This is a genomic window from Nonomuraea sp. NPDC048881, from assembly GCF_040649795.1.
Lineage (GTDB): Bacteria > Actinomycetota > Actinomycetes > Streptosporangiales > Streptosporangiaceae > Nonomuraea.
The window spans coordinates 673,112-729,593 of the sequence record NZ_JBEZGC010000003.1 but is presented as its reverse complement, the minus strand read 5'-3'; the positions used below and the strand labels follow the sequence as shown (position 1 = coordinate 729,593).

50 protein-coding genes and 2 pseudogenes (2 of these 52 cut by a window edge) are annotated in these 56,482 nt (G+C 73.0%); 29 read left to right on the top strand and 23 right to left on the bottom strand.

Features of this window, described 5'->3' with window-relative positions; all coding sequences use genetic code 11:
• On the bottom strand, positions 1 to 790 hold the 5' portion of the coding sequence (locus tag AB0C33_RS14315; RefSeq protein ID WP_358287180.1) for an MFS transporter. Its footprint begins 467 nt before the window's first position; the window shows 790 of its 1,257 coding nt (coding positions 1-790); it begins with the start codon at positions 788 to 790; its stop codon lies beyond the left edge, outside the window.
• Between the two features lie 59 nt (positions 791 to 849).
• Positions 850 to 1,638, bottom strand: a complete 789-nt coding sequence (locus AB0C33_RS14310) for an MBL fold metallo-hydrolase (RefSeq protein WP_358287178.1) — start codon at positions 1,636 to 1,638, stop codon at positions 850 to 852.
• An 86-nt stretch (positions 1,639 to 1,724) separates the two neighbouring features.
• Between AB0C33_RS14310 and AB0C33_RS14305 the strand changes: the two genes are divergently transcribed.
• Positions 1,725 to 2,324: an ABATE domain-containing protein gene (locus AB0C33_RS14305; protein ID WP_358287176.1), complete on the top strand. Its 600-nt coding sequence runs from the start codon at positions 1,725 to 1,727 to the stop codon at positions 2,322 to 2,324.
• A gap of 175 nt (positions 2,325 to 2,499) precedes the next feature.
• Here the strand turns inward: AB0C33_RS14305 and AB0C33_RS14300 are convergent, their stop codons facing one another.
• From AB0C33_RS14300 to AB0C33_RS14290, 3 genes are all read right to left on the bottom strand, one after another.
• A complete protein-coding gene (locus AB0C33_RS14300; RefSeq protein ID WP_358287174.1) occupies positions 2,500 to 3,234 on the bottom strand; it encodes a helix-turn-helix domain-containing protein in 735 nt (244 codons plus the stop codon).
• Positions 3,235 to 3,277: 43 nt separating this feature from the next.
• Positions 3,278 to 4,501: an FAD-dependent monooxygenase gene (locus tag AB0C33_RS14295; protein WP_358287172.1), complete on the bottom strand. Its 1,224-nt coding sequence runs from the start codon at positions 4,499 to 4,501 to the stop codon at positions 3,278 to 3,280.
• Between the two features lie 117 nt (positions 4,502 to 4,618).
• Positions 4,619 to 5,014: a RidA family protein gene (locus AB0C33_RS14290; RefSeq protein WP_352362696.1), complete on the bottom strand. Its 396-nt coding sequence runs from the start codon at positions 5,012 to 5,014 to the stop codon at positions 4,619 to 4,621.
• A 103-nt stretch (positions 5,015 to 5,117) separates the two neighbouring features.
• Here AB0C33_RS14290 and AB0C33_RS14285 point away from each other — a divergent pair, with 103 nt between their 5' ends.
• Together AB0C33_RS14285 and rox are read left to right on the top strand one after the other, a co-directional pair.
• A complete protein-coding gene (locus tag AB0C33_RS14285; protein WP_358287170.1) occupies positions 5,118 to 6,092 on the top strand; it encodes a WYL domain-containing protein in 975 nt (324 codons plus the stop codon).
• A gap of 215 nt (positions 6,093 to 6,307) precedes the next feature.
• A complete protein-coding gene (gene rox, locus AB0C33_RS14280) occupies positions 6,308 to 7,762 on the top strand; it encodes a rifampin monooxygenase (RefSeq protein ID WP_358287169.1) in 1,455 nt (484 codons plus the stop codon).
• Between the two features lie 45 nt (positions 7,763 to 7,807).
• Here rox and AB0C33_RS14275 read toward each other — a convergent pair whose 3' ends face one another.
• Positions 7,808 to 8,725, bottom strand: a complete 918-nt coding sequence (locus AB0C33_RS14275) for an NAD(P)H-binding protein (RefSeq protein WP_358287168.1) — start codon at positions 8,723 to 8,725, stop codon at positions 7,808 to 7,810.
• 116 nt (positions 8,726 to 8,841) lie between these two features.
• On the opposite strand from AB0C33_RS14275, the gene AB0C33_RS14270 reads away from it, so the two are divergent.
• The 11 genes from AB0C33_RS14270 to AB0C33_RS14220 all read left to right on the top strand — a co-directional run bounded on the left by AB0C33_RS14270 (position 8,842) and on the right by AB0C33_RS14220 (position 22,491).
• Positions 8,842 to 9,780, top strand: a complete 939-nt coding sequence (locus tag AB0C33_RS14270; protein WP_358287167.1) for a LysR family transcriptional regulator — start codon at positions 8,842 to 8,844, stop codon at positions 9,778 to 9,780.
• A 100-nt stretch (positions 9,781 to 9,880) separates the two neighbouring features.
• On the top strand, positions 9,881 to 10,387 hold the full coding sequence (locus tag AB0C33_RS14265; RefSeq protein WP_358287165.1) for a pyridoxamine 5'-phosphate oxidase family protein: 507 nt from the start codon (positions 9,881 to 9,883) through the stop codon (positions 10,385 to 10,387).
• Positions 10,388 to 10,500: 113 nt separating this feature from the next.
• A complete protein-coding gene (locus tag AB0C33_RS14260) occupies positions 10,501 to 12,348 on the top strand; it encodes a S9 family peptidase (protein WP_358287163.1) in 1,848 nt (615 codons plus the stop codon).
• Entirely contained in the window at positions 12,312 to 13,625 is a 1,314-nt protein-coding gene (locus AB0C33_RS14255; RefSeq protein WP_352323281.1) for a serine hydrolase domain-containing protein, read from the top strand. Before AB0C33_RS14260 ends, AB0C33_RS14255 begins: the two co-directional genes overlap by 37 nt.
• Before the next feature lie 9 nt (positions 13,626 to 13,634).
• Positions 13,635 to 14,954: a serine hydrolase domain-containing protein gene (locus AB0C33_RS14250; RefSeq protein WP_358287161.1), complete on the top strand. Its 1,320-nt coding sequence runs from the start codon at positions 13,635 to 13,637 to the stop codon at positions 14,952 to 14,954.
• Positions 14,947 to 15,801 (top strand): serine hydrolase, encoded by an 855-nt coding sequence (locus AB0C33_RS14245; protein WP_358287159.1) that lies wholly within the window; start codon positions 14,947 to 14,949, stop codon positions 15,799 to 15,801. The genes AB0C33_RS14250 and AB0C33_RS14245 overlap by 8 nt, the downstream gene beginning before the upstream one ends.
• Before the next feature lie 29 nt (positions 15,802 to 15,830).
• On the top strand, positions 15,831 to 17,414 hold the full coding sequence (locus AB0C33_RS14240; RefSeq protein ID WP_358287157.1) for a helix-turn-helix domain-containing protein: 1,584 nt from the start codon (positions 15,831 to 15,833) through the stop codon (positions 17,412 to 17,414).
• A gap of 96 nt (positions 17,415 to 17,510) precedes the next feature.
• Entirely contained in the window at positions 17,511 to 19,088 is a 1,578-nt protein-coding gene (locus AB0C33_RS14235; protein WP_358287155.1) for an ABC transporter substrate-binding protein, read from the top strand.
• A complete protein-coding gene (locus tag AB0C33_RS14230) occupies positions 19,089 to 20,018 on the top strand; it encodes an ABC transporter permease (RefSeq protein ID WP_358287153.1) in 930 nt (309 codons plus the stop codon).
• A complete protein-coding gene (locus AB0C33_RS14225) occupies positions 20,018 to 21,817 on the top strand; it encodes a dipeptide/oligopeptide/nickel ABC transporter permease/ATP-binding protein (protein WP_358287151.1) in 1,800 nt (599 codons plus the stop codon). Before AB0C33_RS14230 ends, AB0C33_RS14225 begins: the two co-directional genes overlap by 1 nt.
• Positions 21,817 to 22,491 carry an ATP-binding cassette domain-containing protein gene (locus AB0C33_RS14220; protein WP_352362680.1) on the top strand — a complete coding sequence of 225 codons (675 nt, stop codon included), beginning with the start codon at positions 21,817 to 21,819 and terminating at the stop codon, positions 22,489 to 22,491. Before AB0C33_RS14225 ends, AB0C33_RS14220 begins: the two co-directional genes overlap by 1 nt.
• Here the strand turns inward: AB0C33_RS14220 and AB0C33_RS14215 are convergent.
• From AB0C33_RS14215 to AB0C33_RS14205, 3 genes are all read right to left on the bottom strand, one after another.
• Positions 22,437 to 23,261, bottom strand: a complete 825-nt coding sequence (locus tag AB0C33_RS14215) for a GNAT family N-acetyltransferase (RefSeq protein ID WP_358287149.1) — start codon at positions 23,259 to 23,261, stop codon at positions 22,437 to 22,439. The two genes, AB0C33_RS14220 and AB0C33_RS14215, sit on opposite strands and share 55 nt — an antisense overlap.
• Positions 23,262 to 23,361: 100 nt before the next feature.
• Positions 23,362 to 24,180, bottom strand: coding sequence for an SDR family oxidoreductase (locus tag AB0C33_RS14210; protein WP_358287147.1), 819 nt, complete (start codon positions 24,178 to 24,180; stop codon positions 23,362 to 23,364).
• A 189-nt stretch (positions 24,181 to 24,369) separates the two neighbouring features.
• Positions 24,370 to 25,164, bottom strand: a complete 795-nt coding sequence (locus AB0C33_RS14205) for a hypothetical protein (protein ID WP_358287145.1) — start codon at positions 25,162 to 25,164, stop codon at positions 24,370 to 24,372.
• A 686-nt stretch (positions 25,165 to 25,850) separates the two neighbouring features.
• On the opposite strand from AB0C33_RS14205, the gene AB0C33_RS14200 reads away from it, so the two are divergent.
• The 8 genes from AB0C33_RS14200 to AB0C33_RS14165 are packed head-to-tail and all read left to right on the top strand — an operon-like array spanning position 25,851 to position 34,618.
• Complete coding sequence (locus AB0C33_RS14200) at positions 25,851 to 27,287, top strand: exopolysaccharide biosynthesis polyprenyl glycosylphosphotransferase (protein ID WP_358287143.1); 1,437 nt, start codon at positions 25,851 to 25,853, stop codon at positions 27,285 to 27,287.
• Positions 27,269 to 28,573, top strand: a complete 1,305-nt coding sequence (locus tag AB0C33_RS14195) for an O-antigen ligase family protein (RefSeq protein WP_358287141.1) — start codon at positions 27,269 to 27,271, stop codon at positions 28,571 to 28,573. Before AB0C33_RS14200 ends, AB0C33_RS14195 begins: the two co-directional genes overlap by 19 nt.
• Positions 28,528 to 29,901, top strand: coding sequence for a lipid II flippase MurJ (locus AB0C33_RS14190; protein ID WP_358287139.1), 1,374 nt, complete (start codon positions 28,528 to 28,530; stop codon positions 29,899 to 29,901). The genes AB0C33_RS14195 and AB0C33_RS14190 overlap by 46 nt, the downstream gene beginning before the upstream one ends.
• A complete protein-coding gene (locus AB0C33_RS14185) occupies positions 29,898 to 30,611 on the top strand; it encodes a polysaccharide deacetylase family protein (RefSeq protein ID WP_358287137.1) in 714 nt (237 codons plus the stop codon). The genes AB0C33_RS14190 and AB0C33_RS14185 overlap by 4 nt, the downstream gene beginning before the upstream one ends.
• The gene (locus tag AB0C33_RS14180) at positions 30,608 to 31,708 is read left to right on the top strand and encodes a glycosyltransferase (protein WP_358287135.1); all 1,101 of its coding nucleotides are present in this window, start codon (positions 30,608 to 30,610) and stop codon (positions 31,706 to 31,708) included. The genes AB0C33_RS14185 and AB0C33_RS14180 overlap by 4 nt, the downstream gene beginning before the upstream one ends.
• On the top strand, positions 31,705 to 32,343 hold the full coding sequence (locus tag AB0C33_RS14175; protein WP_358287133.1) for a hypothetical protein: 639 nt from the start codon (positions 31,705 to 31,707) through the stop codon (positions 32,341 to 32,343). The genes AB0C33_RS14180 and AB0C33_RS14175 overlap by 4 nt, the downstream gene beginning before the upstream one ends.
• Positions 32,340 to 33,458, top strand: a complete 1,119-nt coding sequence (locus AB0C33_RS14170) for a GNAT family N-acetyltransferase (RefSeq protein WP_358287131.1) — start codon at positions 32,340 to 32,342, stop codon at positions 33,456 to 33,458. Before AB0C33_RS14175 ends, AB0C33_RS14170 begins: the two co-directional genes overlap by 4 nt.
• Complete coding sequence (locus AB0C33_RS14165; protein WP_358287129.1) at positions 33,455 to 34,618, top strand: glycosyltransferase; 1,164 nt, start codon at positions 33,455 to 33,457, stop codon at positions 34,616 to 34,618. Before AB0C33_RS14170 ends, AB0C33_RS14165 begins: the two co-directional genes overlap by 4 nt.
• On the opposite strand, the gene AB0C33_RS14160 is transcribed toward AB0C33_RS14165, so the two are convergent.
• Positions 34,564 to 35,715, bottom strand: a complete 1,152-nt coding sequence (locus tag AB0C33_RS14160; RefSeq protein WP_358287127.1) for a glycosyl hydrolase — start codon at positions 35,713 to 35,715, stop codon at positions 34,564 to 34,566. The two genes, AB0C33_RS14165 and AB0C33_RS14160, sit on opposite strands and share 55 nt — an antisense overlap.
• A gap of 164 nt (positions 35,716 to 35,879) precedes the next feature.
• On the opposite strand from AB0C33_RS14160, the gene AB0C33_RS14155 reads away from it, so the two are divergent.
• On the top strand, positions 35,880 to 36,254 hold the full coding sequence (locus AB0C33_RS14155) for a VOC family protein (RefSeq protein WP_352356769.1): 375 nt from the start codon (positions 35,880 to 35,882) through the stop codon (positions 36,252 to 36,254).
• A 168-nt stretch (positions 36,255 to 36,422) separates the two neighbouring features.
• Positions 36,423 to 36,950, top strand: a complete 528-nt coding sequence (locus AB0C33_RS14150) for a DUF1062 domain-containing protein (protein WP_358287125.1) — start codon at positions 36,423 to 36,425, stop codon at positions 36,948 to 36,950.
• Here AB0C33_RS14150 and AB0C33_RS14145 read toward each other — a convergent pair.
• On the bottom strand, positions 36,889 to 38,139 hold the full coding sequence (locus tag AB0C33_RS14145) for an MFS transporter (protein WP_358287123.1): 1,251 nt from the start codon (positions 38,137 to 38,139) through the stop codon (positions 36,889 to 36,891). The two genes, AB0C33_RS14150 and AB0C33_RS14145, sit on opposite strands and share 62 nt — an antisense overlap.
• A gap of 72 nt (positions 38,140 to 38,211) precedes the next feature.
• Here AB0C33_RS14145 and AB0C33_RS14140 point away from each other — a divergent pair, with 72 nt between their 5' ends.
• Positions 38,212 to 39,054 (top strand): LysR family transcriptional regulator, encoded by an 843-nt coding sequence (locus AB0C33_RS14140; RefSeq protein ID WP_358287121.1) that lies wholly within the window; start codon positions 38,212 to 38,214, stop codon positions 39,052 to 39,054.
• A 12-nt stretch (positions 39,055 to 39,066) separates the two neighbouring features.
• Here AB0C33_RS14140 and AB0C33_RS14135 read toward each other — a convergent pair whose 3' ends face one another.
• The 4 genes from AB0C33_RS14135 to AB0C33_RS14120 form a co-directional block, all read right to left on the bottom strand.
• Positions 39,067 to 39,972, bottom strand: coding sequence for an NADP-dependent oxidoreductase (locus tag AB0C33_RS14135; protein ID WP_358287119.1), 906 nt, complete (start codon positions 39,970 to 39,972; stop codon positions 39,067 to 39,069).
• 40 nt (positions 39,973 to 40,012) lie between these two features.
• Positions 40,013 to 40,477, bottom strand: coding sequence for a MarR family transcriptional regulator (locus AB0C33_RS14130; protein WP_358287118.1), 465 nt, complete (start codon positions 40,475 to 40,477; stop codon positions 40,013 to 40,015).
• 122 nt (positions 40,478 to 40,599) lie between these two features.
• On the bottom strand, positions 40,600 to 41,907 hold the full coding sequence (locus tag AB0C33_RS14125; protein ID WP_358287116.1) for an MFS transporter: 1,308 nt from the start codon (positions 41,905 to 41,907) through the stop codon (positions 40,600 to 40,602).
• Entirely contained in the window at positions 41,907 to 42,551 is a 645-nt protein-coding gene (locus AB0C33_RS14120; protein WP_358287114.1) for a helix-turn-helix domain-containing protein, read from the bottom strand. Before AB0C33_RS14120 ends, AB0C33_RS14125 begins: the two co-directional genes overlap by 1 nt.
• A gap of 259 nt (positions 42,552 to 42,810) precedes the next feature.
• Between AB0C33_RS14120 and AB0C33_RS14115 the strand changes: the two genes are divergently transcribed.
• A complete protein-coding gene (locus tag AB0C33_RS14115; RefSeq protein WP_358287112.1) occupies positions 42,811 to 43,674 on the top strand; it encodes a YwqG family protein in 864 nt (287 codons plus the stop codon).
• 543 nt (positions 43,675 to 44,217) lie between these two features.
• Here the strand turns inward: AB0C33_RS14115 and AB0C33_RS14110 are convergent.
• The 4 genes from AB0C33_RS14110 to AB0C33_RS14095 form a co-directional block, all read right to left on the bottom strand.
• Positions 44,218 to 45,399 (bottom strand): serine hydrolase domain-containing protein, encoded by a 1,182-nt coding sequence (locus AB0C33_RS14110; protein WP_358287110.1) that lies wholly within the window; start codon positions 45,397 to 45,399, stop codon positions 44,218 to 44,220.
• A 52-nt stretch (positions 45,400 to 45,451) separates the two neighbouring features.
• A complete protein-coding gene (locus AB0C33_RS14105; protein ID WP_358287108.1) occupies positions 45,452 to 45,700 on the bottom strand; it encodes a hypothetical protein in 249 nt (82 codons plus the stop codon).
• Positions 45,697 to 46,002: a hypothetical protein gene (locus tag AB0C33_RS14100; protein ID WP_358287106.1), complete on the bottom strand. Its 306-nt coding sequence runs from the start codon at positions 46,000 to 46,002 to the stop codon at positions 45,697 to 45,699. Before AB0C33_RS14100 ends, AB0C33_RS14105 begins: the two co-directional genes overlap by 4 nt.
• 152 nt (positions 46,003 to 46,154) lie before the next feature.
• The gene (locus AB0C33_RS14095; RefSeq protein WP_358287104.1) at positions 46,155 to 47,306 is read right to left on the bottom strand and encodes a serine hydrolase domain-containing protein; all 1,152 of its coding nucleotides are present in this window, start codon (positions 47,304 to 47,306) and stop codon (positions 46,155 to 46,157) included.
• Between the two features lie 141 nt (positions 47,307 to 47,447).
• Between AB0C33_RS14095 and AB0C33_RS14090 the strand changes: the two genes are divergently transcribed.
• Together AB0C33_RS14090 and AB0C33_RS14085 are read left to right on the top strand one after the other, a co-directional pair.
• Complete coding sequence (locus tag AB0C33_RS14090; protein WP_358287102.1) at positions 47,448 to 50,594, top strand: BTAD domain-containing putative transcriptional regulator; 3,147 nt, start codon at positions 47,448 to 47,450, stop codon at positions 50,592 to 50,594.
• 379 nt (positions 50,595 to 50,973) lie between these two features.
• Positions 50,974 to 52,099: pseudogene (locus AB0C33_RS14085) on the top strand (IS630 family transposase).
• A gap of 39 nt (positions 52,100 to 52,138) precedes the next feature.
• Here the strand turns inward: AB0C33_RS14085 and AB0C33_RS14080 are convergent.
• Both AB0C33_RS14080 and AB0C33_RS14075 read right to left on the bottom strand, forming a co-directional pair.
• Positions 52,139 to 52,693, bottom strand: a complete 555-nt coding sequence (locus tag AB0C33_RS14080; RefSeq protein WP_189647668.1) for a hypothetical protein — start codon at positions 52,691 to 52,693, stop codon at positions 52,139 to 52,141.
• Positions 52,690 to 53,544, bottom strand: a complete 855-nt coding sequence (locus AB0C33_RS14075) for a hypothetical protein (protein ID WP_358287100.1) — start codon at positions 53,542 to 53,544, stop codon at positions 52,690 to 52,692. The genes AB0C33_RS14080 and AB0C33_RS14075 overlap by 4 nt, the downstream gene beginning before the upstream one ends.
• A gap of 210 nt (positions 53,545 to 53,754) precedes the next feature.
• Here AB0C33_RS14075 and AB0C33_RS14070 point away from each other — a divergent pair, with 210 nt between their 5' ends.
• Complete coding sequence (locus tag AB0C33_RS14070; RefSeq protein ID WP_358287098.1) at positions 53,755 to 54,759, top strand: winged helix-turn-helix domain-containing protein; 1,005 nt, start codon at positions 53,755 to 53,757, stop codon at positions 54,757 to 54,759.
• Positions 54,760 to 54,983: 224 nt separating this feature from the next.
• On the opposite strand, the pseudogene AB0C33_RS14065 reads toward AB0C33_RS14070, so the two are convergent.
• Both AB0C33_RS14065 and AB0C33_RS14060 read right to left on the bottom strand, forming a co-directional pair.
• Positions 54,984 to 55,223 (bottom strand): annotated as a pseudogene (locus AB0C33_RS14065) (winged helix-turn-helix domain-containing protein); the annotation flags it as partial.
• A 322-nt stretch (positions 55,224 to 55,545) separates the two neighbouring features.
• A protein-coding gene (locus AB0C33_RS14060) for a DUF11 domain-containing protein (RefSeq protein ID WP_358287096.1) crosses the window boundary here: on the bottom strand, positions 55,546 to 56,482 show its 3' portion. 734 nt of this gene lie beyond the right edge of the window; 937 of the gene's 1,671 nt are visible here — the last part of the coding sequence; the start codon falls outside the window, past its right edge; its stop codon occupies positions 55,546 to 55,548.

The following is a 56,482-nucleotide window of genomic DNA, read 5'->3' as shown; positions in this document are numbered from 1 at the left end:
GGACCGGCGTCATGGTCATGATCGCGACCATGACGACCTGGGTGAGCACCATGACCAGCGCACCGGCCGGCACGCCGGGGCGGCGCCTCGCGGCGTCCGGACGCGGCCGGCCGGCGGCGTCCACCGGCGCGGCGGTGAGGTCGGCTTCGAGTGCGCGGGCCAGCAGGAGCGGGTCGGGACGCAGCCAGACGGCCAGGACCAGGGCGGCCAGCGCGTAGGCGACACCGGCGAGCAGGAACGGCCCGGCCAGGTACGGGATGCCGAGGGCGGCCGCGAGGCTGCCGGTGGGCGCGGCGAGGTTGGGCCCTGCCACGCCGCCCAACGTGGTGGCGACCAGCACGGTGGACACCGCGGCCGCCCGGCGTGCGGGGGCGGCCAGGTCGGCTCCGGCGTAGCGGGCCTGGAGGTTCGTGGCGGTGCCGGCACCGTACAGGAAGAGGGAGAGGAACAGCAGGCCGGGATGGCCGGCGACGGCGGCGACGATGACGCCGCCGCTGCCGACGGCGCCGGCGAGATACCCCAGGGCGAGGCCGGGGCGGCGGCCGCGGGCCTGGGAGAGGCGCCCGACGGCGACGGCCGCCAGGGCGGAGCCGGCGGTGCCCACGGCGCTGGGCAGCCCGGCCAGGCCGGTGGAGCCGAGCATGTCCTGGGCGAGCAGGGCGCCGACGGTCACGCCGGCCGCCAGCCCGACGCCGCTGAGGACCTGGGCGATGACCAGGACGATCAGGGAGCGGCGCTGCGCCTCGACGTGCGGGACGTCGTCTGCCCGGACGGGCACGTTGGTCGTCACGAGAGAGCTCTTTCGAAGAGGGGTTGCATCGACGGCGTGGCCCAGGCCCGCAGACGGGGTCAGGCTCGGTCGCCCAGGTCCAGGCGGTCGAGCAGGCCGCCGGCGGTGAAGGCGGCCACCAGGTCGTCGCGGCCCTCGGTGAAGTGGGCCCAGCTGTCGTAGTGCACGGGCACCACCCGGCGGGCGCCGAGGATCCCGGCCGCCTCCACGGCCTGCGCGCTGTCGAGCACGATCAGCCGCCCGTCGAACAGGACGGAGAACCGGGGCCCACCGGCGAAGAGCACGGCGGTGTCCACCGGGCCGAACCGGCCGGCGATCTGCCGGACCGCGTCCAGCGAGGCGTTGTCGCCGCTGACGTAGACCGTGGGCAGGCCCTCCCCGGTCAGGACGAACCCGACGACCTGGCCGGTGATCGGTTCGACCTCCTCGCGCGGGCCGGGGCCGTGCACGGCGGGCACGCCGGTGACGGTGATCGTGCCGCCGTCGCGGCGGTCCAGCTCGATCGACTCCCAGTCGGCCAGGCCCCTGGCCGTGCCGCCCAGCCGCTGCCCGCCCCCGGGCGTGGTGAGCGTGAGCGGGACGTCGGCCAGCAGCGCGCGGCCCGCGTGGTCCAGGTTGTCGGGGTGCTCGTCGTGGGAGAGCAGGACCACGTCGATGCGGCCGAGGTCGGCGGGCGTGGCGGACGGGGGAGCCGTCTTGGTCAGCCGGCCGCCCGGCACGTGGTAGTCGCCGGGGGCGTCGAAGGTCGGGTCGGTCAGGAAGCGCAGGCCGCCGTACTCGAACAGGGCGGTGGGACCGCCCAGGACGCGGACGGGGATCTGCTCGATGGGCGCGCCGAAATGGGCCATGCGAATTCCTCACGGATGGGGAGCGGTTTATCCGTGATGACGGTAACGGTGTCTCACGGACGAGCGCAAGCCGTACCATGAGACACATGAGCGAGACGCCGACCGCCGAGTCCGTGCTGCCGCCCGCGCCGGGGGCGGCGGATTACCTCGCCCTCGACTTCGTCAACAGCGCCATCGCGCTGCCCGGCGGGCAGTTCGTCGACCTGCTCGGCACGCCTGCGGCGACGAATCGCTGGCTCACCGAACGCGGCCTCGCGCCGGCCGACGCCGGGGTGCAGGAGATGTGCGCGACGCAGCTGCGCTCGCTGCGCGAGCACGTCAGGGCGTTGTTCAGTGCGCGGGTCGCGGGGCTGCCGGTCCTGCCCACGGCTCTGTCCGCCGTCAACGACGCGCTGAGCAAGGCCCCCACCGCCGCCCTGCTGTACTGGGACGAGAAGAACGGCCCCTACCGCGCGACGCCGTGCCCCACCAACGAGATCCTCGACCGCGCCCTCGCCACCTTGGCCGCCAACACGGCCGACCTGCTCACCGGCCCCGACGCCGACCGCCTCACCGGCTGCGGATCTCCGCCCTGCAACCGCTACCTGCTGCGGCACGGCCGCCGCCACTGGTGCTCCACGCGGTGCGGCGACCGCGCCCGCGCCGCCCGCGCCTACGCCCGTCGCACCCAGCCCACTCCCGGCTGACGGCCCGCGCCGATGTGGCGCACGTCACATGTTCAGCTGTCACAGGCCGCGGGTCGACGGTGTTCACCGACGCCGAGCGGGCCGCCCTGGAGCTGACCGAGCAGGGCACCCGCATCGCCGACGGCGCCTACCGGCCCGCCGCCCGCTGAACGACCCCGGCGACGCCCCGCGCCCGCTACCGCCGGCCGGGGGCGTTGTCGGCGGTCTGGGTGCGGTCGATGATGTCCAGGACGGCGTTCCTCGTCTCGCGGAAGGCGGCGGCGGTGTCGTCGGCGGCCGCGGTGACGGCCTGGCCGGCGGGGACGACCGCCGGTTCGAGCAGCAGGGCCACGGAGTCGGCGAGGACGTCCGCGGGGTCGCCGGCGCTGGGCGGCGCGGAGTCCGGGACGGACATGGCGGTGCCGAAGCCGGTGAGCAGGGCGTGCATGGCGTAGGACTGGTCAGCCAGCGGGCGGTCCTGGCGGAGCAGCCCGTGCCGGCGCAGGACCGGCATGACCGCCTGGCACATCGCGCTGGGCCGGGTGCGGTCGAACAGGTCGCGGTCGCCCGTCTGCTCGGTGAGCAGCCGCACCAGGTCGGCGTCCTTGGTGGCGAGGCGGCGGGCCAGCGGGGAGCTCAGCCCGGTACGGACCAGCAGCGGAGCCAGGTGGCGCGGCAGCACGGCGGCGGGGTCGGCGGTGATGCGGGCGATGACCGCCTCCAGGAAGGCCAGCAGTTCCCGGGCGAACAGGCCGAGGACGAGGTCCTCCTTGGTGGGCCAGTACAGGTAGACGGTGCCCTTGCCGACCCCTGCCGCCGCGGCGATCTCGCTGACGGTGACCTTCCGCACGCCGTGGTCGGCCACCAGCTCGCGCGCGCTGTCCAGAATGCGGGCGGCCTTGTGCGAGTGGTGTTCGATCAGGCGGCTCACTGCGCTGTCCTCCGGGTCGTGGGGCAGGATCTTCGGTTGTGCGTCAGAGGGCGGCGACGTCGAGGTTCTTGGCCCGCATGTCCTTGTTGTTGAGCATTCTCCTGCCCATGGCCCTGCCGACGCCCGGCATCCGCATCAGGCGCATCATCCCAGCTCTCAGCAACTGCTCCTTACGGTCGTGCGGGGTGAAGACACGCCGTCCGGGCAGCGCGCTCTCCTGCTGCAGGTGGACGAACGGCCGCATCCGCGCCTCCCAGGCCCGCAACGCCCCCGGCAGGTCGCCGGGGTGGCGTTGCAGCATGGTGCCCAGCAGCTCGCCGCCGGCCAGGCCGCTGGAGGCGCCCATGCCCGCGTACAGGGTGACGCACCAGGCGGCGTCGCCGACCAGGACGACCCGGCCACGGCGCCAGCGCGGCATCCTGACCTGCTGCACGGAGTCGAACAGCGCGTCGGGCGCCCGCTCGTAGCGGGTCAGCAGCCCCTCCAGCAGGGGGCCGGTGGGTTCGGGGCCGAAGGCGGCGCGGATGGAGGCGACCGGCGGGCGGCGGAACTGGGCGTCGACGTCGGCGGTTCGGTAGGAGAACAGCAGGCTCGGGGCGTGGTCGGCGAACGGGAAGGCCCACACCGAGCGGCCGGGCTCGGCCAGGACCAGCCCCTCGTGCAGGCCGAAGCCGTCGACCGGGCCGTCGAGCACGGTGGCGCCGACCATGTAGCCCATCGGGTGCAGGTACTCCTCGTCGGGGCCGAAGACGAGCCGGCGCACCGTCGAGCGCAGGCCGTCCGTGCCGATCACCAGGTCGAAGCGCTCGGTCACGGTGGCGCCGGACGCGGTGTCGTGCAGCGTCACCTCCGCCGCCGCGTCGTCCTGGGCGATGCGGGCGGGGACGGTGGAGTAGCGGATCTCCACGTCGTCCGGCAGCGCCGCGAACAGGCCGCGCTCCACGTCGCCGCGCAGCAGCGGCCGGGGCCCGCCGGGGAGGAGGGAGGGGTTCATCCCGGGACGCCGGCGCCCCGCCCGGTCCACCTCGTAGCTGGTGACATGGGGGCCGCTGCGGTCGCCGATGGCCTCCAGCGCGCCCAACCGCCCGGCCGAGGCGATGCCGGCGCCGAACAGCATGATGAAGTAGCCGCCGGAGCGGCGGGCAGGCGCCCGTTCCACCACCACCGGCTCCCAGCCGATCTGGCGCAGCCGCAACGCGGTGGCGATGCCGGCGATCCCCAGCCCGACCACCAGCGCCCGGCCGGTCGTCCTGCCCGCATTCGTCATGGCGCACTCCTTTCATGAGCTTCCCTGGGCATGCTAGCGAACGAACTGACCGAAATGGTTCTATTGGTCAGTTCGTATGGGCGGGCCTGGGAGGCGGAGGAGCGCGGCGCGGGCGCGTCAGGCGACCGCGGTGCCCTCCAGCTCGACCATCAAGGTGGGGATCGCCAGCCTCGTCACGCCGAGCATCGTGGTGGCCGGCGCCGCCCCGGCGGCACCCAGCCTCGCTGCCAGCACGCCGTAGTGCTGGAAGAGCAGATCCACGTCCGTGGTGTAGACGTTGAGCCGGACGAGGTCCGTCAACGACATGCCGGCCTTCCCCAGGACGGCCTCCAGGTTGTCGAGGCTCAACGCCAGCTGCGCCGCCAGGTCGCCGTCATGCCGGGGCGTGCCGTCGTCGCCCGTCGCGGTCTGCCCCGAGCAGTACAGGGTGCGGGTCTGCCCGGAGACCAGCTCGCCCTGGTTGAACCCCATCTCGACCGACCAGGTGACCGGGTTGATCGCCGTTCGTTCCAGTGTCATGTCAGCTCCGTTCGATGTCACGCTCTTCGACGTCATGGTGATCAGCCTCCCAACGAATCACGACATCCTGTGTCGTGTATCTCGATAGGGTTTTCGCATGCGTGCCGACCGGCTGGTCTCCCTGGTGCTGCTGCTGCGGCAGCACGGACGGCTGTCGGCGACCACCCTCGCCCGCGAGCTGGAGGTGTCCACCCGCACGGTGCTGCGCGACATCGAGGCGCTGTCCGCGGCGGGCGTCCCGGTCTATGCCGAACGCGGCCGGCACGGCGGTTTCGCGTTGCTGCCCGGCTTCCGGACCGAGCTCACCGGCCTCAACCCCGACGAGGCGCTCGCCCTGCTGGTCGCCGGGTCGCGGCGCGGCGCGCAGGCGTTCGGCCTCGGCTCGGCGCTCGCCTCGGCGATGCTCAAGGTGGTCGACGCGCTCCCCGACAGCTACCGGGACACCGCGGCCGGCGCGGCCGAGCGGCTGCTCATCGACCCGGAGACCGACCTGCTGTCCCGTCGGCTAGCGGCCGAGGAGGTGCCCGACGACGTGGCGGCCGAGGTCCTGCGCGCGGTCTTCGCCGGACGCAAGCTGGAGATCCACTACGCGCCCTTCGGCGGGGCGCCCGAGTGGCGGACGGTCGACCCGATCGGCCTGGTCACCATCCGCGACCGCGGCTACCTGCTGGCCACGAGGTCCGGGGCCGACCGCACCTACCGGCTGTCGCGCGTCCAGGCCGCCAGGGCGCTTCCCGAACCCGCGCAGCGGCCCGACCGGGTCGACCTGGACCGGGCCTGGCAGGAGCGCAGCACCCGGTTCCGCACCGGCGGCGACCAGGTCACCGTGCTGGTGCGGATGGCCCCGAGGCGGCGGGAGGAGCTGCTGGGCACCGCGCTGGCCGTCCTCGCCGAGGAGGCCGACGCCGACGGCCTGCTGCGGCTGGAGGTGACGTTCCAGGACGACAGGCACGCCGTCTGGGCGTTGTGGCAGCTCGGCACGGACGCCGAGGCCCTGTCCCCGCAGTGGTTGCGCGACTCCCTGCACACCCGCGCGACCGCGCTCGCCACCCGCTACCGGGCGCCGTCGTGAGAACCGGCCGCCTGCCGCGCGGAGCCTGCCTGAAAACCTGTTGGCGGGCCGCGGGGGTCGCTGTTAGTTTGCCGGTGGCCGTGCGAGAGATCGAGGAGGTGGTACCCGTGGACACAGCAACGACATGGGTGCTCCCCTCAGGGGTCACGGTCGGCGACTGAGGCAGGTGTCGCCGGGAGCGCCGCGCCAGCAGGCACTCCCGAAAGGCAACAACCATGCATTCTCCGCAGCCCACCGCAGCGCCCCTCGACTACGACGTGGTCATCGCCGGGTGCGGGCCGACCGGCGCGATGCTCGCCGCCGAACTGCGGCTGCACGACGTACGGGTCCTCGTCCTGGAGAAGGAGACCGAGCCCAAGTCGTTCGTCCGCATCGTCGGTCTGCACGTGCGCAGCCTCGAACTGATGGCGATGCGCGGCCTGCTGGAGCGCGTGCTCCAGCACGGACGACGGCGTCCGGCCGCCGGTTTCTTCGCCGCCATCGACAAGCCCGCGCCCAAGGGCCTGGATTCCGCGCACGCCTACATGGTGGGCATCCCGCAGCCGGTCATCGAGCGGCTGCTCGAAGAGCACGCGCTCGACCTGGGCGCGCACGTCCGGCGCGGTCACGAGGTGACCGGTCTCGACCAGGACGACGAGGGCGTGACCGTCGAACTGGCCGATGGGGAACGGGTGCGCGCCCGCTACCTCGTCGGCTGCGACGGCGGGCGCAGCACGGTGCGCAAACTGCTCGGCGTCGGCTTCCCGGGCGAACCCTCGCGGAACGGGACGCTGATGGGCGAGATGGAGGCGGGCGTACCGCAGGAGGAGATCGCCGCCACGGTGGCCGGGATGCGCGAGAAGCCCCAGCCGTTCTGGCTCCGGCCCTTCGGCCAGGGGATCTACAGCGTCGTCGTGCCCGCGGCCGAGGCCGGCGACAGTGAGGAACCGCCCACCCTCGACGACTTCAGGCGACAGCTGCGCGCCGTCGCCGGAACCGACTTCGGCGTGCACTCCCCGCGCTGGTTGTCCCGCTTCGGGGACGCCACCCGCCTGGCCGAGCGGTACCGGGTCGGGCGGGTGCTGCTGGCCGGCGACGCGGCGCACATCCACCCGCCCATCGGCGGACAGGGCCTGAACGTGGGCGTTCAGGACGCCGTCAACCTCGGCTGGAAGCTGGCCGCGCAGCTCCGCGGCTGGGCGCCGGACCCGCTGCTGGACACCTACCAGGCCGAACGCCGGCCGGTCGCGGCCGACGTGCTGGACAACACCCGCGCCCAGACGGAGCTGCTGTCCGCCGAACCGGGCCCGCGGGCCGTGCGCAGGCTGCTCACCGAGCTGATGGACTTCGACGAGGTGAACCGCCACCTGATCGAGAAGATCACCGCGATCGGCGTCCGCTACGACTTCGGCGAGGGCCCCGACCTGGTCGGCCGCCGCCTGCGCGACATCGACGTGAAACAGGGCCGCCTCTACGACCTGCTGCGCCGCGGCCGCGGCCTGCTGCTGGACCGCACCGAACGCCTGACCCCCGGCGGCTGGTCGGACCGGGTCGACCACCTCGCGGATCCCACCGCGGCCCTCGACGTCCCGTGCGTCCTGCTGCGTCCGGACGGCCACGTCGCCTGGATCGGCGACGACCAGCGGGACCTGGACGGCCACCTGTCCCGCTGGTTCGGCAGCCCCGCCTGACCGGGGTCAAGTGGCGAGGGAGGCCGCCCGGCGGTTCGGTCCGGGTCAGCGGGCATCGGCTGCCTCCCGCGTGCCGAGGACGGCGGGCCTGAGGGTGTGCGCGCACCACTGAGCGAACCCGGTGGCCGGCGCCGCCTGCGGCGCACGGTGGACGCCCGCGTCCAGGCCCTCGTCCTTGGCGCGCTTCATGGCGACCACGGCCTCGACGAACGCCTCGTCGAGGCCGTGGCCGAGCAGGGCGGACCGCAGTTCGCCGAGCGGCTGACGCCGGTAGCGGACCGGACGCCCCAGCTCCTCGGTCATGATGCGGGCCAGGTCGTCGGGCGACAGGTCCTGCGGGCCGAGCACCGGAACACTGCCGACGCCGGTCCAGGAGCGGTCCAGCAGCAGCCCGGCCGCCGTCGCGGCGATGTCGGCGACGGCCACCATCGGGGCCGGGCGGTCGGCGGCGGCGGTGTCGGTGAAGACGCCGTCCGCGCGGATCGAGCCGGCCTCCTCCAGCAGGTTCTCGTAGAAGGACGGGCAGGCCAGGGCGCGGTAGGCGACGCCGGAGGCGGCGATCAGGTCGTCCATGGCCAGGGAGGCGGTGACCAGCCCGGCCCGGGCGGCCTGCGGGGTGGCGCGGCCGAGCGCCGAGACGCCGACGACATGGCCGACGCCGCAGGCGGCGAACGCCCGCGCGGCCGGTCGGGTGAAGCCGCTGAACCCCTCCTCGGGCGTGACCGAGGCGTCCGGCGGCACCAGCCAGAAGACAGCGTCGGCCCCGGCGAAGGCGCGCTCGACGGTCGCGGCGTCGCCGTGCGAGCCGGTGACCACCTCGACCCGCCCGCGGACGCTCTCGGGGAGCCGGGCGGGGTCGCGGACCACGACGCGCAGCTCCTCTCCACCGGCGGGCGCGGCCTCGACCAGCAGGGACAGCAGCCGCCGGCCGATGTTTCCGGTGGGGGCGGTGATGACAATCATGAAAAACCTCGCGGTTCGTGTCGGATCGGTACAGCGCTTTCATCGTGGAGATCCGGCCCTTATTGCCACAATGGGAACTTCAGCATGCAATCCTTGCCGGAATTGGAATGACGCCGTTGACCAGCACAGCCGCGAACCTCGACGCCAACCTCGCCGTCGCCCTCGACGCCCTGCTGACCGAGCAGAGCGTTACCCGTGCCGCCGCCCGGCTGGGCACGTCACCCGCGGCGATGAGCCGCACCCTGGCCCGGCTGCGCCGGGTGCTGCAGGACCCGCTGCTGGTGCGGGCGGGGCAGGCGATGGTGCCCACGCCCCGCGCCGAGGCGCTGCGGGACGAGGCCGCCGCGGTGGTGCGCAGCCTGGCGGCGCTGCTCACCCCGAGCGGCGGGATCGATCCGGCCGCGATGCGGCGCACCTTCACCGTCCAGGCGTCGGACCTGGTGGGCGCGGCGCTGGCGCCGGGCCTGCTCGACCTGGCCCGGCGCGGGGCGCCGGGCGTCTCGCTGCGGGTGCTGGCCGAGGAGTGGGAGGCGGGCCCCGCGCTGCGCGAGGGCCGGATCGACCTGGAGATCGGGGCGATCGACCACGTCGACCCGGAGACCCGGGTCGAGGAGCTGGTCACGCTGCGGATGGCGGCCGGGGTGCGGGACGGGCACCCGCTCGCCCGGCAGCCCCTGACGCCCGCCGGGCTGGCCGCCGCCGAGCACGTGGCGGTCAGCCGCCGGGGACGTTTCACCGGCCCGCTGGACGCGGCCCTGGCCGAGCAGGGGCTCAGCCGGCGGGTCAGCGCCGTCCTGCCCGGACATCTGGCGGCGATGGCGCTGGCCGCGGCCGGTGACGCGGTCTGCCTGGTGCCGGCCGAGCCGCCGGGGGAGCCCTCTTCGCCGCTCGGCGACGCGGCGCGCGCGCTCGGGCTGCGCCTGCTGGAGATCCCGCTGGCGCTGCCGCCGCTGACCATCGGCATGGCCTGGCACCCGCGCCACACCGCCGACGGGGCCCACCGGTGGTTGCGTGACGCGGTGCGCCGGGTGCTCCGTCCAGGCCGTCAGGGGTAGGTCACCGGTGGCCGGAAAAATATTCGCGGGCGGATGTCGAGAACCCTCCGGCGGCTCCGTCCCAGGGGCGGAAGACGAAGACGACCCCGGAGGGACGACCATGCGAACGAACGAGCTCACCGAGATCCTGAACCGGCCGATCAGCCGGGAGCTGCTGGCCCGCGACCTGACCCGGCTGGCGTACGTGGCCAAGGACGGCACGCCGCGCAACGTCCCGATCTCGTTCACCTGGAACGGTTCCGAGATCGTCATGTGCACCACGAAGAACGCCCCCAAGCTCGCCGCCCTGCGCGCGAACCCGACGGTCGCCCTGACGATCGACACCGAGGTGCACCCGCCCAAGATCCTGCTGATCCGCGGCCGCGCCGAACTGGACGTCGTGGACGGCATCCCGGAGGAGTTCCTCCAGATGAACGGCTCGTACGAGATGACGGCCGAGCAGCGGGTCGAGTGGGAGGCCGAGGTCCGCTCGCTCTACGACGGCATGGTCCGGATCATCGTCACCCCGACATGGGTGAAGCTGATCGACTTCGAGACGACGCTGCCGAGCGCGGTCGAGGAGCTGATCAGGCAGCGGGCCGAGCGGGAGAGCGCCGCGACCCGGTAGAAGGCCCCGCACGAACCGGCTGCCCGGGCGCTTTGGCCCCGCGCACAAGGTCTCAGACGCTATTCGTCGTCCACGATGAAGAGGACGGCGGCGACCTGGCCTAGCGTTCGGTCATGCGCCGCCTCTCCCTCGACGACCTGTACGGCCTGGCCGTACCCGGTGATCCACAGCTGCGTCCGGACGGCTCCGCCGTCGCCTACACCCTGACGACCGCGGACCGCGAGTCCGACGCCAACGTGACCGAGATCTGGCTGGCCACCCCGGGCGCCGCCCCGCGCAGGCTGGCGACCGGCGCGGCCCCCCGCTGGTCGCCCGACGGCCGCACCCTCGCCTTCCTGCGCCCGGCCGGCGGGCCGCCGCAGATCCATCTGCTGCCCATGGACGGCGGCGAGCCGCGCGTCCTCACCTCGGCGCCGCTGGGCGCCGGCGTGCCCGTCTGGTCGCCCGACGGCACCCGCATCGCCTACGCCGGGCCGTCCGGCGAGGTGGACCCGAACGCGCCGATCGTCATCGACACACTGGAGTACAAGGCCGACGGCGCCGGGCTGCTGTGCGGCCTGACCACGCACCTGTTCGTCGTCGACGTCGAGGACGGCGCCTCGGCGCAGGTGACCTCGGGCGACTTCCACGCCGGCGCGCCCGCCTGGGCCCCGGACGGCGGCCTGCTGGCCTTCACCGCCGGCCTGGACCCCGACCGCGACCTGGACATCTGCGGCGGCCTCTACCTGGTCGAGCCCAAGCAGGACGGCGCGCTCGAACGCGCGGGCGGCGACGGCGTGATCTGCATGGGCGTCTGGTGGCTGGGCGGCCGCTGGATCGTGGCCGGTTACCGCGGCGTGCCCGAGGGCCACACCCGCCTGTTCGCCCTGGAAGGGGATGACTTCGCCGAGATCGAGATCGGCCTCGACCGCAACGTGATGATCGGCGCGCCCGGCTACCCGGGGGCGACGCCCACGATGAACGGCGACGACCTGCTGTTCTGCGTCCGCGACCGCGGATTCACCCACCTGTACCGGCTGACGCCCGGCGGCGTCGCCGAGCGCATCGTGGACGAAGACCGGAACGTGGCCGGCGTCAGCGTCGCCGCCGGACGGGTGGCCTACGTCGCCTCCACGCCGCGCAGCTCCGGTGACGTCTACCTCGACGGCGAGGCCCTCACCGACCACGCCCCCGAGGGCGTCGAGCTGTTCCAGGCGCGCAGCCGGACCTTCACCGCCCCCGACGGCACGGCGGTCGAGGCGTTCGTGCTGCGCGACGAGACGCTGACCGAGCCGGGCCCGCTGCTGCTGGACATCCACGGCGGCCCGCACAACGCCTGGGCGCCCGTCTTCGACGGCGTGCACCTCTACCACCAGGCGCTCGCCGCCCAGGGCTGGACCGTGCTGCTGGTGAACCCGCGGGCCAGCGACGGGTACGGCGAGGCGTTCTACACCGCCACGGCCGGCGCCTGGGGCCTGTCGGACGAGGACGACTTCCTCACCCCGCTCGACGTCCTGGTCGAGGAGGGCGTCGCCGACCCCGCCCGGCTGGCGGTCACCGGCTACAGCTACGGCGGCTACATGACCTGCTGGCTCACCGGCAGGACCGGGCGCTTCGCCGCCGCCGTCCCCGGCGGGGTCGTGGTCGACCTGCGCAGCATGGCCGGCACCGCCGACCTCGGCTACTTCCTGGCCAAGCACGAGGTCAGGGACGAGTTCGTCGAGCAGTCGCCGATCACCTACGCCGGCGACGTCGTCACCCCGACGCTGATCCTGCACGGCGGGGCGGACGACCGCTGCCCGATCGGCCAGGCCGAGCAGTGGTTCGAGGCGCTGCGCGAGCGCCGGGTGCCGGTCCGTCTGGTCCGGTATCCCGGTGGTTCACACCTGTTCATCCTCAACGGACGGCCTTCACACCGCTTCGACTACAACGAAAGGATCCTCGCGTGGCTGGATCAATGGGTCAGCGTCTCGCCGAACTGATCGAGAAGTACGAGGTCCCGGGCGCGGCGCTCGCCTACCTGCACAACGGGGAACTGCACGAGTTCGCCGCGGGCGTGCTCAACGTCGACACCGGCGTGGAGGCGACCCCCGACTCCCTGTTCCAGATCGGCTCGGTCTCCAAGGTCTGGACCGCCACCCTGCTCATGCAGCAGGTCGAGCGCGGCCGGCTGACCCTGGACACCCCGGTCGCCGAGCTGCTGCCCGGCTTCCGGGTCGCCGACGCCGAGGTGACCAAGACCGTCACGGTCCGGCACCTGCTGTCGCACACCAGCGGCATCGACGGCGACCTGTTCCTCGACACCGGCCGCGGCGACGACTGCATCGAGAAGTACGTCGAGGCCTGCGCCGACCTGGCGCAGAACCACCCGCTCGGGGCCACCCAGTCCTACTGCAACTCCGGCTTCGTCATCGCCGGCCGCATCCTGGAGGTGCTGGAGGGCAAGACCTGGGACGAGGTGCTGCGCGAGAACATCTGCGAGCCGCTCGGCCTGACCCACACCTGGACGCTGCCGGAGGACGTGCTGCGCTTCCGCGCCGCGCACGGCCACGTCGAGGACGGCAAGGCGGCCCCGGTGTGGGGCCTCATGCGCTCGTGCGGCCCGGCCGGCCTCATCTGCGCCCGTCCGCGTGACGTGGTCGCCTTCGGCCGCGCCCACCTGGAGGGCGGCCTGCTGGACGACCCGCGGGCGATGTGGGAGCCGCAGGTCGACATCCCCAACCCGCACACCCTGGGCAGGCAGTGGGGCATCGGCTGGATCCTCGACGAGTGGTCCGGCCACCGCGTCATCTCGCACGGCGGCAACACCATCGGCCAGCACGCCATGCTCTGGGTCGTGCCCGACACCGGCACCGTCGTGTGCGTGACCACCAACGGCGGCCACAGCGGCGCCCTCACCCACGCCGTGGCCACCGAGCTGTTCGCCGAGCTCGACGGCCTGGCCGTGCCGCCGGTGCTCGGCCCGCCGGAGACCCCCGTGCAGGTGGACGTCGAGCGGTACGCCGGCGTCTACGAGCGGGTCGGCGCGCGCATGACCGCCAGCGTGCACGACGGCGCGCTCAGGTTGCGCGTCGAGTCGACGGGCGCGCTCGCCGCCCTGCAGGAGCCGTTCGACCTCGACCTCGTCGCCGTCGACGACGTCACCTTCGTCGGCCGCCGCGAGGGCGACCCCGACTGGGTCTCGGGCGTGTTCTACCAGCTCGACGACGGCTCGCCCTACTTCCACCTCGGCGTCCGCGCCACCCCCAAGATCGCCTGAGGAGACCCCATGGACCTGCAGAAACGCCTCGACGAAGCGGCCGCGGCTCACGACGTGCCGGGCGCGGCCATCGCCGTGTGGACCGGCGGCCAGTTGCATGAGGCGGCCACGGGCGTGGTCAACCGCAACACCGGCGTCGAGACCACCCCCGACAGCGTCTTCCAGGTCGGCTCGACCACCAAGGTGTGGACGGCCGCGCTGATCATGCAGCTCGCCGAGGAGGGCCTGCTCGACCTGGACGAGGAGGTCGGGCACTACCTGCCCGAGTTCGCCCTGTCCTACGACGCCGTCATCACCGTCAGGCAGCTCCTGACGCACACCGGCGGCTTCGACGGCGACCTGTTCGAGGACACCGGGCGCGGCGACGACAGCCTCGAGAAGTTCGTGGCCTACCTGCACGGCGCGGGCAAGGTGCACGAGCCGGGCGAGCTGTTCTCGTACTGCAACGCCGGCTACTGCGTGCTCGGCGCCATCGTGGCCCGGCTGCGCGGCACGACCTGGGAGCAGGCCATGCGGGAGCACCTGCTGAAGCCGCTCGGCGCCACCCACGCGGCGCTGCTGGCCGAGGAGGCCGTGCTGTTCCGCGCGGCGGCCGGGCACATCGGGCCGGGCAACGACGTCTACGCCCAGTGGCAGATGCCCCGCTCCAACGCGCCCGCCGGGGCCACCCTGTGCCTGGCCCCGCGCGAGCTGGTGCGCTTCGGCCGCATGTTCGCCGCGGACGGCCTGGCCGAGGACGGCACCCGGGTGCTGTCGGCGGAGAGCGTCGCCGCGATGCGCACCCCGCAGGTCGCGGTGCCGGGCGTGCCCGGCCTGATGGCCGCCAACTGGGGGCTCGGCTTCGAGCTGTTCACCTGGGGCGCCTACGGCCACGACGGCGGGACCCCGGGCCAGAGCACGTTCTGGCGGGTGGCCGACGACGGCTCGTACGCGATCGCGATGAGCATCAACGGCGGCAACTTCATCGGCGTCATGAACGACCTGCTGCTGCCGCTGCTGAGGGAGGGCGGGCTGGCGGCCCCCGACCTGCCCGCCCCGCCGGAGCAGCCGCGCGCCGTGGACCCCGCGCCGTACACCGGCCGGTACGAGGGGCCGCAGCTGGCCTACGAGGTCTCGGCGGCGGGCGGCGGCGTCGAGGTCACCCTGATCCCCGGCGCGCTCATGGCCAGCATGGGCCAGCAGGGCACCACCGCCAGGTACGTCCACCTCGCCGAGGACACCTTCATCGCCGAGCAGCCCGAGGAGGGCAGGCACGACACCGTCACGTTCGTCGTGCGGGACGGGGTCGCCACGCACCTGCACAACGGCCGGGCGGTCCCGCGTGTTTGAGCGGGACGCGCAGAGGGTCTTCGCGGCGGCGGGCGTGCGCGGCTTCGTGCACGCCCGCGACGTGGACGGCGCGGCCGAGATCGGCCTCGACCCGGACGCCCCGGTCGTCCTGGCCTCGGTGTTCAAGCTGCCGATCCTGCTGGAGTACGCCAGGCAGGCCGCGGCGGGCGAGGTGGACCGCACCGAACGGCTCACCGTCACCGCGGCGGACAAGGACGGCGGCATCGGCACCTCGGGCTGCGCCGACGACGTGTCGCTGACGCTGCGCGACCTGGCCCACTTCATGATGTCGATGAGCGACAACGCGGCCACCGACGTGCTGCTGCGCCGGGTGGGCCTCGACCGCGTCAACGCCACGCTGGAGGGCCTCGGGCTCAGGCGCACCCGTCTGATCGGCGGCTGCGCGACGCTGTTCGAGTCCGTGGTCGAGGAGCTGGGCACCATCGACGTGGCCGGCATCCCCGAGGAGCGCATCAGGGCCCTGGCCGTGCGCGATCCGGAACGGACCACCGCGGGCACGCCCCGCGAGATCACCACCCTGCTCGGTTCCGTCTGGCGCGATGAGGCGGGCACCGCCGAGGCGTGCGCGGAGGTGCGCGACATCATGAGCAGGCAGATCTGGCCGCACCGCCTCTCCTCGGGCTTCCCGGACGAGGTGCGGGTGTCGGCCAAGACCGGCACCCTGTGGGGCGTGCGCAACGAGGCGGGCGTCGTGGAGTACCCCGACGGCGGCCGGTACGCCGTCGCGGTGTTCCTGCACGGCGACGACCTGGCCTTCCGCATCCCGGCCGCGGACGCCGCCATCGGCCAGGCCGCCCGTCTCGCCGTCGAGCACCTGCGCGGCTGATGACGGTCTACGTCGACTATCGTGAGCGGATGAACAGCCGTCCGCGTGCCAGCCTTGAGCGGATCCTGTTCGACCTCGGCAGCACGGTCCTCGACGTGGCCGCCTCGCCCGGTGACCTCGACACCGAGGTCACCGGGGTGCACATCTACGACCCGCTCGACGAGCTGTACGTGCCGCCGGGCGGGCTGCTGCTGGCCGTCGGCGTGCAGGGCGCCACCGCCATCTGCGGCCTGCTCGACGCCGCCCGCGAGGCCAGCGGCATCGTCGTCAAGCTGCCGGTCGACGTCGATGAGCAGGTGCGCAGCAAGGTCCTGGAGACCGGCGTCGCCGTGCTCGGGCTGACCAGGGCCGCGTCCTGGTCGCAGGTCGCCGCGCTGCTGCGCTCGCTGCTGGCCGAGGGCGACCTGGCCATGCCGGAGAAGGGGCCGCAGGGCGATCTGTTCGCGCTGGCCAACGCCGTCTGCGCGTTGCTCGACGCGCCCGTCACCATCGAGGACCGGTCGACCCGCGTCCTGGCCTTCTCCGGCAGGCAGGACGAAGCCGACCCCGGCCGGGTCGAGACCGTGCTCGGCCGCCAGGTGCCCGAGCGGTTCCAGCGCATGCTCGACGAGCGCGGCTTCTTCAAGAAGCTCTACCAGAGCCGCGACCCCATCTACATCGAGCTCGACGGCGACAGCATCAACCGGGCGGCCGTGGCCGTCCGGATCGGCGACGAGATCCTCGGCTCCATCTGGGTCGCCGTGCGCGAGCCGCTCACCCCGCAGCGCGAACGCGCCCTGGCCGACGCGGCCAAGATCGTCGCGCTGCAGCTGCTGCGCGAGCGCGCCGGCGCCGACACCCAGCGGCGGCTGCGCGCCGACCTGCTGTCCACGGTCCTGGCCGGCGGTTCCGACGCGGCCGACGCCGCGGGCCGGCTCGGCATCGCCACCGAGCGCCTGTGCGTGCTCGCCGCCCAGCTCGCCGACGGCGACGCGGCCGACCCGGCGCGCGGCGAGAGCGACCGGCAACGTTTCTGCGACGCCCTGGCGCTGCACGTCGGCGCCATCCATCCCAAGGCGGCCGCCGCGATGATCGGCTCGGTCGCCTACGCCGTCCTGCCGCTGAGCTCGGGCGGCGACGAGGAGACGCGGGCCGTGCGCGTCGCCGAGTCCTTCCTGGCCAGGGTCGGGCCGCGGCACGCGGCCAACATCGGGGTCGGCCGGCTGGCCGCCAACCTCTCCCAGGTCGCGCGGGCCCGCGCCGACGCCGACCGGGCGCTGCGCGTGCTGCGCGCCCGCGGGCTGGCCGGCCAGGTCGCCGGTTACACGGCCGTGCACTTCGAGTCGCTGCTGCTCCAGGTCTCCGACGTGGTCGCCGCCGAGGAGCAGGTGCCCACCGGCCCGTACGAGCGGCTGCTGGCGCACGACGCCGAGCACGGCAGCGAGCTGGTGGCCACCCTGCGGGCGTATCTCGACGCGTTCGGCGACGTCAACGCCGCCTGCGCGCAGGTCCACGTGCACGCCAACACCTTCCGCTACCGGCTCAAACGGCTCACCGAGATCAGCGGGCTCGACCTGTCCGACCCCGACGCGCGACTCACCGTGATGCTGCAGATGCGGATCTTCGGACGCTAGCACGAGGTCGTCCGCGCTTTTTGTGAAGGGCGACGAAGAAGGTCGGGCCGCGAGGGACGAAGGTGGGTCACCACCCCACGCTCTCCTGGAGTCGCCATGAAGAAGACAGCGGTGCTCACCGCGTTGGCCCTGCTAGCGGCCGCGTGCGGCAGCGGCGGAGGTACGGCGGGCAGTACGGGCAAGCCTGTCACGGGCGGCACGTTCACCGCCGCCATCAGCGCGGACCCCGGGGTGCTCGACCCCGCCACGGGCGTGCTCTCGGTCACCAACGAGGTCCTGTCGGTGGCCTACGACACCCTGGTGTCCGTCTCGGCGGACGGCAAGACCGTGCCCGCTCTGGCCGAGAAGTGGGACGTCAAGCCCGACAGGGTGACCTTCACCCTGCGCAAGAACGTCACCTGCTCCGACGGCTCCAAGCTCACCCCGGCCGACGTCGCCGAGAACATCAACCACATCGCCGACCCCGCCGTCAAGTCGCCCATCTACGGGGTGCTCGTACCGGCCGGCATGAAGGCCGAGGCCGACGAGTCCGCCGGCACCGTGACGCTGTCGACGCCCGAGCCGTTCAGCTTCATCCTGGAGAGCTCACGGCTGCTGTTCATCGTCTGCGGCAAGGCCGTCAAGGACCGTTCGCTCATCGCGCGGGCCACCTCCGGGACCGGCCCGTACCAGCTCACCGAGGCCGTCCCCGGCGACCACTACACCTTCAAGGTGCGCCGGGAGTATGCCTGGGGCCCCGAGGGCGGCACCGCCAAGGACCTCCCCGAGACGCTCGCGCTCAAGGTGGTGCCGAACGAGCAGACCGCGGCCAACCTGCTCCTCGCCGGCTCGCTCAACTCGGCCACCTTCTTCGGCCCCGACCGGACCCGCCTGGAGGCCAACCCCGCACTCGGCAAGATGATCGAGCCGCAGGGCAACGGCCAGTTCTTCTACCACCAGGGCGAGGACAGGCCCGGCCACGATCCCGCCGTGCGCAAGGCGCTGACCCAGGCCCTCGACATGAAGGAGCTGGGCGGCATCGCCACGGGCGGCACCGGCAAGCCGGCCACCGCACTCGTGCCGCCGCCCCGCCCGTGCCAGGGCGACACCGTCACCGGCCACGTGCCCGCCTTCGACACGGCGGCCGCCACCACGGCACTGGACGCGGCCGGCTGGAAGGCCGGGGCCGACGGCGTCAGGGAGAAGGACGGCAAGAAGCTCTCCCTGCGCCTGTTGTACGCCACCACCAAGGGCCCCAGCATGGTGGCCGCCGCCGAGTACATGGCGGCGGTGTGGAAGAAGATCGGGGTGGACGTGAAGCTCAACGGCGTCATCGACACCAAGCTGTCGGAGTCGCTCAACGCCACCCAGGACTGGGACGTCGTGTGGCTGCCCATCGGCGTCACGCTGCCCTCGCAGCTGGTCGGCTTCCTGTCCGGCCCCGCCGCCCCCAAGGGCGCCAACTTCGCCCACCTGAAGAACGCCGAGTACGAGCGGCTGGTTGCCGAGGCCGCCAAGCTGACCGGCCCCGAGGGCTGCGCCAAGTGGCTGGCGTCGGAGTCGGCCCTGTTCGACAACGCCGACCTGGTGCCCGTGGTGGAGATGAACACGCTGACCGCCACCAAGGGCGCCACCTTCCGGACGATGGCCGGCCTGTTCCTGCCCTCGACGATCCGCCTCACCCAGGGAGGCTGAGTGACCGTACGGCGCCTCGTGCGCTTCGTCGTGTCGCTGGCGGTACTGCTCGTGGCGTCGTTCGCGATGATCCACCTCATCCCCGGCGACCCGGTGCGGGCCTCGCTCGGCCCGGCCGCGCCGGTCGAGCTGGTCAAGGCCCGCGAGCAGCTGCTCGGGCTGGACAAGTCGCTGCCCGAGCAGTTCGCCGCCTACGTCGGGCACATCCTCACCGGCGACTTCGGCACCTCGTTCCTGACGGGCGAACCGGTCGGCCAGGTCATCGCCACCCGGCTGCCCAACACGCTGGGCCTGGCGCTGCTGGCCACCGTGGTGGCGCTGCTGCTGGCCGTGCCGCTGGGCATGTGGGCGGCCATCCGCACGGAGAACGGCCGGAACCGGGGCACCGAGATCACCTTCAGCTCGGTCACCGGCACCGCCGTCGCCGTCCCGGAGTTCCTCTACTCCATCGCGCTGGTGGCGGTCCTGTCGATCGGGCTGGGCCTGTTCCCGCCGGCCGGCAAGGAGGGGGCGATGTCGTACGTCCTGCCGGTGGCCGCCCTGGCGATCGGCCCGGTCGCGATGATCGCCCGCATCTCGCGCGTGGAGACCCTGCGCGAGCTCGGCACCGACTACGTGCGGCTGGCCCGGTCGAAACGGCTGCCCGCCGCCCGCCTGCACCTGCGGCACGTGCTGCCCAACACGCTGACCGCGACGCTCACCGTGGGTGGGCTGCTGCTCGCCTCGCTGATCGCCGGCAGCGTGCTGGTGGAGTACGTCTTCGCCTGGCCGGGGCTCGGCCTGAAGATCGTCGAGTCGATCACGCAGAAGGACTATCCCGTCGCCCAGGCCGTCATCCTCGTCTACGGCGCGATCGTGCTGGTCGTGAACCTCGCCGTCGATCTGATCCTGGGCGCGCTCGACCCCACCTCCAAGATCAAGGAAAACTGATGCGTTTGCGCACCCCGGCCGCCGTCGCCGGAGCCGTGCTGGTCACGCTCATGGTGGTCCTGGCCGTCGTCGGGCCGCCGATCTGGGGCGCGGCGGCGGAGAAGATCGACGCGGGCGCCATCCTGCAGGGCTCCTCGGCCGCCCATCCGCTCGGCACCGACAACCTCGGCCGCGACCTGCTGGCCAGGGTCCTGGTCGCGGGCCGGTTCTCCCTCCTGCTCGCGCTGGCGGCCACGCTCTTCGGCGCGGCCATCGGCACCGTGCTCGGCGCGCTGCCCTCGGTGCTGCCGCCGCGCGGCGCCCGCTTCGTCACCGGCGCCGTCAACGCGCTCGTCGCCTTCCCCGGCCTGCTGCTGGCCATGTTCACCGCGGTGGTCGCCGGGCTCGGGGCCAAGGGTGCGGTGCTCGGCATCGGCGTGGCCATCGCCCCGAGCTTCGCCCGGCTCACCCAGACGCTGGCCGCGACCATCGCGGGCGCCGACTACGTCGCGGCCGCCCGGATGCTCGGCGTGCCGCGCATGCGCGTCCTGACCAGGCACGTGCTGCCCAACATCGCCGAGCCGCTCATCCTCAACCTCACCCAGGCGCTCGGCGGCGCGCTGCTGGGCCTGGCCGGGATGTCGTTCCTGGGCCTCGGCGTGCAGCCGCCCGCCTTCGACTGGGGGCGGCTGCTGTTCGACGGGTTCGGCCGCATCTACGTCACGCCCGAGGTGGCGCTGGGGCCCGCCCTGGCGGTCGCGCTGGCCGGCATCGGCTTCAACCTGCTGGGGGACGCGCTGGCCAAGGCCGCCGCCCGCACCGCCGTGCACACGCGCGAGGCCAGGCCCGCCGCGCCGCCCGCCCCCGGCGAGCCGGACCCCGAGGCGGTGCTGGAGGTCAAGGACCTGACGGTGACCTTCCCCGGCGGCGTCACGCCGGTGCGCGGGGTGTCGCTGACCGTCGCGCCCGGGCAGATCGCCGGGCTGGTCGGGGAGTCGGGCAGCGGCAAGAGCCTCACCGCCGCCGCGATCGGCGGGCTGGTGCCGTACCCGGGCGTGGTGACGGCGGGCAGGCTGGCGCTGGCCGGCCAGGAGATCTCCGAGATGTCGCCCAAGGAGCTCGGAACCGCGCTCGCCATGGTCTTCCAGGACCCGATGGCCTCGCTCAACCCCGCGCTGAAGGTCGGCGGCCAGCTGGCCGAGGCCGCGATCGTGCACCAGGGCGCCGGCAAGGCCGAGGCCCACCGGCGCGCCGTCGACCGGCTCGGCCACGTGCACCTGCCCGCGCCCGAACGGGTGGCCCGCCGGCACCCGCACGAGCTGTCCGGCGGCATGCGGCAGCGCGCCGTCATCGCCATGGGCCTCATGGGCACCCCCAGGCTGCTCATCGCCGACGAGCCCACCACCGCGCTGGACGTGACGGTGCAGCGGCAGATACTCAAGCTGCTGCGCGAGGTCACCGACGAGACCGGCGCGGCGGCGTTGTTCATCTCCCACGACATCGCCGTCGTCGGCGAGCTGTGCGACGTGGTCGTCGTCATGTACGCCGGCCGCGTCGTCGAGCAACTCCCGGTCGAGCTGCTGGCCACCGGCGCCGCGCACCCCTACACGCGGGCGCTCATCGACTCGCTGCCCGACATGGACACCGACAGGTCGCTGCCGCTGGCCAGCATCCCCGGCCGTCAGCCCGCCCCCTCCGACGTGGGCGACGGCTGCGCCTTCGCCGCCCGCTGCGAGCTCGCCACGGCCCGCTGCGCCGGCGAGCGTCCCCCTTTGACGTCGTACGGCAAGGCGCACCAGGTCGCCTGCTGGGAGGTCTGATGATCATCGAGAACCTGACGGTGCGGTTCGGCTCGTTCACCGCCGTCGACGACATCACCCTGGAGGTGCCGAGCGGGTCCATCGTCGGGCTGGTCGGCGAGTCGGGGTCGGGCAAGTCGTCGGTGGCCAGGGCGGTGAGCGGCCTGGTGCCGCACACCGGCACCATCACCGGCGCCAGCCGCGTCCAGATGGTCTTCCAGGACCCCTACGCCTCGCTCGACCCCCGGATGAAGGTCGGGGCGTCCATCGCCGAGGGCTGCGGCAAGGGCTCGGTCGAGAGGCTGCTGTCGCTGGTCTCCCTGCCGCCCGAGGTGGCCACGCGCTACCCGCGCGAGCTGTCAGGCGGCATGCGTCAGCGCGTGGCCATCGCCAGGGCGCTGGGCGCCGAGCCCGACCTGCTGGTCGCCGACGAGATCACCAGCGCCCTGGACGTGTCCGTCCAGGGCTCGGTGCTGAACCTCGTGCGCAGGCTCCGCGACGAGCTGGGCCTGTCGATGTTGTTCATCTCGCACAACCTGGCCGTGGTGCGCTACGTCTCCGACGTGGTCGCGGTGCTGCACCAGGGGCGCATCGTGGAGCTGGGGCCGACCGAGGAAGTGGTCGGCGCCCCCGCCCACGACTACACCCGGTCGCTGCTGGAGGCCGTGCCCAGGCTGGGCCGCTCCACCACGTAGAACGCCTTGTCGTGGAAGGCGGTCACCACGCCGCCTTCCACGAGCAGGCCGCCCAGGACCTCGCGGACGGCCAGCCGCCACGCCTTGGCGGCTCCGGGGTCCGTGACGCGCAGCGCCTCGATGTCCTCCGGCAGCGCCACGAGCACGGTGGCGGCGTCGCTGTCGCGTGTCACCGGCCGTCCGTCCTCGTCGGCCAGCACGATCGCGGCGTCCGCCGGGAGGGGCCGCCGGCCGGGCTCGCCCCGTACGAGGGCCGCCACGTGCGGCGCGGACAACGACCAGGAGGCCAGCACGCGGTCGGAGTCGCTGCCCTGGTTGATGGCGTCGGTCATGACGCCGTAGAAGCTCGGCAGGTACTCCTCGGGACGGGCGCCCAGCTTGGCCAGGTTGAAGTGGGCGTTCCTGCGCACCAGCGGATCGTAGGTCCAGGTGATGCGGTCGATGCCGCGCTCCAGGGCCCAGCGGCGCTGGTGCAGCTTCAGCTCGAAGCCGATGCCGTGGCCCCCGGCCGCGCCGGTGATGTGGGAGTGCAACGTGTTGCCCGCCCCGAAGAAGCCGACGGAGGCGCCCAGCAGGCGGCCCGCGTCGTCGTACGCGCCGGCCACGTAGTTGCCCGCGTGCGACATCGCCCGCATCAGCTCGACCGTGATCGGCCGGCTGTCCGGGTCGAAGTGCCAGATCCCGTCGAACAGCTCACTGACCTGCTCGAACTCCGCGATCCCATGGAGTTCCCTGATCGCGATCAACGTGCCGGCCCTCCGAATGCTCAAGTGTCACGGTGACGCTACGGCACTGTGCGGCGGGACCGAATCGTGCGGGACACCAAAGAGCACCCCGGGCTTCGTGGGATCAGACAGCGGCCGGACGCCTTCAGTGGGCGGTCCAGCCTCCGTCGACCGGCAGCACGGCGCCGGTGAGGTAGGAGGCCGCCGGACCGGCCAGCAGGACCGCCGCGCCGACGAGTTCGCCCGGGTCGGCCCAGCGCCTCATGGGGACCTGGTGGTCGAGGAACTCCCGCACGTGCGGGTCGTCCTCGACGCCCTCGTTCAGCGGGGTGCGGAAGGGGCCGGGGGCCAGGGCGTTGACGCAGACGCCGGTGCCCGCCAGCTCGACGGCGAGGCTGCGGGTGAGCTGGACGACCGCGCCCTTGCTGGCCGCGTAGCCCGCCCGGCCCGCGGCGCCGACGAGCCCGAGAGCGCTGGCCAGGGTGACGATGCGGCCGTACCCGGCTTCGCGCATCACCGGCACGGCGGCCTGGCAGGCCAGGAAGGTGCCGACGACGTTGACGTCGAGGCAGCGGCGCAGCGTGGCGGCGTCGAGGGTCTCCAGCTCGCCGCGGGCCTGGATCCCGGCGCTGGTCACGAGCACGTCCAGGCGGCCGTGCGCGGCGACGACGTCCCGCACGAGAGCCTGGACCGCGTCCTCGTCGGTGACGTCGCAGGCCATGCCCGAGGCGGTGACGCCGGTCGCGGCGGTGATCTGGGCCGCCGCCTCCCGGCACGCCGCCAACCGCCGGCCGGCGGCCACCACCGTGCAGCCGGCGGACGCCAGTCCCTGCGCGATGGCCCGGCCGAGCCCCGCCGAGCCGCCCGTGACGATCGCCACCTGCCCGGCCAGGGGCGCCTGCGGACCGGCGGACCCCGCGTGCACGGGCCGGCCGGGAGCGGCCGTGTCTTCCTGGGACGTCATGTGGCTCCTCTTCGCAGAAAGCGTTCCGTTCGCGGAACATTAGCGCGAGCCGCCCGGATGAACCGCGACCGGCTGCCGGCCCGCGACCGTCCATGATGACGCGGCCCGTGCACGAGCGGCTGGACCGGGCCTGACGCGCGGAAGGCCGCTTCCCGCGCGCTGCGCGGGAAGCGGCCGCCGGGCTTGCTGCTAGCTGCGGAAACGGCCCTCTCGGGAGTAGAGGCAGGTGAAGCAGGCCGGGTCGGCGTTCCAGCCGTCGTCGTAGGAGACCCCGCGGTGCCGCTTGATCTTGCCCTTCTTCGTCACGGCCTGGGCGTACCCCGGCGGCACGATGCCCTCGAAATGCTTCACGAAGTTGCCGAGGGCGTTCCGGTAGTAGACCCGGTGCCGGGCCCAGAGGTTGGTCGTCGAGCCGGGCGGGGTGCAGTTGGCGACGTAGCTCTCGGCGATCTTCTGCTTGAAGCCGCCGAAGTCGAACGTGCTGTACGACTTGGCAGGCAGGCCGGGCACGCCGTCGTCGTGCCAGAGCGTCCAGCCGAAGATCGACCAGGTGCAGCTCGCCGTGCCGGAGCGGACCGCGCTCGCCGGGGCGGTCAGGCCGCCCGCCGTGACCGGCTCGCTGGTGATCCTGCGCCGCTGCAGTTCGGCGGGCGGGTCGGCGCCGTGGTCCTCTACGAGACGCTGGGGGACCGCGACGTCGGGCGGGGTGACCTTCAGGTAGGTCTCCAGGAGGGTGTCGTCGTCGTCACTGACGATGAGGGGGGCGCGACCGATCATTCCGGTCTGGACCATCCCGACCTCGTCGGACGGGACGCTGTCGGTGAAGGTCACCGACAGCCCGGTCGTGTAGTCGAGTTGAGCCAGGACGATCTCGCGGTCGGACTCCTCGGCGGCAGGGGCCGCGGCCTTGGCCGTGGCCGTGGCAGGGGAGGGCGCGAGGAGCATGGCGGCGGCGACGGCCGCCAGGAACGGGCTGAATCTCATGCGGGCCACGCTAGGAAACGATCTTTCAGTTGCCTTAAAGGCGAGCTCAACGCATGGTCATTCCGACCTACGCGGTCCCTGTCGCTGCCCGCGCCGGGGCGCGGAGGGCCGGGCGCTCCCGTCCTCCGCCCCCGATCCACTCCGGCAGCTCCGCGGCCTGCCGCCGGCACGAGGGCTCGCAGGGCGTCCGCGAGCCGTTCCGTGGGCGTCGGCCGTACCGGGCGCGAGAAACGTCCTGAAATCGACGGACGGAATGTCTCTATCGCCCGATTCCCTGATCACGGCAATATTGCCAATTCGGACTATGTCCGCAGTTCGCGGCTCAGCCGCCGGCGCCGGTCGGCGAGCGCCGGCCCCCCGCTGATCTACCACGACGTCCTGCGGCGTCATACCGCCGCCATGGCCCGGCAAAGATCTTCATCGCTACCTGAACGGCGAACCGGGACAAATAGCAGAGCTCGCGACACCCGAAAATTCGCAATCTTTGTGGGACGCCATCCCGTCCACACGGCCGTACCCGTGAACGCTCCAAGTAAGTTGGTCGCTGCCCGCGAATCGGGGCGATTATCGGAATGGAGGCCAAAGATGAGCGAATTTTCGCGATAAGTAAGACAGCCATATCCACCCCCTGTTCGTGGATATCACGCTCTGAATTGATCGCCGTTGTTTTTCGCAGTGGAGCAGATATGGTCACACCCCTTCGGGAAGAGGAACCCTTCCCGCACTCCCCGTCCAAGGGCATGCTGCTGTCGCAGCGAGGCGCCCCCCGCCACGCCCCCGGCCGGCGGCGTCCGGTGACATGCTGGACCATCTGCTCCTTCGCCGACGCGAGCGTCGACGCCGCCGCGCTGGCCGCGCCCGTGCTCGACGCCGGGTACGGCGCGCTGCTCGCCGGCCTGGCGGCGGGGCTGCTCGTCCTGCTGAACCTGGCGGGCGGCACGTACCGGATCCGGCTGTCGCCGTCCGTGATGGACGGGTGGATGTGGCGCGGCGGATGCGCCACCGCCATCACCGGCGCGCTGACCGTCGCCGCCCTCGACCATCAGACGACGCTGGCCGTCTGGACGGGCGAGTCGGCCCGGATCGTCGCCGTCTACCTCGGGCTGACGCTGGTGGGGCGGGGGCTGGTCTGCGCGGTGCTGCGCCAGGCCCGCCGCCGCGGCGCACGCGTGCCCACGCTGGTCGTCGGGTCCGGCGCGCACGCCAGGAACCTCGCGCTGACCCTGGTGCGGCACACCGAGTACGGCCTGCTGCCCGTCGGCGGCGCCTGCGACGTGCTGGGCCAGGCCCCGTACGAGCCGATCGTGGACGATCCGGAGACCCTGCTCACCATGGCCCGGCGGCACCGCGCCCGCGTGGTGGTCCTGGCCCCGCCGCCGGGCGGCGAGGAGCAGACCCACCGGCTGGCGCAACAGGCCCGGCAGGCGGGGTACCCGGTGTACCTGGCGCCGCAACCCGGCGGCGTGCTGGTCGACTTCGTCCCCGACGGCGAGCACGTCCGGGGGTTCCCGATGCTGCGCATGCGGCCGTTGCCGCAGCGGCGCGCGTCCTGGCCGCTCAAGCGCGCCCTGGATGTCGTGCTGGCGACGGCCGGGCTGGTCGTCAGCGCTCCGGTGCTGGCCGCCTGCATGCTGCTGCTGCGCGGGCAAGGAGGGCCCGGCGTGCTGTTCCGCCAGGTCCGGGTGGGGATGGCCGGGACGCCCATCGAGATCATCAAGCTCCGCACGTTCGCCCCGCTGCGCGCCGGCGAGTCCGACACCCGCTGGAGCATCGACGACGACCCCCGCCTGACCCGCGCGGCCCGGCTGCTGCGCTCCTGCTCCGTGGACGAGCTGCCGCAGCTGTGGAACGTGCTGCGCGGCGACATGAGCCTGGTCGGCCCCCGGCCCGAGCGGCCGCACTTCGTGGAGCTGTTCTCCCGCGGCGACCACCACTACGGGCGCCGCCACCGGTTGCCCGTCGGCCTCACCGGCTGGGCCCAGACCCACGGCCTGCGCGGCGACACCTCGATCGAGGACCGGGCGCGGCTGGACAACCACTACATCGACACCTGGTCCCTGCGCCGCGACATCAAGATCTTGATCCGGACGGTCGGTTGCCTGCTGTGGCCGGGACGATCGTGATCAGGGCGTTCCTGTCGTCCCTGTGCCGCCTGCCGGCCCGTCCCAGTGTGTGGGCCGCGCTGACCGTGATCGCCGTGTGCGTGCCCGCCGGACCGCAGGCCGCCGACGTCGTCCAGCCGCGGGTCGCCGACCTGATGTCGCTGGGGTTGCTGGCGTCCGTCGCGGTGAGCCTGGCGCGCGGCGGCGCGCGTCCGGGCCGGTGGGCCCTGCTCGCCGCGCCCGCGGCGCTCGCGGCGACGGCGGCCGCCCTCGCGGCGCCCGACTTCCTGCTGGCGCTGCCCGGCCTGGCCCGGTTCCTCCAGGTGTTCGTCCTGGTCCCCGTCGCTGTGACGGTGGCGGTGCGGCAGCGGTCCGACCTGCTGCTGGTGGGCGGAGCCGTCGCGGCCGTGGCGATCGTCCAGGCCGGGCTCGGCTGCTGGCAGGCGCTCACGGGCAGCGGCGCCTCCTACGCGGGCCTGCCGATCCGCGCGGTCGGCACGTTCGGCGCCGGCGAGGTCATGGCGCTGGCCAGCGTGGTCAGCTTCGGGCTGATCATCGCCCTGGCGGTCGCGCTCACCGGCGGACCGGCCCGGCGCGCCGCCGCCCTGGTCGCGGCGGCGGCGCTGTGCCCGCCGCTGGTCATGTCGCTCAGCCGCGGCACCTGGCTCGCGGTGGCCTGCGCCGTCGCGGTGATGCTGGTGCTGCGCGGCGCGCGGCTGGCCGCGCGGGCCGCCGTGGCCGCCGTGGCCGCCGCCGTGCTCCTGACGCTCCTGGTCGGGCCCGGCGGCGGGGTCATCGCCGAGCGCGTCGCCTCCATCACCTCCTCGGTGGACCAGCCCGACCGGTCGGTGGCCGACCGGTACCAGCTCTGGCAGGCGGCGGCCGGCATGTGGCGGGACCACCCGGTGACCGGCGTCGGCCCCAAGGGGTTCGCCGCCTGGCGGGACACCTACGCGCCGCTGGCCCTGTCCTCCGGCAGCGACGTCGAGGACCCGGCCGGCGGATACCGCCGCCAGCCGCTGCTGTCCCCGCACAACATGTACCTGCTGGTGCTCAGCGAGCAGGGGCTCCTCGGCCTGGCGGCCTTCGCGCTGCTCGTGGGCGGGGCCCTCGTGCGCACCCTGACCCCGCCCGGCCGCTCCGGCCCGGCGGGCCTGGCCGCCGCGGGCTTCGTGACGTGGCTGGCGGTGGACTTCGCCTACGCCGACATCGGCGGCGCGACCAGCCTGGTCATGTCGGTCATGCTGGGCCTGGCGACGGGATGGACCGGCACCGCCGCGTCCCCGTCGCGGCGGCCCGCGTGCTGAGCCGGGGCGCGGCCGACCTGCGCGCCGCGGCCCTCACCGCGATGCTCGTCGGCGCCGGCTCGGCGCTCGGCTACGTCCGCGACCTGCTGATGGCCGCGCTGTTCGGCGCCAACGCCGACACCGACGCCTTCCTGGTCGCCTGGACCGTGCCCGAGACCGCGGCGCCGCTGCTCATCGAGGGGGCGATGGCCCTGTGGCTGGTGCCGCTGTTCAGCACGGCGTCCGGGGCGCGGCAGCGGGCGGCGCTGGTGGAGCGGACGTTGCCCGCCCTGGCCGCCGCGCTCGCCGCCGTCGCCGTCTGCGCCGCGGCCGGGGCGCCCTGGCTGGTGGCGGCGCTGGCCCCCGGTCTGCCCCAGGGCGGGCTGGCCGTCCAGTGCTGGCGGATCTGCTGCGGCTGCATCCTGCCGTTCGCGCTGGCGGGGTACGCCAGCGCGGCCCTGCGCGCCCACCACGTCTTCGGCCCGCCCGCGGCCACCGGTCTGGCCTACAACCTGGCGCTCGTCGGCTGCCTGGCGATCTGGCACGACGCGCTCGGCGTGCGGGCCGCCGCGTGGGGCGTCGCCGCCGGCGCCGTCCTCATGGTGGCCATGCAGGCGCCGGCGTACCTGCGGCGGGTCGGCCTGCCCCGGCGGCTGCCCCGGCGCCTGGTGCTGCCGGTCGCCGCGCTGCTGCCCATCATCGCCTTCACGCTGCTGCGGCAGGGCCAGGTGCTGGTCGAGCGCGTGCTCGCCGCCGACCTGCCCGCGGGCGCGATCTCCCATCTCAACTACGCCCAGAAGATCGCCCAGGTGCCGATGGTGGTCTCGCTGATGCTGGCCACCGTCACCTATCCGCACCTGGCCCGCAGCATCGCCGCGGGCGACACCCGCCGGGCCTGGCGGCTGCTGGCCCGCGACCTGGCGACGGCGGCGGCCGTCACGGTCACCGCCGCCGCGCTGCTGGTCGCCTTCGCGCCCGCGATCGTGGGCGTGCTGCTGCACCGCGGCGCCTTCGACGACGCCGCCGCCACCGCCACCGAGCACGTCCTGCGGCTCTACGCGATCGGCCTGCTTGGCCACACCGTCGTGGGCGTGGTCTGCCGGGCGTACTTCTGCGCCGGAGGGTGGCGCGGGTTGTGGTACCCGGCCCTGTCGATGGCCGCCGGGCTGGCCCTCACCGCGACGCTGGCCGCGGCGCTCGTTCCCGGCATGGCACAGGGCGGCATCGCGCTGGCCAACGCCGCCGGGATCACCGTGACCGCCGCCCTCATGCTGGCCGGTCTCCAACGCCTCGGCCTGTCGCCGCTGCGGAGGGCCGTCACGACCGTCAGGGAAGGAGAGCGCGTATGAGCACGCGCACCGGCGCGCTGCCGCTCATCTGGATGTACCACTCCGTCGCCGAGCGCGGCGAGGACCCCTTCGACATCGTCGTCACCCCCGAGCGCTTCGCCACGCACATACGCTGGCTCGCCCGGCGCGGGCTGCGCGGCGTGTCGGTGCGCGAACTGCTGAACCATCCCGGCGACCGGCGCGGGCTCGTCGGGCTCACCTTCGACGACGGCTACGCCGACTTCGCCACCGACGTCGTCCCGGTGCTGGCCGGATACGGCTTCACCGCCACCGTGTACGTCGTCGCCGGCCGGATCGGCGGCCACAACGCCTGGGACCGCGGCGTCAGCCCCCGCCCCCTGATGGACGCCGGCACGCTGCGCCGGGTGGCCGCCGCCGGCATGGAGGTCGGCTCCCACACCCGCAGCCACCCCCACCTGCCGTCCGCCGGCCCCGGCGAGCTGGCCGACGAGCTCACCACGAGCAAACTCCTCCTCCAGGACGTGCTCGGCGCCCCCGTCACCGGCTTCGCCTACCCCTACGGCGAGCTGACCGCCCGCGAGGTCGCCGCCGTCCGGCAGGCCGGCTACGAGCACGCCTGCGCCGTCCGCCCCGGCCGGCTCGCCGGGACGCACGCCCTGCCCCGCCGCTACGTCGGCGACCGCGACACCGCCGCCCGGCTGCTCGCCAAGACCGCCTGCCACCGGCTGCGCTGGGGGCGGCCCCGATGAAGGTCCTGCACGTCATCACCGGGCTGGCCGCCGGCGGGGCCGAGCAGCAACTGCGCACGCTCCTGCCGCACATGGACTGCGCCAGCGAGGTCGCCGTCCTGACCCGGCCCGGCGCCCTGGCCGACGCCATCCGCGCCGCCGGGACGCCCGTACGCGCCGTCGGCATGGGCGGCAACCGGGACCTGCGGGCGCTGCCCCGGCTCACCGCCCTCATGCGCGCCGGCCGCTACCAGGTCGTGCACGCCCACCTGTACCGCGCCTGCGTCTACGCGCCGCTGGCCGCCCGGCTGGCCGCCGTGCCGGTCGTCGTCAGCACCGAGCACTCGGCGGGGGCCCGGCACATCGAGGGACGGCCGGTCACGGCGCCCGTCCGCGCGCTGTACCGGGCGAGCGCCCGGCTGACGCACGCCGTCGTCGCCGTCTCGCCCACCGTGGCCGACCGGCTGCACGGCTGGGGCCTGCCGCCCTCGCGCGTCGTCACCATCCCCAACGGCGTGGACCTGGCCGCCTTCCGCCACGATCCGCGCGCCGCGGCCCAGGCCCGGCTGAGCCTGGGCATCCCGCCGGAGACGTTCGTCGTCGGCGGGGTCGGCCGCCTGGTGGCGGGCAAGAACTTCCACCTGCTGGTCGAGGCGCTGCCGCGGCTGGACGGCGCGGTGCTGCTGCTCGTCGGCGCCGGGCCGGAACAACCCCGGCTGCGCTCGCTGGCCGAGCGGCTCGGCGTCGGGCGGCGCGTCGTCTTCGCCGGGGAGAGCGTGCACGTGCCCGCCCTGCTGTCGGCCATGGACGTGCTGGCCGCCCCCTCGCAGGAGGAGACGTTCGGCCTGGCCGTCGTCGAGGCGCTCGCCGCCGGGCTGCCCGTGCTGTACGGCGCCTGCCCGGCGATCGACGACCTGCCCCCCGGGACGGTGCCCTGCGCCCGCCGGGTGCCGCCCCACCGGCTGGCCGCCGAGCTGGCCGCGCTCCGCGACGGACCGCGCACCCGCCTGCCGCCGCCCCCGGCCCTCGACCGCTACGACGTGCGCCGGCAAGCCCGGCGCCTGCACGACCTCTACGACCGCCTGCTCACCAGGCGCCACCAGGAAAGGCTGTCATGACTCACCCGGTCCAGCGCGCCGCCGGCGCGCTCCGCACCTGGTCCCTGCTCGCGCTCCCGCTGATCGGCATGGGGGCGGGGCTGGCGTACTCGCTGACCCAGGAGCCCGTCTACACCGCCGACGCCTACGCGGTCGTCAGCTCGGTACGGCAGGGCGTGCCCACCCAGGAAGCCGAATTCGCGCAGGCCTACGCCAGGGTGACCGTCCACCCCGGCCTGCTCGCCGGGACCGGCGACGCCTACCTGGCCGACGGCGAGCTGCTGCGGACCACGCTGCAGGCGTCGGCCTCGCCGGACGCGCCGCTGATCCGGCTGGCCGCCCTCGCCGGCACCCCTGACGAGGCCGCCCGGCGGGCCAACAGTGCCACGGCCGCGCTCACCGCCTACGCCAACCGGCACAGCGCCGACACCGGCGTCCGGCTGTCCAGCTTCGCGCCCGCCGTGCCGCCCGCCACGCCCAGCTCGCCACGGCCCCTGCTCGCCACCGCCGTCAGCACGGCCGGCGGCCTGCTGCTGGCCGCCCTGATCTGGCTGGCGGCCCCCGCCGGGCCACGGCAGGACGACCGGCGGGACGACCGGCGGGACGACCGGCAGGCCCCGCCCGCGCGCCGGCCGGCCGAGACGGCGTCGGCATGACCACCGCGATCCGCCAGGCCCCGGACCTGGCCACCGAGGTCGTGACCGGCGCGGCACGCCTGCACGCCCTGGCGGGGGAGTGGGCCGGCTTGCACGACCGCTCCCCGGCGGCGACGCCGTTCCAGTCGCACGCCTGGCTGTCGTCCTGGTGGGAGACCTACGGCGAGGACCCGGGCCTGAACGTGGTCCTGCTGCGCCGGCGGGGACGGCTGGTCGCCGCGGCCCCCGTCATGACCGTCCGCCGCGCGGGGCTGCGCGTCCTGCGGCCGCTCGGCGGCGACCAGTCCGACTACACGGACGTGCTGATCGAGGACGGCGACCCCGACCTGGCGGCGGCGCTCGGCCGGGCCCTGGCCGAGCTGCCCGGATGGGACGTGCTCGACCTGCCGGAGGTACGCCCGGGGGCCGACGCCGAACGGCTCGCGGCGGCCTGGCCGGGCCGCTCCTGGCGGCTGCCCGCCTCGACCTGCGTCGAACTGCCCGGCGTCCCCCTCCACGAGCTGCTCGCCGGGCTGCCCGGCAAGCACGGCACCAAGCTGCGCCGCGAGCTCAGACGCGTGGACGACGCCCCCATCCAGGTCCGGGACGTGCCGGCCGACGAGGCCGAGCACGCCGTCGCGCGCCTGCTCGACCTGCACGCCCTCCAGTGGCAGGGCCGCGGCATCAACGTCGAGCACACCAGGCCGCGCTTCCACGCCCACCTGGCCCGGGCCGCCCGGCGGCTGCTGACCGACCGGCAGGCCAAGCTGACCGAATACCACCTGGACGGCCGGGTCGTCGCGGTGGACCTGCTGGTCGTGGGCAAGGACTTCGTCGGCGGCTACCTCTACGGCACCCACCCCGACCTGCGCGGCCAGATCGACGTCGTGACCATGCTGCTGCGCACCGACCTCGGGCTCGCGCACCGGCTGGGCCGGCCGACGATGTCGCTGCTGCGCGGGGCCGAGTCCCACAAGACCAAGTGGGGCGGCCGGCCGGCGGTCAGCAACCGGCTCCTGCTGGCCAGGACGCCGGCCGCGACGCTCTACGCCCTCGCCGCCCGCGCCCGGGTGGGCGGCCGGGCGCTCCGGGGCCGCTGGGCGGCGCTCGACCGGGCCCTGCGCAGGCCGCGATGACGACCTTCACCCCGCGCGTGCTGCACGTCACCCAGCCCACCGAGGGCGGCGTCGCGGCCTACGTCGAGAGCGCCTGCGCCGACCAGCGCCGGCGGGGCTGGACGGTCGCCGTCGCCGCGCCGTCGCGCGGACCGCTCGGCGAGCGGCTGGCCGCCCTCGGGCTGCCGCATCTGCCCTGGCCCGCCGTACGGGCGCCGCATCCGGGCGATCTGGCCGCCGCCGCCGTCCTGGGCCGCATCGTGCGCCGGTTCCGTCCCGACGTGGTGCATCTGCACTCCTCCAAGGCCGGGCTGGTCGGCCGGGTGGTGTTGCGTGGCCGCGTGCCGACGCTGTTCCAGCCGCACGGCTGGTCCTGGCTGGCCGGCCGGGGCACGCTCGCCGCCGCGGCCGCCTCCTGGGAACGGGCCGCCACCCGGTGGACGCATCTCGTGCTCTGCGTCGGCCAGGGGGAGCACCGGCAGGCCGGGGACGCGGGCGTGGGTGGCCCGCTGGCCGTCGTCCGCAACGGCGTGGACCTGGCCCGGTTCCGTCCCGTCACGCCGGACGAGCGCGTCGCCGCGCGCCGGGGCCTCGGCCTGTCCCCGCACGGGCCGCTGGTCGTCTGCGTCGGCCGGATCACCCGCCAGAAGGGCCAGGACCTGCTGGTGGAGTCCTGGCGGCAGGTCGCGGCCCGGGTGCCGGACGCCTGCCTGGCACTCGTCGGCGACGGGGACGACTTCGCCCGCCTGCGCCGCGACGCGCCGCCCGGCGTCCTCATGCCGGGTGCCAGCGCCGATCCGCGGCCCTGGTACGCCGCCGCCGACCTGGTCGTGCTGCCCTCCCGCTGGGAAGGGCTGCCGCTGACCGTGCTGGAGGCCATGGCCAGCGGGCGGTCCGTGGTGGCGGCCGCCGTCCCCGGCCTCACGGAGGTGGTCACCCCGGTCACCGGAGCGCTGGTCGAGCCGCAGGACCCGCGGGCGCTGGCCGCGGCGATCGTGGCCCGGCTGGCTGATCCGGCCGTGCGGCGCGCGGAGGAACGGGCGGCGCCGTCGCGGGCGGCCGAGTTCGACCTCGGCGTCACCCTCGACCGGCTGGCGGCGCACACGCTGCGCCTGGCCCGGCCGGGTCAGGCCGCGGCCGGTGCCGCCGCGGGCGCGTCGGTGACGGCCGGGCGGGGCTGAGACCCCGGCGACCCGCTCCCGCTCGGCTCGGGGGAGGCAGCGGGCGCGGGCGGGGACGTCGGGGCGGGTGACGTGGCGGGCGGGGTGGTCGGCGGCGCCGACGGACCGCGCCGGAAGCCGGGGTCGCGCATGAGCTGCCGGAACACCCGCGACGAGCGCGGGTTGGCCGGGCACTGCCAGACACCGTGCGGGCAGTAGTCCACGATCGAGTGGTAGGCCACGTCGTGCCGGGCGATCCAGTCGAGCATGTCGCGCACGAACTCCGGCCGGTCCCCGTACCGGAACAGCCCCCACTCGGGGAAGGAGATCGGCTTGCGGTGCGCGGCGGCGAAGTCGGCCTGCGCCTCCAGCCCGTACGGCTGGTCGACGTAGTCGGCGAACCGGTGGCCGGGGGCCTGGTCGTAGCTGTCCATGCCGATGATGTCCACCACGTCGTCGCCGGGGTAGCACTCGGTCCAGCCGATGGCGTCCGGGCCTCGGTTGGGGCTGAAGTCGAAGCGGAACCGCTGTCCGGGCACCGCCCGCATCACGGCGACGATCCGCCGCCAGTACGCCTGCCACGCCGGCGGGTCGGCCGAGCAGCGGCTGGAGTAGGTCAGGCCGTTCATCTCCCAGCCAGGGACGATCACCGTGTCCGGCGCGCGCCCGGCCACCAGCGTCCGGGCCAGCCGGTCGAAGTACGGGTCGAACGCGCCGTCCGCGCCGGCGTTCAGCAGCACCGACACCGCCTCGTCCGGCAGGCCGCCCTCGTTCGGCATGACCATCGGCACGTTGAGCACGAGCATGCGCCCCGGCTTGGCCGCCCGCCACCGCATCCACGGCTGCAGGACGAAGTCCGGCCCGCCGAGCGCGTTCCACGCCTCGCCCGGCACGTACGTCCGCCCCACCCGGACCTCCGCCCCCAGCCACGACTCGAACGCGCCCAGCAGGTGCGGCCCGCGCCAGTCGGAGGCGAGGAACACCCCGAACGGCACGGACGACAGGTCGGCGCGGGCGGCGGCGGACGGCTCCTTGGCGCGCTTCGCGCTCAGCGCCGGTGGGACCACCGCGGCGACCACGGCCAGCAGCGCGCAGACCCATGCCATCCTCACGGTCATCGCCCGCCCCCTCCCTTACAGGGTGTATCAGCTCACGTACCCGGAGAGAGAACGATGGTGATCAAGCCACTGCAAAGTGATCGCCGCGGATGCCGGGGCCGCACGTCGCCGGGGGGCCGTTAAGCATTGGAGGGCGGCGGCCGGCGGCCGGTAGGGTGCCGATCATGGCTTGCCGCATCTCCGAACTGATCGTGCCCGCCCGAGACGCCCACGGCCTGGCCGCCTTCTGGTGCGAGGTGCTCGACTTCGTCGTGCTCGACACCCCGGACGACGGCTCGGTGGAGATCGGCCCGCGGGAGGGGTTCGGCGGGTTGCAGCCGACCCTGGTCTTCGACCCCACCACCGAGCCCAAGGCAGGCCCGCTGCGGCTGCACTTCGACGTCAACGCCACCGACCGCGACCAGGCCGCCGAGCTCGACCGCCTGCTCAAGCTCGGGGCGCGTCCGGCCGACGTCGGCCAGACCGGCGAGGAGCCGTGGCACGTCCTGGCCGATCCCGAGGGCAACGAGTTCTGCCTGCTGCGCGCCCGTCTGAGCTGAGCGCCGCTCCCTGACCCACCCCTGAGTGAGGACATCGCGCGCATGACGCCGCCTGCTCTCTAGACCTGACACCTTCCCGCGCATCGGTCGCCGACGGACGCCGTCGGCTCTGTTTTCCGTGCTCTTCGTCAGGTCTTCAGAGAGATCATGTCTTCACATCCTCATATCGTGCTGCCCTGGGTGGTGCGGCGCACCCGCCTGCCCCTGCTCGTCCTGCGGTGCGTGGCCTGTCCGTCCGGGCGGGCCACCGTCGGTGACGGCCGGTTCCGCGTCAACGCCAACGGCAAGCTGCTCGACGTCTGGCTCCTGGTCAACTGCGTGGCCTGTGACCGGACCGGCAAGCTCACCGTCCACGACCGGGTTCCGGTCCGCTCGCTGGACGCCGGCCTGCTGGCCGGGTACTCGGGCAACTCGCCGTCCCTCGTGGCGCGGGCCCTGCTCGACCCGGCGACCGCCCGCCGGAACCGGTACACGCTCGACTGGGACGGGTGCTGGGAGCTCGACGCGCCGCCCGTTCCGGAGAGTCCGTGGCCCGTCCGGATCACGGTCGCCTTCGACGATCCCGTCCCGCTGCGTCCCGAGCGGCTGATCAGCCTCGGGTTGGGCGTCGGCCGGGACGAGGTCGCCCGCCGCATCAAGATCGACATCCCACCGAATCGGAGGACGAAACAGGACTTCTCCTTTCTTCTGATGTAGGTCCAGGCTGCCGGCCCGGCGGGCGGTCGTCCGCCCGCCGGGAGCGGGACAGCAGACGCCCGACGAGGGCCGCGGCGAGGCCGGCCAGACCGGCGGCCGCGAAGCCGCCACCTGGCAGTGCGGCGTCGATCGCCAGCCCGGCGATCGGCGAGCCGAGCGCGAAGCCCGCGCTCGCCGCCGACGCCTGCAGGCCCGTGGCCTCGCCCCGTACGCCGGCCGGCGCCAGCCGGCTCACCGCGTCGGCGACCGTGGACAGGGTCGGCGCGGTGAGCAGCCCGGCGCCGACGACGGCCAGGCACAACCAGCGCCAGTCGTGGGCCAGCCCGGCGGGGATCGTCAGCAGCCCGAGCAGGCCGAGCAGCAGCCACGTCGGCATCGGACGGCGCAGCGTGCCGTAGACCAGGCCGCCGGCGACGGAGGTCACGCCGAACACGGCCACGACCGCGGCGGCCCAGGACACCTGTCCCGCCTCCTTGAGCGTGGCCACGATGGCCAGGTCGATGCCGCTGAGCAGGGCCGTGGCGCCGAACCCCATCGCCAGCATGGCGACCATGCGGCGGTCCAGCCACTCCCGGCGCGCCGGGCGGGCGGGCGAGCCGGTCTCCACCTCGCCCTCGGCCCGCAGCGGCGGATCGAGCAGGGCGATCCCGACCCCGCCGGTCACGATCACCGCCCCGAGCCCCCACGCCACGGCCTGGGGAGACAGCTCCGCCGCGCAGAGGATCACCACCGCCGGCCCCACCATGTACGCCAGCTCGCCCTGCACCGACTCCAGCGCGAACGCGGCCCGCCGCTGTCCCGGCGTCGTCATCGCGGCGATCGCCTGCCGGGTCACCGCCTGGACCGGCACCATCAGCAGCCCCGCCGCGAAGGAGGCGCCCAGCAGCACCGCGTACGGCAGGACGGGGACGCTCGCCCAGAACACCGCCTGCGACACGACGGTGATCGTGAGCACGGCGCGCAGCCCCCGCCGGTCCGTCATTTGGCCCAGCAGCGGCCCGCCCAGCGCCACCCCGGCGGTCAGGGCGGCCGCGACCCCGCCCGCCGCCACGTAGCCCAGGTCCAGGCGCAGCACGACGTACATGGTCAGCGCGGTCACGTCGGCGGTGATCGCGGCACGGGCGAGCAGCGAGACGCCCAGCAGCGCCGCCATCCCCCGCACGGCGAGAACCTGTCGGTATCCGGTCACCCGGGCGACGCTAGGTGATCCCGCAGGCCATAGGAAGACGTTTTCTCGTTGGACCCGGCATAATGGATGCTTATGGCCAGAGACCTGGACACGTCGTTGCTGCGGTCGTTCGTCACGGCTGTGCGGGCGGGCAGCATCAGCCGCGCCGCCACCGCGCTCGGGCACACCCAGCCCGCGCTCAGCCAGCAGTTGCGCAAGCTGGAGAGCGCGGTCGGCCGCCCGCTGCTCCATCGGTCGCCGTCCGGCGTGTCGCTGACGCGGGCGGGGGAGGAGCTGCTGCCCTACGCCGAGCGCATCCTGTCGCTCTCCGCGCAGGCGCTCACCGCGACCGGGCGCGCGCTCACCGGCCGCTGCGGCGTCGGCCTGCTGGAGGACCTGGCCGCGGCGCAGTTGCCGCAGGCCCTCGCCGACCTGGCCCGGCTGCACCCCGGCGCGACGCTGGAGGTGCTGAGCCTCTCCGGGGTCACGATCCGGGAGGCCTACCACGCGGGCCGCGTGCAGCTCGTGCTCGACGAGGCGACCGACCTTCCCGCGCCGCCGCGCTGGACCGTGCGGCGCCCGCTGGTGTGGGCGGTCGGCCAGGGCGTCGACCCGGCCGCCGATCCGCTGCCGGTGGTGCTGTTCACCGGGACGTGCGCGTGGCGCACGTCGGTGGTGGAGACGCTCGACCGCACCGGCCGGCGGTGGCGGCCGGTGTTCGAGAGCAACAGCCTGGCCGGGGTGCTCGCGGCGCTGCGGGCCGGGCTCGGGGTCGCCGCGCTCATGCCCGGCAACCTCGAACCCGACATGGCCTGCCACGACCCGGACGCCCTGCCCGCCCTGCCCGACGTCGAGCTCGGCCTGGCCCGGCACCCGCAGACCGAGGGAGATGCGCTGATCGACGCCGTGGAGACCGCGCTGCGCCGGATGATCTGAGCGCCGCTGGGCTCAGAGCACCAGGGCGATCTTGCCGCTCAGCCGGCCGCGCCGGAAGTGCTCGTGGGCCGCACCGACGTCCTGCAGCCCGTACTGGGCCTCGACCCGGGCCCTGACCTGGCCCGCGTCGACGGCCTTGGCCAGTTCGGCGAGGCCGGGGCCGTCCTCGCGCACCTGGTTCACGGTGGTGCGGACCGATCGATGGGACAGGTCGGGCACCGGCCCGGCCTGGGTGGCGACGGAGGCGTAGCGGCCTCCGTCGGCCACGGCCTCGACGGCGAAGGCCCCGAAGGTGTCGAAGACGGCGTCGTAGGCCCCCACCGGAAGGTCGGCGGGGTCGGTCGTGACCCGTTCGGCCCCCAGCTCCGTGGCCGCCTCGACCTGCGCCGGCCTGGAGACCAGCGCGTCCACCCGGGCGCCGCGCGCCCGCGCCAACTGCACGGCCAGCCCGCCCACCGCGCCGGCCGCGCCCGCCACCAGCAGCCGCTCGCCCGCCCGGACGTCCAGCCAGTCGAGCGTCTGCAGGGCGGTGAGCCCCGGCAACGGCAGCGTCGCCGCCTCCACCAGGCTGACCGCCGACGGCGCCACGGCCAGCGAGCCGACGGGCATGGCCACGAGGTCGGCCCACGTCCCCCGGCCGGTGCCGAGCTGGTGGGACATGCCGAAGACCCGTTCACCCACGGGCAGCGCATCGTCCCGGCTGTCCACGACGATGCCCGCCAATTCCCATCCCAGGGTCGTCGGCAGGGGAGGGGCGCCCTCTCCGATGGCCCCTTCACGGGTCTTGTCGTCAACCGGGTTCAAGGCGGAGGCGACGACCCTCACCAGCACCTCGCCGTCCGAGGCCCGGGGCGGCGGCGCCTCGGCGACCGTCAGGACGTCCGGGCCGCCGAAGCGGGTGATCCGCACAGCACGCATGTTCAACTCCTCGATATTCGAAACAAGGGGAATGGCGGGGTCACCGGTCGAGCAGGCCCAGGGCCGGCAGCGCCGCGGCCAGCCGAGGGTCGGCCTGGGCGGCTTCCTCAAGGGCGGTCCTCAGCGTCGCCTCGTAGGTGACGTTCGCCTCGGCGTAGCGGGCCCGGCCCGCGTCGGTGATGACGGTGTAGACCCCGCGCTTGTCGTCCGGGCACAGGTCCCGGTACGTGAGCTCCGCGGTGTTCAGCCGGGTCACCAGGCGGGTCACGGAGCTCTGGTTGAGCCCGACCCTGTCGGCCAGCTCCTGCATGCGCAGCTCGCCGGCGTCCGAGGTGGCGAGATGGCCCAGCGCCCGGTACTCCGACAGGCCGATGCCGTGCCGCCGCTGGAGGGCGGTGGCCAGGGCGTTCTCCACGCGGGCGTGCAGCAGCAGGACGTCGTTCCAGGAGCTGGACACCGCCGAGGGCGCCGGGGCCGGGTGCGGAGTGGGTGCCGTCGGAGCCATGGAAGCCTCCTCCTTCTCTGAGGACCCCGTCTCTCGGACGCGGGATTGACAAAAGCATACATGCACATGCAAGCAAAGTGAGCTCGCCTCGTTCGCCGCGATCACCGGCGGCGTGGTGCTCCTCAAGATCGCCGCCCGCGTGTGACCGGCGGCACGGGCAGCGCCGGCGAGGCGGGCGGGACGGGCGGGCCCTGGCCGCGGAGCCGGTCCATCTGCCGCCACTCTGGCCGCAGCCCCGTCAGGCTCGTGGTGAGGGCGTAGACCGCCCCGCCGGCGAGCAGCACCGGCGTCAGCCCCGCGACCGCCACCAGCGCCCCGCCCACCAGCCCGCCGAGCGGGATGCCGGCCCAGGCGAGGGAGTCCTTCAGCGCGTTGACCCGGCCCAGCAGGCTCCGGGGCACCCGCTCGTAGGAGATCGCCCCGAGGATCGGGTTGAGGAACCCACCGGCGAACCCGCCCACCGCGAACACCGCCGCCATGACCCACAACGGCGGATCCACCGCCAGGACGAGGAACCGGGTCGGCCCGGCGAGCAGGAACGCCACGAAGAACACGGGCCTGCGCCGCATCCGGTGCGCCACGGCGGCCGCGACCAGGCTGCCGCCGACCGCCGTCAACCCCATGACGCTGCTGTTCAGGCCCACCACGGCGGCGCCGTGACCGGACTCGCCGGCCCACACGAACACCAGCACCTGGCTGAAGGCCGCGTCGAGCAGGTTCGTGACGCCGACCATGACGACCACGGACAGCAGCAGCGGTTCGCCGCGCAGGAACGTGAAACCCTGGCCGAACCGCCGCCAGTAGCCCTCCTTCGCCTCCAGAGCCTCCTCCGCCGGAGCGCGGTGTCCCATGCCGCGCGGCAGCGCCCACGTCACGATCACCGAGCCGAGCGCGAAGCAGGTGACGCTGATGCCCAGGCCGGCCAGCGGTCCGAGCAGCGCCACCGCCGCCCCGCCCGCCGCGGGCCCCACCGTCTGGGCCAGCCGCTCGGTCGCGCCCATCAGCCCGGTGGCGCGCTCCAGCGGCACCCGCCCGCGCTCGGCCGCCTCCGGAATCATGATCTCCTTGGCCAGATCGCCCGGACCGCGGGCCGCGCCGACCACCGCGACGAGGGCGATCAGCGCACCCAGCGGCAGCAGGTCCAGGGCGTGCAGGAGGAGGACCGCCCCGGCCGCCGCGGCGCTCACCACGTCCCCGATCCAGGAGATCCGGCGCGGCCCGACCCGGTCGGCCAGCGGCCCGGCCAGCGCCTTGACCAGCACGTACGGGGCCATCTCGGCGAACGCCACCATCCCGGTCCGCGCCGGGCTCCCGGTCGTCGTCAGGACGAACCAGGGCAAGGCGATGGCCGACACCCGCGTCGCGGTCAGCGACACCGTCATGGCCGCGAGCAGGCCGGCCATCGGGCGTAACGACTCGCGCGCCCCCATCACGCACCTTCGGGCGACTCGGGCGACTCGGGCGACTCGGGCGGCTCGTCCGCTCCGGGCAGCTCGGTTGTTTCCGGCAGCTCCGGCAGGAGCTGGGTGATCAGCGAGACCCGGGCGGCCCCTTCGGGCGCCGGCTGGCCGGGCGTGTCGCGCCGGTAGCGGTCGACGACCTCCGCCAGTTCCTCGCGCAGCCGAAGCCCCTCCTCCGGCGTGATCCGCAGCGCGATGGAGCTGAGGTCGAGCACCCGCCGCCACTCCGCCGGCATGGTGGGCAGCTCGTTCAGCGTCCGCTGGGTGCGCAGGCCGTACAGAGCGGCGATGGACTGCATGTAGGCGAGCACCGCCTCGGGCTCCCGCTCCGACAGCTCGTCATCGGTGAGCCGGGTGACGTGGTGGACCGAGCGCCACCAGCGTTCGCGGGCGTTGCCGCGCTCGGTGTCCTCCGCGACGAATCCGGCGGCGCCGAGCCTGCGCAGGTGGTAGCTGGCGGTGCCCGAGTTCACCCCCAGGCGTTCGGCCAGACGGGTGGCGGTGGACGGGCCGTGTTTGCGCAGCAGGTCCACGAGTTGCACCCGTACCGGGTGGGCCAGTGCCCGCAGGCCCTTGGCGTCGAGGACGACCACGCTCTCGGAGGGTTCGGTCATGTCCGGCAGCGTAGACCGCAAACAGTCCTTCGCAAAGACTTGTTCGCGAAGAGATCTTTGCAATCGGGAGGCCAGCGCGCCAAACCGCTCGGTGAAGGCGTCGCGCCTGACGTCAGCGGTTGAGCCGCCGAGCCGCGGGGTTCCCTTGGACGGGACCTCGGCCCGCGTCACCGCGTCCGCGGCCGGCCAGTGGCGCGACTGTCATCGGCCGGCCCGGCGGATGGCACGGACGTCAGTGACGCGCTTCATCATGGCTCTCATGACTGATGATCGATACTCCCGTCTCGCCGCCGAGCATCTGCCCGCCGACCTCGCCGACCGGTGGACCGCACTGCTGCGTCCATGCGTACGTCTGCGCCGGGCCGCGGACGGCGAGCAGGCCGTCGCCACCCTCGGCGGGGAGCCGGAACTGCCGGCCGGGGCCGTCTGGCCCGAGTGGCCGGGGCACGGCCCGCTGTCCTTCATCGCATCGGTGCGGTGCTCGGCGCTCCCTCACGCCGGGCTGCCGGCGGCCTTCCCACAGGACGGGACGTTGCTGTTCTTCTGCTTCGACGGCCACGACGACATGGACGACGGCGGCTCGTCCGGCTCCCTCGACGCCACCGAGACGTGGGACGGGGCCCACGTGCTGTACGTCCCGGAAGGCACGCCGGTTCTGCGGGCGGAAACACCTCAGGAGCTGGAACCGCACCCGTACGTGGAACTGGCCGCAGGCGTCGAGGAGAGCGCCCCCGACCTGTGGCTGCCTCAGGCCCGGGAAGCCCTGCTCGGCGACGGCAGGCACTGGCCCGCCCCTCGTGAGACCCCCGTCCCGCTCCGGCCGTTCGTCCAGGCCTTCCGGCGGCTGCGCACCCGCATCGACCACCAGATCGGCGGCCACGCCGTACCGGTGCAGGGCCCGGTGGAGTACGAGGTCGCGAACGCGGCGCTCGGCGGCGCTCACTCTTGGGGCACCCCCGCCCTGGACCGGGAAGCCGAACGCTGGATCCTGCTCGCCCAGTTCGACAGTGACAGCGACGCGAAGATGGCGTGGGGTGACACCGGCACCCTCTACTGGCTGATCCGCCCCGAACACCTGGCCACCCACCGCTTCGACCAAGCCCGGCTCACCATGCAGTGCTAGCTGGTTGGGTGGCAGACCAAGTACGGGAGAAAGGGATAGTGGGGTGTTGAGGTGCTGCTCGGAGGGTTCTTTTGTCGGGTGATGTGACCCTCCGCTTGGGTTTGGTTGCGGTTTGATGAACACGGCCGTTCGCGCGCTGGTGCTGGCGTTGCAGTGCTTTCAGAAGGTGGCGCGTTTCCCGTCCCCGGATGAGATTCCCGAGGTGGTGATCGACCACGTTCGGCGCTGTCTGGCGTTGGCCGAGGACGTCTGGCCGGGCCATTCGGCGCGTACGCCACCGACGAGCTGCGCCCGGCGATGCTGCTGGAGGGCAACCAGCGGTTCGTCGCCGGCGTGCCGGAGCATCCCAACCAGGACGCCGCCCGCCGCGCCGAGACCGCGCCGGAATTTCCTGGCCATTGACCACCGGGACTCACAACCTGGCTGCTGCCGGCGCGCTCCAGGTTCGGCATGGCCGGGAAGGTGTCCGTCGAGCCGCATGCGGTGCGCGAGCTCATCCGGCCTCGTGCTCGTGAGGCCGGATGAGCCGGTGCTGTTGAGCGGTCATCGTGATCTCGGCGGGCACATCTCGGCTTCCATCTCCTCGGTGAGGATGCTGATCGGGTTGCCCCAGTCGCCATTGAGGTTGGTGACAACCATGTGCCTGCCGTCCCGGGTGCCCATCGCATAGGTCCAGGAGCCATGGATCCTGCCACCGTTGCCCCAGACCGTCACGCCGCAGGACAGCTTCTGGGAGAAGATTCCGAGCCCGTAGGCGGTGTTGTCGATCCACGGCACGCCCTTGGTAGAGACGGTGGTGAACATCTCCTTTTGCAGCGCGGGCGGCAGCAAACGGCCGCTCAGGACCGCCCGATAGAAGGTGTGCAGGTCGCCCATGGTCGAGACGATGCTGCCGACTGACCCGGCCCAGGAGGGGTTCATGTCGGTGAGGTCGTAGGGGGTTGTGGTGTCCTCGCCGACCAGGAACTTGACGTAGTGTCGTGCGTGCGGCTCGCGCAGCTTCGTGCCTTCGCCCGGCAGGTACGTCTTCCGCAGGCCGAGCGGGCGGATGATGCGCCGGTCGATCTCTTCGGCGTAGGACCTGCCGGTGACCTTCTTGATGATCATCCCGGCGAGCGTGAAGTTGGTGTTGGAGTACCCCCACCCCTTGCCAGGCGCGAAGGAGGGCGGGTTACGCATGGCTGTCTTCACCAGTTGCTCGGGACGGTAGCTGTGGAAACGGGCCTTGAGGAAGGCGGTGCTCCACTCTTCGGTCGCCAGGTCCGCATCCGAGGTGTAGGGGAAGATGCCGCTGGTCTGGTTGAGCAGTTGCCTGATGGTGATCTTGCTGCCGTCGTGGCCGTTGCCCTTCACCACGCCGGGCAGCCACTTGTCCACGGTGTCGTCCAGGCTCAGCCGACCCTCGGCCACCAGCTTCAACACCACGACCGCGACGAACGTCTTGGTCGTGCTTCCGGCCCGGAAGTACTCCTGCCGGCGGCGCTTGAGGCCGGTGTCGGTGTCGGCCACGCCTGCCGTGCCGAACCATGACCTGTGGCCGTCACGGACTTCAGCCATGGCGCCGGGCATGCCGCCGGCCACGGCTCGGTCAAGCACCCGCTGGAGCCGGGCGTGGTCGTCGGTGCGGCGGTCGGCGTCGTAGGCCACCGCCGGCGACGCGCTCACGGTCACGGTGACTGCGGCGGCGAGCAGGCAGGCGGTGGCGGCGGGGAGGATCTTGGTCATGGGTCGATCGCCCTTCATACAGGTGGAGTGTTGGTGCAGGGGAATAGCTGAGTCAGCTGGTGACACGGTGGAGCAGGATGTCGCCCTGGGTGACGTGGGCGTGGAGCTCGACGGTGTCGCCGTCGGACATCTCGCAGTTGTCGCCCAGGTTGTCGTGGACCCTGCCGATCGCGGTCTTGACGTCCGCCAGTACGGGGGTGCCGTTCGGGATCCCGACGTTGATCGTTCCGGCGCCGACGTCCAGATCGGCGCGCCCGCGCGCCATCACGCCGACCTTGACGGCGCCCTGCTCGACGCTCACGCGCAGGCCGTCTTCTGCCCGGTCCACCGTGACGTTCCCGGCGCGTTGCCGATCACGGTGGCGCCGATGCTCTCGCCGACCTTGATCTGGCCGTGGGCGGTGCTGAGGGCAGCCGGGTCCCCGGACGCGGCCACGGTGATGTCGCCGTCGTCGGTGCTCGGGCGCGACTCGCCGGTACGGGCGAGGCGGATATGGCCACGGGAGACGTGGGCCCGTACCTCGCCCAGGCGGCCCTGACCGTTCAGGTGCCCGTCGCGGAGGCTGATGTCGAGCGCCGAGCCGTTGGGCAGTTCGACCGTCACTGCGACGCGTCCGGGAAGGGATCGGATGCTCGAGCGGTCCTTGAGCGTCAGGCGGCCGCGGTGAGTGACAAGGCGGCGACGATCGGCTCCGGTGTGTCAAAGGTATCCATGGGCGGTTCACTTTCAGCGGGGGTTGGTGGCGGGCGGCGTGCTTACGCACCGATGGAAACGCCGAACTCCGCTTCGATGACCTTGAACATGAGGTCCCAGGACTTCCACTCGGTGTTGGTGTGCACAGCGACGGTGTGCCGGCCATCGGGAGTGCCGACCGCGAAGAAATAGGAGCCCCAGAAGCTGCCGCCGACGCCGCGCAGCGTCCGGCCGCCGGTCGCCTGCTCGTCGAACTCGAACAGGCCGAGGCCGTAGCGGGTGTGCGGCATCCAGTAGCTGCCTTCGGTGGAGACGGTGGTCCACATCTGCCGGTGCTGTGCGGGCGGCAGCAGGCTGCCGGTGGTCATCGCGTTGAAGAAGCGGATCATGTCGCCGGTGGTGGTGACGACGTTGCCGGCTGCGTAGCCCAGGGAGGAGTTGAACTCGGTGACGTCCAGAGGCGGCAGGCCGGGCTCCTCCATCAGCGATTGCCAGTTCTCCGGGGTGACCGCGGCCGGGTCGGCGCCGTCCTTGAGGAACTGGTGGGAGTAGCCTCGCGGATGCGGACTGGGGTAACCGGTCTCGGTGGTGGGGCGCACGCGGGTGTGGGTCAGGCCGAGCGGCTGGACGACCCGGCGCTCGACCTCGTCGGCGTAGCTGTTGCCGGTGACCTTCTCGATGATCGCGCCGGCGATGTAGAAGCCGCCGTTGGCGTACTCGAAGCGTTCGCCGGGCGCACCGACCGGCGGCTGGGACACCGCCACCCGCAGCAGTTCCTCGGTGCTGAAGGTGTCGAAGCGATGCCGGTCGAACCCGGAGCGGGTGGCGTAGCGGTGGCTGACCTCCGGGGCCAGTCCGGTGGCGAACAGGCCGCTGGTGTTGCTGAGCAGGTGCCTGATGGTGATCTTGTCGCCGTCGTAGCCGTTGACGTTGACGTCCAGCACGCCGGGCAGGTGGGCGTTGACCGTGTCGTCGAGATTGAGGCTGGCCTCGGCCTCCAGGGCCAGAAGCGTCGCGGACGTGAAGGCCTTGCCGCTGCTGCCGGCGTGAAAGTACTCGCCCGGCACGCGCGGGGAGCCGGATTTGATGTCGGCCACGCCGGCGGTGCCGAACCAGGAGCGGTCGCCGTCCTTGACCTCGGCGACGATGCCGGGAATGCCGACCTCGGCCACCGACCGGTCGAGCACCTGCTGCACGTTCTCGTGGGCTGCCATTGCACTGCCTTTCGGACGTTTCTTCCGTACGTCCTCCAGGGTGTCCACCGGCGCTTACATGCGTCTTAGAACGCTCTTTTAGCCGGTATGGCGCCACTTTCAAACGGCACGTGCGCGTCGTTGTGCTCATAGCCTTTGTGCATGCGGATGGAGTTGCTGGGACCGGTCCGGGCCCATGCCGACGACGGCACGCCGATCGAGGTCGGCGGCGTCATGGTCCGAGCGCTGCTGGCCCGGCTGGCTCTGGCCGAGGGCGAGATGGTGCCGGTCGACGCACTCGTTGACGGCCTGTGGGGGGAGCATCCGCGCGGGGGCACCGTCAACGCACTGCACGGGCTGGTGCATCGGCTGCGCAAAGCTCTGGGCGAGGCCGAGCTCGTGGAGAGGGCGGCCGGCGGGTACCGCCTGCACGTACGCGCCGAGGACGTCGACGCCTGTCGGTTCGAGGAGAAGGCGAAGCGGGGCGGTCGCGAACTGGCCGCGGGTGACGTGCGGCGAGCGGCCTGGCTGCTGGACGAGGCGCTGGCGCTGTGGAGGGGAGACGCGCTGGCCGACGTGCGTGACACCCCCTTCGCCGCCACGGCCGGCGCGCGGCTGGACGAGCTACGGGTCGCGGCCATGGAAGACCGTTTCGAGGCGGAGCTGCGACTGGGCCACCACGACGAGATCCTGGCCGATATGGCGGCGATGGCCGCCGGTCACCCGCTGCGCGAACGGCTGGCCGGACTGCGCATGCGAGCGTTGCACGCGGCAGGCCGCCAGTCCGACGCGCTGGCCCTGTTCAACCAGGTCCGCGGCACCCTCGCCGAGGAACTGGGCGTCGACCCCTCCGAGGACCTCCGCGAGGCGTACCTCGCCGTACTGCGGGGTGAGCGGGAGTACCCCCAGGCGCGACAGGCTCGGCCGCACGCAGTGCCAGGACGTCTGCCCGCCCAGCTGACCAGCTTCGTCGGCAGGCAGGAGGAGCTGAGGCTACTGGCCGGGTTGCTGGAGTCCTCCCGGCTGATCACCGTCGTGGGCCCCGGAGGAGTGGGCAAGACCCGGCTGGCCGTGGAGGCCGTGAGCCGGCATCGGGTCCATCAGCGAGGCCGGGCCTGGCTGGTCTCCCTGGCCGCGGTGAACACGGCCGACGGGCTGGTGGAGGCGGTGCTGAGCACGATCAGCCTCGCCGGAGCCCAGCCGGCCGGCACGCTACTGGAGCGGGTGGTCAACCTGCTCGCCGGTGGTGAAGGCGTGCTGGTTCTGGACAACTGCGAACAGATCTCCGGAGCCGTCGCGGAGTTCGCCGGGCAGTTGCTGGAGCGCCAGCCGGACCTGACCATCCTGGCCACGAGCCGGGAACCGCTGGACGTCATGGGTGAGGCGCTGTGCCGCCTGGGACCCCTCGGCCTCCCCCCGGCGCACGCGGATCGCGATCGTGGCTCCGCATCGGCCGCGGTGCGGCTGTTCCTCGACCGGGCGGGAGCCGTACGACCCGGCTTCGCGCTGGACGCGTCGACCGCGCGGCCGGTCGTGGACATCGTGCGCCGGCTGGACGGGCTGCCGCTCGCCCTGGAACTGGCCGCGGCACGCCTGCGGACCATGAGCGCCGAGCAGATCGCCCGGCGGCTGGATGACCGCTTCCGGCTGCTCAGCACCGGTAACCGGACCGCCCAGCCCCGCCAGCAGACGCTGCATGCGGTCATTGAGTGGAGCTGGGATCTCCTCACCTCACAAGAGCGGACACTGGCCGCCCGGATATCGATATTTCCGGCGCGGACGGGTATCGCGGTGATCGAAGCGGTCTGCGCGGATGAGACGCTTCCCGCGGACGAGGTCGTCTACCTCCTGGACTCCCTGGTCGACAAATCCATCGTGGAGCGGGTCGGCGACGGCTACCGGATGCTGGAAACCATCCGGGCACATGCGGCGGGGAAGCTCCGACTCGCAGGAGAGACCGACGCCGTCCTGCGTGGGCTCACCCGGTACTTCGCGGACCTGGCCGACGAACACGAGCCGCTGCTGCGCTCGGACAAGCAGGCGGAGTCGCTGCGGCTGTTCCAGGCCGAGTACGACAACCTGATGTACGCCCTGCAAACGGCCATCGACGGAGACGACGCCGAGACCGCGGCCCGGATGCTCGGACCGCTGTACTGGTACTGGGTCATGCTCCGCTACGACGCCCGGGCCGAGACCTACATCGCCAAGGTCACCGAGTTCGGCGACGCGCTGCCCGCGGACGCCCGCGCCGCGTTCACCGCGATCCACCTGGTGGGCGTCGAGGGCGGGCCGATCACTGACCACGAGCGGCTCCGCGCGCTCATCGGCGACTGCGCGCGCACGGGCGCGCTGCGCCGCTATCCGATGCTGCTGACGATAGTGCTGGTGATGGCGGCGATACTCGGGCTGGACGAGCTGCTCGATCAAGAGATCGCCCGGGTGCGCAGCGGCTCGGACCGCTGGGCGATCGCCTGCACCTTCATGATCGAAGCCATGCGCCATCGCGAACAGGGCGACCGGGAGAGCTCCGCGACCGCGATGACCACGGCACTGCGCCTGTTCGAGGAGACGGGCGATCGGTGGTGGACGGCGAAGGCGCTGTACGGCCTGGCCCAGATCCACGCCATCGCCGGAGACCACGACCAGGCGATCACCGCCTACGAGCATAGCCTCGCGATCGCCACCGACCTCGGCTCGCAGGATGAGGTCTCCACCCGGCTCGGGCTCGCCACGGAACGCATGCGCGCCGGCGACCTGGCCGGCGCGGGGCGCGACATCGACACCGCCGAACGAGCGGCCTGGCGGCGTGGCCAGCCGGCGCTGGAGATCGAGGTGCTCGGCGTCCAGGCAGAACTGCACCGCCGCTCCGGAGAGGTCGAACGCGCCGATCAAGCGCTCGACCGGATGGAGGAGCTCCTGCGCAAGCTGCCCCAGTCGGCGGAGGCCATCGACCCTCGGCTGCTCCTCGCTCGGGTAGCCAACCTCCTCACCGCTGGCGACGCCGTACGCGCCCGCGAACTGATGCCCCGCGCTGTCGAGGCGGCGCAGGCGATCATGGATGCCCCCTTGGCTGCTCAACTCCTGGCCAGGCTACTGTTGCTGGAGGGCGATCCGGCAGGCGCGGCCACCGCGCTCGGCCTGAGTCAGGCCATCCGCGGCGCCTTCGACCACGGCGACACCGAACTGCGCTGCCTCTCGGAGATGCTCGCGGAGTCGCTCGGCCGTACCGACTACGACAGCGCCTATGAACGGGGCGCCGACCTGACCCCACACGAGGCCAGCGACCGTCTGACAAAGCTACGTGTATAAGTCCAGGGTGGCAGGGGCATTTGAGCCGATTGTCGTACATGAGGCAGGCCAAGTACGAGGCAAGAGCAATGTGCCGCATAGGTCGGCGAAGTTCGGCAGCACTCAGTGGGTCGCCGTCTGCTTGTCCATCGCCTGTCTCCGTGCGATCACACAGCTCACCAGGAGCGGGAACTCACGTGGGTTCGGCATCTCAACGCCTGTTCGCCTCGTGCGTTCAGCGCGCTGAATGTCGCGAGGGAGTGTCAGCGGAGGGCGGGTTCGAGCGCGACGTTGAGGGTAGTTCTAGTGCTGTGACCGGAAACGATCACCGGGTTGGCGCGTAGAACGGTCCTGTCGGTTGGATGAGCTGATCACGTTCGTTCAGCAGTCGGGAGGCCCGGTGACGCAACCGGTCAAGGTCCGCAGGCTGTCGGACCAAGAGGGGCAGAAGCTGCAACGCATCGTTCGGCGCGGCACGATGAGCACAGTGCGTCACCGGCGGGCGATGATCTGCTGGCCTCGGCCGGCGGCAACACCGTCCCGGTCATCGCGCGCCTGGTCCAGGCCGATGAGTACACCGTGCGGGACGTCATCCACCGGTTCGACGAGATCGGGCTGGCCTACCTGGACCCTCAGTGGGCGGGAGGCCGTCCCCGCCTGATGAGTCCTGACGACGAAGACTTCATCGCGGCGACGGCACTACCCGCCCGGCCAAGCCCGGCCAGCCGTTCACCCGCTGGTCCATCCGCAAGCTCCTGCACTATCTGCGCCGCCTGCCCGGCCGGGGCATCGCCCTCGGCCGGGAGGCGTTGTCTACCCTCCTGCACCGGCACGGGATCACCTTCCAGCGCACCAAGACCTGGAAGGAGTCGCCCGGCCTGGACTTCGACGCGAAGCTGGACGCGATCGAGTGCGCCCTCACCCACCGCCCGAGCGCATCTTCGCCTTCGACGAGTTCGGCCCGCCCGGTAGCCGCCCTACCGCCGGGACGGGCTGGGCACCCGCCGGTGAACCGAACCGGTTGCCGGCCACCTACCGCCGCCCCCAGGACGTGCGGTACTTCCACGGCTGCTACTCCGTCGGCGATGACCTGCCGTGGGGCGTCAACCGGGCGCGCAAGGGCATCGACCACACCTGGGCCGCCCTGAAATCGATCCGGGCCGCTCGTCCCGATGGCGCACCGATCGACGTGATCCTGGACAACCTGTCGGCGCACAAGAACTGGCGCATCCGCACCTGGGCCACCAAGCACAAGGTCAGGCTGCTGTGCACGCCGACCTACGCCTCCTGGGCCAACCCGATCGAGGCCCGCTTCGGCCCACTTCGGCCCGCTACGCCAGTTCACCCTGGCCAACTCCGATCACCCGAACCACGCCGTCCAAACCCGGGCCCTGCACGCCTATCTGCGCCGGCGCAACGCTCACGCCCGCCATCCCGCCGTACTGGCCGCTCAACGCCGCGAACGCGCCCGGATCCGCTGCGAGAAGGGCATCCGCTGGGGCGGTCGGCCCGCATCGGCAGCCTGAACCCCTCACCCACCCCGGTGATCGTTTCCGGTCACAGCACTAGCGGTTGTTGTTACCGCACCAGTCGACCCAGATGTGGCCGCTGCCGTTGTCGTGCACGCGCCTGCCCAGCGGCTCGCGCTGCCACGCGTCGGCGCCGTCATTGACCCAGGAGAACACGTAGTTGATGTCCGTGCGGCGCAGGTCCCAGTAGTCGCCGTTGCCGATGCACGCGTAGGCGCTGCCGGACCAGGGCGCGTAGTCGTAGATGTTCACGTCGTCGTACGGGCCGGGGTAGCCGTTGTTCCACACCACGTCCACCGTGTTGTTCCAGCCGGACGGCCAGCCGTTGTAGGCGTCGCCCGTGTACAGCAGCGCCTTGTTCATGTCGTCCGACCAGACGTAGAAGTTGCCGTCGGCGTTGAGCGCCCGCACCGGCAGCCCCGACTGGATCTTCGGCTTGCCCTCGGGCCGCTGCGGCTTCACCGCCTCGACCGCCGGCCTGGCCGCCTCGGACGTGGGCGCGGGGGCCGGCTCGGCGTAGGCCGCCGTCGAGGCGGTCAGCACCGCGGCTACGGTCATGACGCCGAGCAACGCGTTCCTCAGAACCTTCATGATGGGGTTTCCTCTCCCTGTTCAGCGATGAGCGAATTCCTGATCAGCGCACGCGCCCTCGGCAGCGCCGCCTCGCGCAGGCTGCGCGCGTTCCGGTACTCGGCCGGATAGCGCGCCTCCAGCGCGGCGGCGTTGGCCTGGTCGAGGTCGCGTGCCGTCCTCGACAAGCCGGAGGAGGCCGCGCAGCGTGCTTCCGCCGTCGCGGCCCGCCGGTCACGGTCCTCCGCGCCGCCCTCCTGGTCGGCCTGACGCTCCCTGCGCAGAGCCAGCGGCGTGTCGGCGGTGAACCCGGCCGCCTTCATGCACGCGGACCAGCGCTGACGCGCGGCTCCGTAGGCGGGGTCGGCCTGGGTCTGGCCGATCCGCATCTGGACGAGCGTCTGGGTGACCCTGCTGGCACGGAACCAGCGCGCCTTGTCCCCGTAGAGCTCCTGCCACGCCTGCGCCACGCAGCCGCCGGCACTGTGACCCACCGTGCCGCCGACGGGCAGCGCCGCCTCCAGGACGGCGGACCGGTCGCCGTGGTAAGCGGTCAGCCAGGCGCGCCTCTTCCCCTCCGGCAGGCCGCGGAAGTAGTTCTGCGCGGGGACGGCAGCCTTTTCCAGCTCCTTTCTCGCCGCCCTGCCGTATCCGTTGTTCCGCGCCCATTCCTCGTCGTCCACGACAAAGGGAAAACGGTCCATGTCCGGAGTCCTGCTTTTCGGCTCCGGCCAGTACCGCAGGCCCCGCCCGCTCATGCAGGCGCCGATGAGAACCTGCTCGGCCTGCTGGAGAACGTCCGGCTCCACCGGCGCAACCGGCGCCACCGCGCATCCTGCAAGCACGGCAAGCCCGATCAGGGCATGCCGCAACCGTCGTCCTGACACGTGAATTCTCCCGAAGTGGACTCGCCTGAGGTCGGGTCGGGCCGCCTTTCCACGGAGAGGCGGCCCGCTCACTGTCGCAGGAAGAAATCAGCTGCCGGGAGGCTTGTAAGTCATGGCTTAATCCCGCCGCTCAGCGATGTGCGTGGCCGATCGGCGGCGTTCCGTGACGGATACGGCGACGTGTTTGGGGGGCGAATGCACAGAATTCACTTCACCAGCGACGACCTGGCGCGGATCAGGGTGGCGCCGACGCTGGGCCCGCTGGCCGAGACCCTGTTCAGCTTGACCATGCTGCGCGGACGGTCGGGAGAGGCGACGTTCGGCGCGTGGCGGCGCCGGGCCCGCGCCGGGCTGGACTCCCGGCACGCGATACTCGGGGCCGTCCTGCCGTCCCGAGGACCCAGCTTTGACCTGGTCAACCTGGCCGGCCCAGGACACGAGTTCGCCGAGAGCGCGGAGCGCTTCCTGTCCAGGAGCCGGCACGCGGTCCAGGCGGAGCTCGACTACTACGCCGACCATCACGGCCGGGTGCCGGCGGTTCTGGCCGGGCTCGTCGACAGCCTGGCCGCCCGCCGGCAGGCGCTGGCCACGGTGGAGGGCTACCATCGGGCCGCCGTCGCGCCGCACTGGGCACGCATCCACTCCCATCTCGTCGCCGAACGCGCCCGGCGCGGCACGATCCTGCTCGACCATGGCGTCGACGGCCTGCTGTCCAGCCTGCATCCGGACGTCCGCTGGGCGCCGCCGACACTGCACGTCCGCAACGGCGACGAGAGGCCCGCCGAGCTGACGCTCGACGGGCGGGGACTGCTGCTGGTGTCCTCGTTCTTCCTGCGGGTCCCCACCGTGATGTACGACCCGAGGCGCCTCACCGGCGGCCTCCTGCTCTACCCGGCCACGCTCGACGCCTACCAGGGCGCGAACGTCTGGACGACCGGCACGCCGGCGAACGCGCTGGCCGATCTTCTCGGCCGCACCCGGGCGGCGATCCTGACCGCCATCGCCGAGGGCGTGACCGGCACCGGCGTCCTGGCCCGAAGCCTGGACGTCTCCTCAGCGGCCATCAGCCAGCACACCGCCGTGCTGCGCGAGGCGGGCCTGATCACCACCCGCCGCCATCACGGTAGCGTCGAGCACCACCCCACCCAGATCGGTCTGACCCTCCTCGACCGGCATGGCACACCACACCCGGCCCCCTGACGCCACTCGGCCACGCCGACCTGATCCATCGATATGAGGGGGTTGTCGAGCGAACTGGCTGGTCAGCGGATTGGAGGTCTGTCAGGCACGTAAGGCAAGCAGGCTGCTTGACGGACCCGGTTCACCGTTCCGCTCCTGGGCGAGCGCTCCGTTCGTGCAGGGTCGACAGGGGGAGCCGCCGCGCGGTGGCGGTGATCCGGTGGATGGGCCGCGGGATCGGTATCCCCCACGCCGGGAACGGTCTGGATGCACGGCGGGTCGCCCAGCTTGGCCCGCAGGAGGCTGATCAGGACCCGCACCCTGGTGAACGGGTCGGCGTTCTCGTCCCAGGCCTCCTCCAGCAGCCGTTCGGAGCTCACGACCGCGCCGTCCGCCCTCACCAGCACCTCCAGGAAGGCGAACTCCTTGAGCGACAGGTGCCGCCCGTCCCGCGAGGCCTGCAGGCGGTGCCTGTCGAGCACGAGCCGTTGCCTCCGGCGATCTCGCCCGGCACACGTGGAAGCCGGCGTTCGGCCCTGTCACCCCGGCTCTGGTCTCGTTGCCGCCGATGAACGGGACCACCCACGAGACCTTGAGCGCCGTACCCTCGTCGCCGAGGCCGTAGACGACGAGGCCGGTCGTCCCTGTCGCGATGCCACCTTCGCTGCCTTTGGAGCCGAAGACGTCGGACTGGAACGGGTGTCGGCGAAAGCGCGGTGGCCGGGCGACGGCATCCGCCGCCCGGCCGGGCTTCTGCTCACCACGCTCAGCGCACGGCCGGGTCGATTGCAGGATCAAGCGAAGGGGTCAGGGGCAGGTGACCAGGACGACTGAGATGACGGTGCAGGTGGCCGAGGCGCTGTCATTGGCCGGGTTGGGGTCGGCGGGGGCGCTGGTGGTGCGGACTCCGGTGACGGTGACCTGGCCCAGCGACAGCAGCGACAGCGGGATCCGGAAGGTCTTGTCCACCGACGCTCCGCTGGCGATGGCGCCGTAGGTGCAGGTGACGGTGGTTCCAGCGCTGGTGCAGCCGGTCGACAGGTTGGTCGCCGACGCGCCGGTCGGCAGGGTCGCGGTCAGGGTGGCGGAGGCGAGCGGGCTGGGGCCGGTGTTGTCTGCTGTCAGGGTGTATTGCAGGTAGGGGACCAGGATGCCGAGATGGGGCTGGGTGCCCAGGTTCACGTCGATGTCGGCTGCGGCCACTGTGGTGTTCCCGGCGTCGCTGTTGTTGGCCGGGTCAGTGTCGGGTTCGGTGCCGGAGACGTTCGTGGTGGCGGTCAGGGTGCCGACCGCGGTGGGGGTGACGGTGATGGCGATCGTCGCGCTGGCGCCGGCGGCCAGGGTACCGAGCGGGCAGGTGACGGTCGGCGCGGCGATCGCGCACGAGCCTTGCGACGGTGTCGCCGATCCGATCGTGCGGGCCACACCGGACAAGGTGGTGACCGCGGAGACGCCGGTGGCCGAACGGGGCCCGTTGTTGGTGACGGTCACGGAGTAGGTGACGGGCGTGCCGGGGGTGACCGGGTCGGCCGAGTCGGTGACGGTGACGGCCAGGTCGGCCCCGGGCGGGGTGTAGGTGATGGTGATCAGGCCGTTGCCGGATCGCACGCCGGTCTGGAAGACGGTCCCGGCCGGGCCGTGGCCGCTGCCTCCGCCACCGCCCGCCGAGGACCTGGCGTAGATGGGAGCGCCGGCGTATTCGCCTCCGCCGCCCCCACCGCCGCCGTACCAGCCGCCTCCGCCG

Coding starts and splice junctions, on each gene's coding strand:
- AB0C33_RS14220 (WP_352362680.1), top strand. CDS start 21,817: ATGATCATCGAGAACCTGACGGTGCGGTTCGGCTCGTTCACCGCCGTC.
- AB0C33_RS14115 (WP_358287112.1), top strand. CDS start 42,811: ATGACTGATGATCGATACTCCCGTCTCGCCGCCGAGCATCTGCCCGCC.
- AB0C33_RS14165 (WP_358287129.1), top strand. CDS start 33,455: ATGACGACCTTCACCCCGCGCGTGCTGCACGTCACCCAGCCCACCGAG.
- AB0C33_RS14305 (WP_358287176.1), top strand. CDS start 1,725: ATGAGCGAGACGCCGACCGCCGAGTCCGTGCTGCCGCCCGCGCCGGGG.
- AB0C33_RS14170 (WP_358287131.1), top strand. CDS start 32,340: ATGACCACCGCGATCCGCCAGGCCCCGGACCTGGCCACCGAGGTCGTG.
- AB0C33_RS14210 (WP_358287147.1), bottom strand. CDS start 24,180: ATGACGTCCCAGGAAGACACGGCCGCTCCCGGCCGGCCCGTGCACGCG.
- AB0C33_RS14080 (WP_189647668.1), bottom strand. CDS start 52,693: ATGAAGGTTCTGAGGAACGCGTTGCTCGGCGTCATGACCGTAGCCGCG.
- AB0C33_RS14185 (WP_358287137.1), top strand. CDS start 29,898: ATGAGCACGCGCACCGGCGCGCTGCCGCTCATCTGGATGTACCACTCC.
- AB0C33_RS14190 (WP_358287139.1), top strand. CDS start 28,528: ATGGACCGGCACCGCCGCGTCCCCGTCGCGGCGGCCCGCGTGCTGAGC.
- AB0C33_RS14275 (WP_358287168.1), bottom strand. CDS start 8,725: ATGATTGTCATCACCGCCCCCACCGGAAACATCGGCCGGCGGCTGCTG.
- AB0C33_RS14130 (WP_358287118.1), bottom strand. CDS start 40,477: ATGGCTCCGACGGCACCCACTCCGCACCCGGCCCCGGCGCCCTCGGCG.
- AB0C33_RS14285 (WP_358287170.1), top strand. CDS start 5,118: ATGCGTGCCGACCGGCTGGTCTCCCTGGTGCTGCTGCTGCGGCAGCAC.
- AB0C33_RS14175 (WP_358287133.1), top strand. CDS start 31,705: ATGACTCACCCGGTCCAGCGCGCCGCCGGCGCGCTCCGCACCTGGTCC.
- AB0C33_RS14160 (WP_358287127.1), bottom strand. CDS start 35,715: ATGACCGTGAGGATGGCATGGGTCTGCGCGCTGCTGGCCGTGGTCGCC.
- AB0C33_RS14155 (WP_352356769.1), top strand. CDS start 35,880: ATGGCTTGCCGCATCTCCGAACTGATCGTGCCCGCCCGAGACGCCCAC.
- AB0C33_RS14070 (WP_358287098.1), top strand. CDS start 53,755: ATGCACAGAATTCACTTCACCAGCGACGACCTGGCGCGGATCAGGGTG.
- AB0C33_RS14205 (WP_358287145.1), bottom strand. CDS start 25,164: ATGAGATTCAGCCCGTTCCTGGCGGCCGTCGCCGCCGCCATGCTCCTC.
- AB0C33_RS14135 (WP_358287119.1), bottom strand. CDS start 39,972: ATGCGTGCTGTGCGGATCACCCGCTTCGGCGGCCCGGACGTCCTGACG.
- AB0C33_RS14090 (WP_358287102.1), top strand. CDS start 47,448: ATGCGGATGGAGTTGCTGGGACCGGTCCGGGCCCATGCCGACGACGGC.
- AB0C33_RS14235 (WP_358287155.1), top strand. CDS start 17,511: ATGAAGAAGACAGCGGTGCTCACCGCGTTGGCCCTGCTAGCGGCCGCG.
- AB0C33_RS14180 (WP_358287135.1), top strand. CDS start 30,608: ATGAAGGTCCTGCACGTCATCACCGGGCTGGCCGCCGGCGGGGCCGAG.
- AB0C33_RS14200 (WP_358287143.1), top strand. CDS start 25,851: ATGGTCACACCCCTTCGGGAAGAGGAACCCTTCCCGCACTCCCCGTCC.
- AB0C33_RS14110 (WP_358287110.1), bottom strand. CDS start 45,399: ATGACCAAGATCCTCCCCGCCGCCACCGCCTGCCTGCTCGCCGCCGCA.
- AB0C33_RS14225 (WP_358287151.1), top strand. CDS start 20,018: ATGCGTTTGCGCACCCCGGCCGCCGTCGCCGGAGCCGTGCTGGTCACG.
- AB0C33_RS14125 (WP_358287116.1), bottom strand. CDS start 41,907: ATGGGGGCGCGCGAGTCGTTACGCCCGATGGCCGGCCTGCTCGCGGCC.
- AB0C33_RS14265 (WP_358287165.1), top strand. CDS start 9,881: ATGCGAACGAACGAGCTCACCGAGATCCTGAACCGGCCGATCAGCCGG.
- AB0C33_RS14260 (WP_358287163.1), top strand. CDS start 10,501: ATGCGCCGCCTCTCCCTCGACGACCTGTACGGCCTGGCCGTACCCGGT.
- AB0C33_RS14120 (WP_358287114.1), bottom strand. CDS start 42,551: ATGACCGAACCCTCCGAGAGCGTGGTCGTCCTCGACGCCAAGGGCCTG.
- AB0C33_RS14240 (WP_358287157.1), top strand. CDS start 15,831: ATGAACAGCCGTCCGCGTGCCAGCCTTGAGCGGATCCTGTTCGACCTC.
- AB0C33_RS14250 (WP_358287161.1), top strand. CDS start 13,635: ATGGACCTGCAGAAACGCCTCGACGAAGCGGCCGCGGCTCACGACGTG.
- AB0C33_RS14140 (WP_358287121.1), top strand. CDS start 38,212: ATGGCCAGAGACCTGGACACGTCGTTGCTGCGGTCGTTCGTCACGGCT.
- rox (WP_358287169.1), top strand. CDS start 6,308: ATGCATTCTCCGCAGCCCACCGCAGCGCCCCTCGACTACGACGTGGTC.
- AB0C33_RS14310 (WP_358287178.1), bottom strand. CDS start 1,638: ATGGCCCATTTCGGCGCGCCCATCGAGCAGATCCCCGTCCGCGTCCTG.
- AB0C33_RS14095 (WP_358287104.1), bottom strand. CDS start 47,306: ATGGCAGCCCACGAGAACGTGCAGCAGGTGCTCGACCGGTCGGTGGCC.
- AB0C33_RS14295 (WP_358287172.1), bottom strand. CDS start 4,501: ATGACGAATGCGGGCAGGACGACCGGCCGGGCGCTGGTGGTCGGGCTG.